This window comes from Pseudomonas sp. IPO3749, from assembly GCF_013386605.1.
GTDB classification, from domain to species: domain Bacteria; phylum Pseudomonadota; class Gammaproteobacteria; order Pseudomonadales; family Pseudomonadaceae; genus Aquipseudomonas; species Aquipseudomonas azotoformans_A.
Genome location: NZ_JACARN010000042.1, coordinates 1 through 54,821, shown reverse-complemented (window position 1 = coordinate 54,821; position 54,821 = coordinate 1). Strand labels below are relative to the sequence as shown.

Annotated in this window: 62 protein-coding genes and 1 pseudogene; 26 read left to right on the top strand and 37 right to left on the bottom strand. The window is 57.9% G+C overall.

What is annotated here, in order from left to right; genetic code table 11:
* Positions 1–44: 44 nt before the first annotated feature.
* The 7 genes from HX812_RS17400 to HX812_RS17370 all read left to right on the top strand — a co-directional run bounded on the left by HX812_RS17400 (position 45) and on the right by HX812_RS17370 (position 6,424).
* Positions 45–896 carry an STAS domain-containing protein gene (locus HX812_RS17400; protein WP_033902633.1) on the top strand — a complete coding sequence of 284 codons (852 nt, stop codon included), beginning with the start codon at positions 45–47 and terminating at the stop codon, positions 894–896.
* A gap of 2 nt (positions 897–898) precedes the next feature.
* Positions 899–1,261, top strand: a complete 363-nt coding sequence (locus HX812_RS17395) for an STAS domain-containing protein (protein ID WP_033902634.1) — start codon at positions 899–901, stop codon at positions 1,259–1,261.
* Positions 1,258–1,662, top strand: coding sequence for an ATP-binding protein (locus HX812_RS17390; RefSeq protein ID WP_038848336.1), 405 nt, complete (start codon positions 1,258–1,260; stop codon positions 1,660–1,662). The genes HX812_RS17395 and HX812_RS17390 overlap by 4 nt, the downstream gene beginning before the upstream one ends.
* Positions 1,653–2,660 carry an ATP-binding protein gene (locus tag HX812_RS17385; RefSeq protein ID WP_152514737.1) on the top strand — a complete coding sequence of 336 codons (1,008 nt, stop codon included), beginning with the start codon at positions 1,653–1,655 and terminating at the stop codon, positions 2,658–2,660. The genes HX812_RS17390 and HX812_RS17385 overlap by 10 nt, the downstream gene beginning before the upstream one ends.
* Positions 2,653–3,516, top strand: coding sequence for a sensor histidine kinase KdpD (locus HX812_RS17380; RefSeq protein ID WP_033902636.1), 864 nt, complete (start codon positions 2,653–2,655; stop codon positions 3,514–3,516). The genes HX812_RS17385 and HX812_RS17380 overlap by 8 nt, the downstream gene beginning before the upstream one ends.
* The gene (locus HX812_RS17375) at positions 3,506–5,431 is read left to right on the top strand and encodes a response regulator (RefSeq protein WP_038848333.1); all 1,926 of its coding nucleotides are present in this window, start codon (positions 3,506–3,508) and stop codon (positions 5,429–5,431) included. The genes HX812_RS17380 and HX812_RS17375 overlap by 11 nt, the downstream gene beginning before the upstream one ends.
* Positions 5,432–5,536: 105 nt before the next feature.
* Positions 5,537–6,424: a hypothetical protein gene (locus HX812_RS17370; protein ID WP_050572469.1), complete on the top strand. Its 888-nt coding sequence runs from the start codon at positions 5,537–5,539 to the stop codon at positions 6,422–6,424.
* Here the strand turns inward: HX812_RS17370 and HX812_RS17365 are convergent.
* The 3 genes from HX812_RS17365 to HX812_RS17355 are packed head-to-tail and all read right to left on the bottom strand — an operon-like array spanning position 6,399 to position 9,996.
* Complete coding sequence (locus tag HX812_RS17365; RefSeq protein ID WP_038848332.1) at positions 6,399–7,421, bottom strand: histone deacetylase family protein; 1,023 nt, start codon at positions 7,419–7,421, stop codon at positions 6,399–6,401. The two genes, HX812_RS17370 and HX812_RS17365, sit on opposite strands and share 26 nt — an antisense overlap.
* A gap of 12 nt (positions 7,422–7,433) precedes the next feature.
* Positions 7,434–8,663: a Zn-dependent hydrolase gene (locus HX812_RS17360; protein WP_038848330.1), complete on the bottom strand. Its 1,230-nt coding sequence runs from the start codon at positions 8,661–8,663 to the stop codon at positions 7,434–7,436.
* Between the two features lie 13 nt (positions 8,664–8,676).
* On the bottom strand, positions 8,677–9,996 hold the full coding sequence (locus HX812_RS17355; protein ID WP_038848328.1) for an MFS transporter: 1,320 nt from the start codon (positions 9,994–9,996) through the stop codon (positions 8,677–8,679).
* 158 nt (positions 9,997–10,154) lie between these two features.
* On the opposite strand from HX812_RS17355, the gene HX812_RS17350 reads away from it, so the two are divergent.
* Complete coding sequence (locus HX812_RS17350) at positions 10,155–11,117, top strand: LysR family transcriptional regulator (RefSeq protein ID WP_038848326.1); 963 nt, start codon at positions 10,155–10,157, stop codon at positions 11,115–11,117.
* Here HX812_RS17350 and HX812_RS17345 read toward each other — a convergent pair.
* A complete protein-coding gene (locus HX812_RS17345; protein ID WP_256738062.1) occupies positions 11,107–11,772 on the bottom strand; it encodes a hypothetical protein in 666 nt (221 codons plus the stop codon). The two genes, HX812_RS17350 and HX812_RS17345, sit on opposite strands and share 11 nt — an antisense overlap.
* Positions 11,773–11,897: 125 nt before the next feature.
* Positions 11,898–12,152: a hypothetical protein gene (locus HX812_RS17340; protein WP_038848318.1), complete on the bottom strand. Its 255-nt coding sequence runs from the start codon at positions 12,150–12,152 to the stop codon at positions 11,898–11,900.
* A gap of 282 nt (positions 12,153–12,434) precedes the next feature.
* Between HX812_RS17340 and HX812_RS17335 the strand changes: the two genes are divergently transcribed.
* The gene (locus HX812_RS17335) at positions 12,435–13,661 is read left to right on the top strand and encodes an MFS transporter (protein ID WP_038848315.1); all 1,227 of its coding nucleotides are present in this window, start codon (positions 12,435–12,437) and stop codon (positions 13,659–13,661) included.
* 57 nt (positions 13,662–13,718) lie between these two features.
* Here the strand turns inward: HX812_RS17335 and HX812_RS17330 are convergent, their stop codons facing one another.
* The 3 genes and pseudogenes from HX812_RS17330 to HX812_RS32120 all read right to left on the bottom strand — a co-directional run bounded on the left by HX812_RS17330 (position 13,719) and on the right by HX812_RS32120 (position 15,238).
* Entirely contained in the window at positions 13,719–14,168 is a 450-nt protein-coding gene (locus HX812_RS17330) for a DUF86 domain-containing protein (RefSeq protein WP_038848311.1), read from the bottom strand.
* Positions 14,158–14,553, bottom strand: a complete 396-nt coding sequence (locus tag HX812_RS17325) for a nucleotidyltransferase domain-containing protein (protein WP_038848306.1) — start codon at positions 14,551–14,553, stop codon at positions 14,158–14,160. The genes HX812_RS17330 and HX812_RS17325 overlap by 11 nt, the downstream gene beginning before the upstream one ends.
* A 396-nt stretch (positions 14,554–14,949) precedes the next feature.
* Positions 14,950–15,238 (bottom strand): annotated as a pseudogene (locus tag HX812_RS32120) (hypothetical protein).
* Between HX812_RS32120 and HX812_RS32420 the strand changes: the two are divergent.
* Entirely contained in the window at positions 15,200–15,400 is a 201-nt protein-coding gene (locus tag HX812_RS32420; RefSeq protein ID WP_161630249.1) for a hypothetical protein, read from the top strand. The pseudogene HX812_RS32120 and the gene HX812_RS32420 sit on opposite strands and share 39 nt — an antisense overlap.
* A 273-nt stretch (positions 15,401–15,673) precedes the next feature.
* Positions 15,674–15,946: a hypothetical protein gene (locus tag HX812_RS17315; RefSeq protein ID WP_038848300.1), complete on the top strand. Its 273-nt coding sequence runs from the start codon at positions 15,674–15,676 to the stop codon at positions 15,944–15,946.
* A 20-nt stretch (positions 15,947–15,966) separates the two neighbouring features.
* Here HX812_RS17315 and HX812_RS17310 read toward each other — a convergent pair whose 3' ends face one another.
* Positions 15,967–16,452 carry a DUF2514 family protein gene (locus tag HX812_RS17310; RefSeq protein ID WP_038848299.1) on the bottom strand — a complete coding sequence of 162 codons (486 nt, stop codon included), beginning with the start codon at positions 16,450–16,452 and terminating at the stop codon, positions 15,967–15,969.
* Positions 16,452–16,877, bottom strand: a complete 426-nt coding sequence (locus tag HX812_RS17305) for a cell wall hydrolase (RefSeq protein ID WP_038848295.1) — start codon at positions 16,875–16,877, stop codon at positions 16,452–16,454. Before HX812_RS17305 ends, HX812_RS17310 begins: the two co-directional genes overlap by 1 nt.
* 141 nt (positions 16,878–17,018) lie before the next feature.
* Here HX812_RS17305 and HX812_RS17300 point away from each other — a divergent pair, with 141 nt between their 5' ends.
* On the top strand, positions 17,019–18,977 hold the full coding sequence (locus tag HX812_RS17300; protein ID WP_050572468.1) for an acyltransferase family protein: 1,959 nt from the start codon (positions 17,019–17,021) through the stop codon (positions 18,975–18,977).
* Between the two features lie 41 nt (positions 18,978–19,018).
* On the opposite strand, the gene HX812_RS17295 is transcribed toward HX812_RS17300, so the two are convergent.
* The 26 genes from HX812_RS17295 to HX812_RS17170 all read right to left on the bottom strand — a co-directional run bounded on the left by HX812_RS17295 (position 19,019) and on the right by HX812_RS17170 (position 43,845).
* Entirely contained in the window at positions 19,019–21,049 is a 2,031-nt protein-coding gene (locus HX812_RS17295) for a hypothetical protein (protein ID WP_152514736.1), read from the bottom strand.
* A 13-nt stretch (positions 21,050–21,062) separates the two neighbouring features.
* Positions 21,063–23,603 carry a phage tail protein gene (locus HX812_RS17290; protein ID WP_080642411.1) on the bottom strand — a complete coding sequence of 847 codons (2,541 nt, stop codon included), beginning with the start codon at positions 23,601–23,603 and terminating at the stop codon, positions 21,063–21,065.
* Positions 23,600–24,043: an NlpC/P60 family protein gene (locus HX812_RS17285; protein ID WP_038848290.1), complete on the bottom strand. Its 444-nt coding sequence runs from the start codon at positions 24,041–24,043 to the stop codon at positions 23,600–23,602. Before HX812_RS17285 ends, HX812_RS17290 begins: the two co-directional genes overlap by 4 nt.
* Complete coding sequence (locus HX812_RS17280; RefSeq protein ID WP_038848287.1) at positions 24,040–24,900, bottom strand: DUF2163 domain-containing protein; 861 nt, start codon at positions 24,898–24,900, stop codon at positions 24,040–24,042. The genes HX812_RS17285 and HX812_RS17280 overlap by 4 nt, the downstream gene beginning before the upstream one ends.
* Positions 24,897–25,463, bottom strand: coding sequence for a DUF2460 domain-containing protein (locus tag HX812_RS17275; protein ID WP_256353741.1), 567 nt, complete (start codon positions 25,461–25,463; stop codon positions 24,897–24,899). Before HX812_RS17275 ends, HX812_RS17280 begins: the two co-directional genes overlap by 4 nt.
* 95 nt (positions 25,464–25,558) lie before the next feature.
* Entirely contained in the window at positions 25,559–28,336 is a 2,778-nt protein-coding gene (locus tag HX812_RS17270) for a hypothetical protein (protein ID WP_038848279.1), read from the bottom strand.
* Positions 28,337–28,416: 80 nt separating this feature from the next.
* The gene (locus tag HX812_RS17265) at positions 28,417–28,608 is read right to left on the bottom strand and encodes a hypothetical protein (RefSeq protein ID WP_050572466.1); all 192 of its coding nucleotides are present in this window, start codon (positions 28,606–28,608) and stop codon (positions 28,417–28,419) included.
* Between the two features lie 65 nt (positions 28,609–28,673).
* Positions 28,674–29,021 (bottom strand): hypothetical protein, encoded by a 348-nt coding sequence (locus tag HX812_RS17260; protein ID WP_200864536.1) that lies wholly within the window; start codon positions 29,019–29,021, stop codon positions 28,674–28,676.
* The gene (locus HX812_RS17255) at positions 29,018–29,773 is read right to left on the bottom strand and encodes a hypothetical protein (RefSeq protein WP_038848272.1); all 756 of its coding nucleotides are present in this window, start codon (positions 29,771–29,773) and stop codon (positions 29,018–29,020) included. The genes HX812_RS17260 and HX812_RS17255 overlap by 4 nt, the downstream gene beginning before the upstream one ends.
* A gap of 10 nt (positions 29,774–29,783) precedes the next feature.
* Complete coding sequence (locus HX812_RS17250; RefSeq protein WP_038848269.1) at positions 29,784–30,236, bottom strand: hypothetical protein; 453 nt, start codon at positions 30,234–30,236, stop codon at positions 29,784–29,786.
* 3 nt (positions 30,237–30,239) lie between these two features.
* Positions 30,240–30,527, bottom strand: coding sequence for a hypothetical protein (locus tag HX812_RS17245; RefSeq protein WP_038848267.1), 288 nt, complete (start codon positions 30,525–30,527; stop codon positions 30,240–30,242).
* Entirely contained in the window at positions 30,520–30,729 is a 210-nt protein-coding gene (locus tag HX812_RS17240; protein WP_038848265.1) for a hypothetical protein, read from the bottom strand. The genes HX812_RS17245 and HX812_RS17240 overlap by 8 nt, the downstream gene beginning before the upstream one ends.
* Complete coding sequence (locus HX812_RS17235; protein WP_038848262.1) at positions 30,719–30,967, bottom strand: hypothetical protein; 249 nt, start codon at positions 30,965–30,967, stop codon at positions 30,719–30,721. Before HX812_RS17235 ends, HX812_RS17240 begins: the two co-directional genes overlap by 11 nt.
* 35 nt (positions 30,968–31,002) lie before the next feature.
* Complete coding sequence (locus tag HX812_RS17230; RefSeq protein WP_038848261.1) at positions 31,003–31,950, bottom strand: Mu-like prophage major head subunit gpT family protein; 948 nt, start codon at positions 31,948–31,950, stop codon at positions 31,003–31,005.
* Positions 31,951–32,003: 53 nt separating this feature from the next.
* The gene (locus tag HX812_RS17225; RefSeq protein WP_038848259.1) at positions 32,004–32,420 is read right to left on the bottom strand and encodes a hypothetical protein; all 417 of its coding nucleotides are present in this window, start codon (positions 32,418–32,420) and stop codon (positions 32,004–32,006) included.
* 41 nt (positions 32,421–32,461) lie between these two features.
* A complete protein-coding gene (locus HX812_RS17220) occupies positions 32,462–33,811 on the bottom strand; it encodes a S49 family peptidase (RefSeq protein ID WP_050572465.1) in 1,350 nt (449 codons plus the stop codon).
* 2 nt (positions 33,812–33,813) lie between these two features.
* Positions 33,814–35,424 (bottom strand): phage portal protein, encoded by a 1,611-nt coding sequence (locus HX812_RS17215; protein WP_038848256.1) that lies wholly within the window; start codon positions 35,422–35,424, stop codon positions 33,814–33,816.
* Positions 35,421–35,642 carry a DUF6148 family protein gene (locus HX812_RS17210; protein ID WP_038848254.1) on the bottom strand — a complete coding sequence of 74 codons (222 nt, stop codon included), beginning with the start codon at positions 35,640–35,642 and terminating at the stop codon, positions 35,421–35,423. Before HX812_RS17210 ends, HX812_RS17215 begins: the two co-directional genes overlap by 4 nt.
* 3 nt (positions 35,643–35,645) lie before the next feature.
* Entirely contained in the window at positions 35,646–37,712 is a 2,067-nt protein-coding gene (locus tag HX812_RS17205; RefSeq protein WP_050572464.1) for a phage terminase large subunit family protein, read from the bottom strand.
* Positions 37,675–38,169 carry a hypothetical protein gene (locus HX812_RS17200; protein ID WP_038848252.1) on the bottom strand — a complete coding sequence of 165 codons (495 nt, stop codon included), beginning with the start codon at positions 38,167–38,169 and terminating at the stop codon, positions 37,675–37,677. The genes HX812_RS17205 and HX812_RS17200 overlap by 38 nt, the downstream gene beginning before the upstream one ends.
* A 208-nt stretch (positions 38,170–38,377) precedes the next feature.
* Complete coding sequence (locus tag HX812_RS17195) at positions 38,378–39,109, bottom strand: hypothetical protein (protein WP_038848251.1); 732 nt, start codon at positions 39,107–39,109, stop codon at positions 38,378–38,380.
* Positions 39,110–39,128: 19 nt separating this feature from the next.
* Positions 39,129–39,476, bottom strand: coding sequence for a phage holin family protein (locus HX812_RS17190; protein WP_038848249.1), 348 nt, complete (start codon positions 39,474–39,476; stop codon positions 39,129–39,131).
* Between the two features lie 186 nt (positions 39,477–39,662).
* Entirely contained in the window at positions 39,663–40,145 is a 483-nt protein-coding gene (locus tag HX812_RS17185) for a hypothetical protein (RefSeq protein ID WP_038848247.1), read from the bottom strand.
* Positions 40,146–40,473: 328 nt separating this feature from the next.
* Positions 40,474–43,164, bottom strand: coding sequence for a bifunctional DNA primase/polymerase (locus HX812_RS17180; RefSeq protein ID WP_038848245.1), 2,691 nt, complete (start codon positions 43,162–43,164; stop codon positions 40,474–40,476).
* Complete coding sequence (locus HX812_RS17175; RefSeq protein ID WP_038848242.1) at positions 43,161–43,364, bottom strand: TraR/DksA C4-type zinc finger protein; 204 nt, start codon at positions 43,362–43,364, stop codon at positions 43,161–43,163. The genes HX812_RS17180 and HX812_RS17175 overlap by 4 nt, the downstream gene beginning before the upstream one ends.
* On the bottom strand, positions 43,357–43,845 hold the full coding sequence (locus HX812_RS17170) for a phage regulatory CII family protein (RefSeq protein WP_038848240.1): 489 nt from the start codon (positions 43,843–43,845) through the stop codon (positions 43,357–43,359). The genes HX812_RS17175 and HX812_RS17170 overlap by 8 nt, the downstream gene beginning before the upstream one ends.
* Positions 43,846–44,264: 419 nt before the next feature.
* Between HX812_RS17170 and HX812_RS17165 the strand changes: the two genes are divergently transcribed.
* The 14 genes from HX812_RS17165 (at position 44,265) to HX812_RS17100 (ending at position 53,744) form a co-directional block, all read left to right on the top strand.
* On the top strand, positions 44,265–44,966 hold the full coding sequence (locus HX812_RS17165) for a LexA family transcriptional regulator (protein ID WP_218174432.1): 702 nt from the start codon (positions 44,265–44,267) through the stop codon (positions 44,964–44,966).
* Positions 44,967–45,105: 139 nt separating this feature from the next.
* Positions 45,106–45,306, top strand: coding sequence for a hypothetical protein (locus HX812_RS17160; RefSeq protein WP_038848234.1), 201 nt, complete (start codon positions 45,106–45,108; stop codon positions 45,304–45,306).
* On the top strand, positions 45,303–45,884 hold the full coding sequence (locus HX812_RS17155; RefSeq protein WP_038848231.1) for a deoxynucleotide monophosphate kinase: 582 nt from the start codon (positions 45,303–45,305) through the stop codon (positions 45,882–45,884). The genes HX812_RS17160 and HX812_RS17155 overlap by 4 nt, the downstream gene beginning before the upstream one ends.
* A gap of 10 nt (positions 45,885–45,894) precedes the next feature.
* A complete protein-coding gene (locus tag HX812_RS17150) occupies positions 45,895–46,170 on the top strand; it encodes a hypothetical protein (RefSeq protein WP_038848229.1) in 276 nt (91 codons plus the stop codon).
* On the top strand, positions 46,167–46,544 hold the full coding sequence (locus HX812_RS17145; protein WP_038848228.1) for a hypothetical protein: 378 nt from the start codon (positions 46,167–46,169) through the stop codon (positions 46,542–46,544). The genes HX812_RS17150 and HX812_RS17145 overlap by 4 nt, the downstream gene beginning before the upstream one ends.
* Positions 46,541–46,783: a pyocin activator PrtN family protein gene (locus HX812_RS17140; RefSeq protein ID WP_038848226.1), complete on the top strand. Its 243-nt coding sequence runs from the start codon at positions 46,541–46,543 to the stop codon at positions 46,781–46,783. The genes HX812_RS17145 and HX812_RS17140 overlap by 4 nt, the downstream gene beginning before the upstream one ends.
* A gap of 60 nt (positions 46,784–46,843) precedes the next feature.
* A complete protein-coding gene (locus HX812_RS17135; RefSeq protein WP_038848224.1) occupies positions 46,844–47,194 on the top strand; it encodes a hypothetical protein in 351 nt (116 codons plus the stop codon).
* A gap of 44 nt (positions 47,195–47,238) precedes the next feature.
* On the top strand, positions 47,239–48,048 hold the full coding sequence (locus HX812_RS17130) for a DUF2303 family protein (protein ID WP_038848221.1): 810 nt from the start codon (positions 47,239–47,241) through the stop codon (positions 48,046–48,048).
* Between the two features lie 74 nt (positions 48,049–48,122).
* A complete protein-coding gene (locus HX812_RS17125) occupies positions 48,123–48,581 on the top strand; it encodes a hypothetical protein (protein WP_038848217.1) in 459 nt (152 codons plus the stop codon).
* A complete protein-coding gene (locus HX812_RS17120; RefSeq protein WP_235165478.1) occupies positions 48,578–49,516 on the top strand; it encodes a phosphohydrolase in 939 nt (312 codons plus the stop codon). Before HX812_RS17125 ends, HX812_RS17120 begins: the two co-directional genes overlap by 4 nt.
* A complete protein-coding gene (locus HX812_RS17115) occupies positions 49,513–50,058 on the top strand; it encodes a phosphohydrolase (protein WP_038848214.1) in 546 nt (181 codons plus the stop codon). Before HX812_RS17120 ends, HX812_RS17115 begins: the two co-directional genes overlap by 4 nt.
* Positions 50,055–52,148 (top strand): DNA cytosine methyltransferase, encoded by a 2,094-nt coding sequence (locus HX812_RS17110; protein ID WP_038848211.1) that lies wholly within the window; start codon positions 50,055–50,057, stop codon positions 52,146–52,148. Before HX812_RS17115 ends, HX812_RS17110 begins: the two co-directional genes overlap by 4 nt.
* A gap of 166 nt (positions 52,149–52,314) precedes the next feature.
* Positions 52,315–52,530, top strand: coding sequence for an excisionase family protein (gene xisR, locus HX812_RS17105; RefSeq protein ID WP_038848208.1), 216 nt, complete (start codon positions 52,315–52,317; stop codon positions 52,528–52,530).
* Positions 52,527–53,744, top strand: a complete 1,218-nt coding sequence (locus HX812_RS17100; protein WP_038848205.1) for an Arm DNA-binding domain-containing protein — start codon at positions 52,527–52,529, stop codon at positions 53,742–53,744. Before xisR ends, HX812_RS17100 begins: the two co-directional genes overlap by 4 nt.
* 107 nt (positions 53,745–53,851) lie before the next feature.
* Here the strand turns inward: HX812_RS17100 and HX812_RS17095 are convergent, their stop codons facing one another.
* Entirely contained in the window at positions 53,852–54,586 is a 735-nt protein-coding gene (locus tag HX812_RS17095) for a hypothetical protein (protein ID WP_038848202.1), read from the bottom strand.
* Positions 54,587–54,821: the final 235 nt, after the last annotated feature.

Genomic DNA, 54,821 nt, shown 5'->3' with positions numbered 1-54,821 from the left:
ATAAATTGCGTGCAGTTCATCTAAGGCATTCAAGGAGGTTACCCGTGGCAACTTTGCAAACGAACACAATTCAGGCTCTGCTGGATAATCGAAGCGCCCTCCTTGACGAATGGAATGCCAGCCTCGAGGCCTCGGGCGCTACGCGCAACATCAAAGGCGACGATATCAAACAGCAGACCCATGAGTTCCTGAATCTGCTGACTGAGGCCCTGCAACTGGGCGGTTCCCAGAATACCGACCACGAAAACTGGGCGCAAACCCGTGTATTCCTGGAAAAACTTTCTCACAGTCGCGCCCTCGCCGGTCAGGACTCGCAACAAACCGCCAGTTTTATCTTCGCCCTTAAAGGCCCCCTGTTCGCCCTGCTCCAACAGGTATATGCCGATCAACCTGTGCAGTTGGCCGAACAGCTGTTGAAGATATCGGAGCTGCTCGACGCACTGGGCATGCACACCATCCGCACGTTTCAGAAGTCCCGCGAATCGGTGATCAAACGCCAACAGGAAGAATTGCTGGAACTCTCCACCCCAGTCGTCAAGCTGTGGGACGGCGTGCTGGCCCTGCCGATGATCGGCACCCTGGACTCGCAGCGCACACAGGTGGTGATGGAGTCGCTGCTGCAACGTATCGTCGACACCGGCGCGGAAATCGCGATTATCGACATTACCGGTGTGCCGACTGTCGACACGCTGGTCGCCCAGCACCTGCTCAAGACCGTGACCGCGATCCGCCTGATGGGTGCCGATTGCATCATCAGCGGCGTGCGCCCGCAAATCGCCCAGACCATCGTGCACCTGGGCCTCGACCTGCAAGGCGTGGTCACCAAGGCCAACCTGGCCGACGCTCTGGCCCTCTCGCTCAAACGCCTCGGCGTCACCGTCACCAAGGCTGTCTGAGCATGGAACGCATCCCTATTTTGCAGATGGGCGAGTTTTTGCTCGTGACCATCCAGGTGGACATGCACGACCAGCTTGCACTGACCTTGCAGGACGACTTGTCCGAGCGCATCAGCCGCACCTCGGCCAAAGGCGTGTTGATCGATATTTCGGCGCTGGACATGGTCGACTCGTTCATCGGGCGCATGATCGGCACCATTTCCGGCCTGTCCAGCATCATGGATGCCCAGACCGTGCTGGTGGGCATGCAACCGGCCGTGGCTATCACCCTGGTAGAACTGGGTATGACCCTGCCCGGCGTGGCCACTGCATTGAATGTCGAGCGCGGCATGAAACTGCTGCGCGACCGGGTAGAACGCTCATGACCCAAGCCAGCAATGGCACCCACCCGGTGCTGATCGAACAGGATGTCGTGCTGGCTCGACAACTGGTGCGCAAGTTGGCCCAGGACTGCGGCATGCGCCTGATCGACCTGACCAAGCTGGTCACGGCGGTCAGTGAACTGGCCCGTAACACGGTGGTGTATGGCAAGGGCGGCCACATGGACTGGGCGGTGATCGAAAAAGACCACCGCTTCGGCGTGCGCCTGACCTTTCGCGATGAAGGCCCGGGCATTCCCGATCTGAAGCTGGCGATGACCGACGGCTGGACCTCCGGCAGCGGCTTGGGACTGGGACTGACCGGCGCCAAGCGCCTGGTGGATGAATTTGAACTGGACACCACACCCGGCAAAGGCACCCGCGTGACGATCACCCGATGGGCCTGAACATCCCCAGCGTCCTGACGCATGTATTGTTGATTGAAGACACCAGCCAGATCGGCCATGCCCGGCGCACCGCGCAGCAACTCGCCGAAGGCCTGGGCTTCGACGATACCGACGCCGGACGCGTGGCCCTGGTGGCCACGGAACTGGCCAGCAATGTCTTGAAGCACGCCGACCATGGTCAATTGCATCTGCGCGCCACCGGTAACGGTGGTGTCGAGTTGGTGGCCATCGACCGTGGCCAAGGCTTCGACCTGAACAGTTGCCTGGTGGACGGCTACTCCACCGGCGGCACCCAGGGCATTGGCCTGGGGGCGATTTCACGCCTGGCCCAGGTGTTCGATGTGTACGCCGACCCTCGTGGCACGGCGATCCTGGCCAGGTTGTACCCCCGCGGCTCACTGGCCAAGGACATTCGCTACGGGGTCAGCCAGCATTCACTGCACGAGGATCCGCATTGCGGCGACGCCTGGCACCTGGCAATCGAACCTGGCCGCTTCAGTGTGATGGTGGCCGACGGACTCGGTCATGGCGAATTTGCCGAGCGTGCCGCCCGAGCAGGAGAGACGGTATTTGCCCAGAACGCGTTTCTGGACTCGACGGTGCTGATGAACGATATACACATCGGCATGAATGGCACCCGTGGCGGCGCCCTGGCCGTGGCCCAGTATGATGCCGAAGCCGATAACCTGAGGTTCACTGGCGTGGGCAATATCGGCGCCAGCCTGGTCGCGCCGGACAAGTCCCGTGGCCTGGCCTCACACCCCGGCATCGTGGGCGTGCAGTTTCGCAAGGCCCATGCCTTCGACTACGCTCAGGTGGGCGGCCAATTGCTGATTCTGTACAGCGACGGCCTGCAATCACGTTGGAATCTCTTGGACTACCCTGGACTCGTCCACCGCCACCCTGCCCTGATCGCCGCTATCCTGCACCGTGATTTCTGTCGCGGCCGGGATGATGTCACGGTCTTCGTGATTGCCTTGGAGGCCATTGATGGCTGACACCCCTGCCTCGCTCGCCGCAGAAGTGCAACGCCTTCGCCTGGAGACAGATGCCCTGCGCACTGAACTGGACGAAACCAACCAGGGCGTTCTAGCGCTGTATGCCGAACTGGACACCCAAGCCGACCAACTGCGCCAGGCATCGGACCTCAAAAGCCGCTTTCTGTCCTACATGAGCCATGAGTTCCGCACACCGCTGGGCTCGATCCTGAGTATTACCAGTCTGCTGGCCGATGAGCTGGACGGCCCGTTGAGCCCGGAACAGCACACCCAGGTCAGCTTCATCCGCAGTTCTGCGCGCGAACTGCGCGAGATGGTCGACGACCTGCTGGACCTGGCCAAGATTGAGGCCGGGCGCATCAGTATTTCCCCGGCCTGGTTCGATATGTTCGACCTGTTCTCGGCGTTGCGCGGCATGTTTCGGCCGATTGCCGATGCAAGCTCGGTGGACCTGATCTTCGAAGAGCCATCCGGCCTGCCCAAGCTCTACACCGATGACAAAAAGCTGGCGCAGATTCTGCGTAACTTCATCTCCAATGCACTGAAGTTCACGGCGCAAGGCGAAGTGCGGGTCTCGGCGCGCATGGAGAATGCACACGAAATCCGTTTTGCCGTGCAGGACACCGGCCTGGGCATTCCTGCCGAATTGCACAGTAATCTGTTCGAAGACTTTTCCCAGATTGACTCGCCGCTGCAGAAACGTCTACGCGGCACCGGCCTGGGCCTGTCGCTGTGCAAGCGTTTCGCCGAATTGCTGGGTGGCCGGGTGGGCGTGGAAAGCACACCTGGGGTGGGCTCGCTGTTCTTTGTGATCATTCCCTTTTCCCTCGCCAGCGAGACCGTCGATGAAACGTGACATTGAGCTACTGATCGTTGACGACAACGCCGCCACGCGCTACGCCCTGCGCCGGCGCCTTGAGCGTCATCATTACCGGGTGCTGGAAGCGGGCACCGGCCAGGAGGGGCTGGACCTCATCGCCAGCGGGAAAATCGATGCCCTGGTCCTGGACGTCAACCTGCCCGACATGAGCGGCTTCGACATCGTCCGCCGTTTGCGCGCCGACCCGGCCACGGCCTTGCTGCCGGTGGTACACGTCTCTGCAGCGTCCATCGAAACCGGCGACATCATTACTGGGCTGGACGCCGGCGCTGATGCCTACTTGATCCACCCGATAGACCCGGACGTGTTGCTGGCGACCCTGCGTACCTTGTTGCGCGTGCGTGATACCGAATACGCCCTACGCGAAAGCGAGGCGCGCTTCAGAGAGATCTTCTTCAACATCAGCGCACCGATTGCGGTGATGGACGCACAGCTGAAAGTGCACGAATGCAACCACGCGTTCGCCCAATTGATTCACGACAACCTCAATCCGGACGCCCTGCTCGAATGCTTTGCCGCCGATCAACTCGCGGTGATCCAAGAGCTGTGCCTGCGCCTGGGGGCCGGTGAGCGCTGGAAGGGAACGCTGCAGATGAAGGTCGACGGGCAACTGCGCGAAACCGAGTGGCAGATCTCGCCCTATGACCGTGCCGAATTGAGCCTGGTGTTTGTCGAAGATGTCACCGAACATCGCCATCGCGAACGCCACCAGCAGGCCGAGCTGGCCAACGCCGCCAGCCAGTTGGCGCGAACCGAAGCGCAGTTGCTCCAGGCGCAGAAAATGGATGCCTTGGGCAAGCTCACCGGGGGCATTGCCCATGACTTCAATAACTTGCTGACCGGCATCATCACCAGCCTGGAGTTGATCAAAAAACGTATCGAAAGCCAACGCACCGACAAGGTGCTGGGCTATGCCGACGCCGCGCTCAGTTCAGCCCTGAGCGCCGCTGGCCTGACGAACCGACTGCTTGCCTTTGCCCGCCAGCAGCCACTGGACACCCGGCCGATTGATATCAATGCGCATATCCGTTCCCTGGAAGAATTGCTGGTGCGCACCATCGGTGAACACATCGCCTTGAAACTGGAGCTGACCACCAACCCCGCCGTGGCGATGGTGGACCCGATCCAGCTGGAAAGCGCAGTGCTGAACCTGGTGATCAACGCTCGCGATGCGTTGCCCCTGGGCGGGATTATCTGGGTCACGACGTATCCGGCTTACTCCAACGGCAACCTCAAGCTGGAAAACGGTCCCTACGTCGCCCTGTCGGTGCGGGATAACGGTGTCGGTATCGAGAACAGCCTGATCGATAAGGTGTTCGACCCCTTCTTCACCACCAAGCCCGTGGGCCAAGGCACCGGATTGGGTCTGTCGACCATCTACGGGTTTGCCCGCCAGTCAGGCGGCGATGCGCAGATCCGTAGTGTGACCCGTCAGGGCACCGAAGTGACCATCATGCTGCCCGCCGCCGAGAGGCCCGCCACCCTAGCCACCAAGGCGCTGCCGATGCCGGGCAACAGCAAGGGTGAACACATATTGATCGTCGAAGACATGCCTTCAGTTCGTAGTTTTGTCGCCGAGGTACTGACGGATGCCGGCTACCACTGCAGCCTGGCAGCGGACGGCGACGAAGCCCTCGCCATTCTGAAGGCCGCCCCTTCCATCGACCTGCTGCTCACCGATGTCGGCCTGCCCTACATGACCGGTCGTGAGCTGGCCGACCATGCGCGCGTCCTGCGTGCCGACCTACCCATCCTGTTCATGACCGGCTACGCCGAGAATGCGGCCAACCGACAGAACTTCCTGGGTGAACGCATGGACCTGATTACCAAGCCCTTTCATATCGATGAATTGCTGGAAAAGCTCCGGCAGGGCTTGGAGGCAGAGCGTTAAGCACCGTTAAAAGGGGACACCGGGTTCAACGTGGGTGAAGTTCATCGTTAAGCTTGGTAGGGTGATCGGCTCTAAATCCCCCCGACTGACTGCTGGCAATCATCAATGACTCACTCCGCAAAAAAATACTTTGCACTCCGGATCGGCGTGCGTGCAGCGGGCGTGCTGTGCGTCGCCACCCTGGGCTTTTTTGCCTGGCAAAGTTACTACCCCGTCAGTGCCGCCAAGGGTTGGAACGTGCGAGTCATACACCGTGACGTGCCCAAGGCCGCCTCGCTGATGCCCATGGCGGATGGCTCGTTGATGGTCAGCCAGGAACTCGACAAGGGCAAAGGCAGCATCGTGCGTATTCACCCCGACGGCACCCGTGAAGGGGTGGTGACCAACCTGTCCAAACCGGATGGTATCGTCCGGACCCGTGGCGGTTGGGTGTTCAGCCAGGAGTCTGCCGATTTGCCCGTCAGCTTCTTCAAGGACGGCGTCGTCACCGAACTGTTCACAGGCGAAAGCGTACAAGGCTTGTGGGATGACGGCGACGATCTCTACGCCATCGAAGACCGCAAACCCACCGGGCGCCTGCTGCGTTATCGCTGGAGCGACGGCGCCCTGACCGTGTTGCGCGACCAAGTGCAGGAAGGCGAATCCATCGTGCGCTGCACGGATGGGCGCCTGCTCTACAACGAAAAGCAAAAAGGTGTGGTACGTGAGCTGACCGATGATGGCAGCGACCCGGTGGTGCTGGCCAACCTGAACCAACCCACGTTCCTGATGTGCGATGAGCGCGGGTTATGGGTCAACGAAGACGCCACCCATCGGGCACGCCTGCTGTTGATTGATAAACAGGGGCGCCAGCAAACCATTCTCTCGTTCTTGAAAGCACCACAGTCGATTGTCCCGACAGGACGAGGGACTTACCTGCTGGCGGAAGGCGGCAGAGACCGAATATTGGAGCTGGTGCCCGATACACTCACACCCAAACCTGCGGGCCATTAAAAAACGCCCGCGCATTGCTATCCAACGTCTCCAGGTGATAGCCGCCCTCCTGCACGATCACGCACGGCAATCCCAACCCGCGAATGCACTCACCCAACCGCGCGAAACCCTCCCGTGTAACGGCGACTTTGCTCTGCGGGTCCAGCTCGTAGATATCGAAACCCAGTGACAACACCAGCACATCTGCCGAGAAGTTTTTCACCGCCGCCAAGGCCAGTTCCAGTTTTTCGAAGAACACCGCCTCGCTGGCATCGTGGGGCATTGGCAGGTTGAGATTAAAGCCTTCACCTGCTGCGCTACCGCGCTCTTCGGCGAAGCCGGCAACGCCAGGGTAGAAGTTGGTGGGGTCACCGTGAATCGAGACGTAAAGCACGTCGTCACGGTCGTAGAAAATCTCCTGGATACCTTGGCCGTGGTGCATGTCGGTATCGAGTACGGCGACGCGCTGGAAACCTTCCCGCAATGCCTGGGCAGCTACCGCAGCGTTGTTGATGTAACAGAATCCTCCTGCGGCATCGTAACGCGCATGGTGGCCCGGTGGACGACAGAGGGCGTAGGCGGCCGGTGCGCCATCAAGAATGTCCTGGGCGGCAGCCACGGCGCTCTGGGCCGACCAGTAGGCCGAGCGCCAGGTCAGTTCGCCGATCGGGCAACTGCCATCTGCGAGGTAACGCGCCGCATGGGCAAGGATGCCGCGCAGGGCGTTGGGTTCGCGCACGAAGATATTGGACATAACTTCGTCGCCCCAGTCTTCGGGGATTTCCTTCCAGCGCTGGTGGGCTTCCTGCAGGAAAGCCAGGTAGGGCGCACCGTGTACGGCCAGCAAGGGATCAAGGCCGTAGTCCTGCGGCTGCTGGATGTCGAAACCCAAGGTTTGCGCGGCCAACAACAGGTTACGGGCGCGCTCGGGAACCTCTTGCGGCGTACGCATCTGGCCACGGGAGTAGTAGCTGCGCGGATGATGCAAAAGTTGTTCGGGATGAAAAAACGTACGCATGAAGAAATCTCCTTACTGAACCTGGCCGGCGCGTTTCAACACGGCATTGAGCAATACGTCGGTGCCCTGGCGCACGTCCTCGGGCAACACGTCTTCGGCTTCGTTGTGACTGAGGCCGCCGACGCAAGGGATGAAGATCATCGCTGTCGGGCAATAGCGCGCCAGGTGGATGGCGTCGTGGCCGGCGCCGCTGACGATGCGTTGTTGGCTGTAACCCAGGGCATCCACGGCGGTTTGCACGCAGGCGACGCAGTCGGCGTCGAACGGTGTGGCCGGGCTGATCCAGTGTGGACTGACGGTCACGGACAGCCCGCGTTGCTCGGCGATGGCCTGCAGTTGTTGGCGCACTTGCTGTTCCATGGCGTCGATATCGACGTCGCGGTGATGCCGCAGGTCGACGGTGAAATTCAATAGGCCAGGAATAGTGTTGCGCGACGATTTGGCGATGCTCAGTTCACCCACGGTGGTCAGGCCTTCGGGGGCAAAATCCGCCGCCAGTTTCTCCAGGGCCTGGATCATTTGCGCGGCGCCATACAAGGCGTCTTTACGCAGCAGCATCGGCGTAGTGCCGGCGTGGGCAGCCATGCCTTCGACGCGCACATCCAGCCAGCGAATCGCCTGCCCGCCGGTGACCACACCGATGCTCTTGGCGTTGTCCTCAAGAATCGGGCCCTGCTCGATATGCGCTTCGAAATACGCATCCACCGCGCCGCCCAAGGGGCGTGAGCCGTTGTAGCCGGTAGCACGCAAAGCCTCGGCCACACTGATGCCATCGACATCGGCGGTGGCCAGGGCCTTGTCCAGTGCCAGGGTGCCGGTGAATACCGCCGAACCGAGCATGGCTGGGGTAAAACGAGCGCCCTCCTCGTTGGTCCATACCGCGATTTCCAGTGGCTTGCGTGTCTGGATCCCATGATCGTCAAGGCTACGGATCACCTCCAGACCCGCCAATACACCGTAGACACCGTCGAAACGCCCACCTTCGGGTTGGGTGTCGAGGTGGCTACCCATCATCACCGGCGCCGCGTCCTTGTCCGTTCCGGCACGACGGGCGAACAGGTTGCCGATGGCATCCACGCTCAGGGTCAGCCCGGCGGCCGTGCACCAGTGGCTGAACAGTTCGCGACCGGCTTTGTCTTCGGCGCTCAAAGCCAGGCGGCAACTGCCGCCGCGTGCCGTGGCGCCAATCTCGGCCATGGCCATCAGGCTGGCCCATAGGCGCTCGCCATTGATCTTCAACATTACAGACACTCCATCAAACGCTATGGGCCATTTCATGACGGTGGGCGGTGGCATGCCGGCGCGACAACGCCAGCACACACACCAGCGAGACCGCCGCGATCAAGCTGTAAAACACTGCCATCGGCCACCATTGGCCTTGATATTCGTGGGCCAGCCAGGTGCCGATCAACGGCGTAAGGCCGCCCGCCAGCGCACCGCAAACCTGGTAGGCCAGGGAGATCGCGGTGTAGCGCACACGGGTTTCAAACAGGCCGCTGACGAAGCCGGCGATCACCGCATAAAACGAGGCCATGCACACCACCGCCAAGGCGATGCCGAGGATGATCAAGGGCGCCTGGCCGCTGCTGACCAATACGAACATTGGGTAAGGCGAAGCCATGGCCAGCACCGTCATTGCGCACAGGAAACGCGTGGCACCGACCTTCTCCGCCACGCAGGCGGCCAGCGGCTGGACGCAGAACTGGATGATGGCGACGAAGAACAGGCACTCCAGAATCAACGAACGCGGTAGGCCCAATTGCTGAGTGCTGTAGGCAATCATGAAGGTGTTGGTGAAATACACACCGGCAATGCCCAACGTGTTGGCACCGATACACAGCAGCAGCGGACGCCAGGCGGTTCGCAGCACTTCAATGACTGGGGCCTGGTCTTTCTTGATCGCCCGCGCTTTTTCCGCCAAGGCTTTGTCTTCAAGAAATTCCGGCGACTCATTCACGCCCAGACGAATCGCCAGGCCAACCACCAACAGCAACGCGCTGGCCAGGAACGGCAAGCGCCAGCCCCAACTCATTAACGCGTCTTCCGGCAGACGGGTGACCGCACTGAACGCGAGCAGCGAAAGGATCAGCCCAGCCGGGCTGCCCAATTGCGCGAAGGAAGCAAAGAAGTTGCGCCGACCTTTCGGCGCATGCTCGCCCGCCATCAACACCGCCCCGCCCCACTCGCCGCCAACGGCAATACCCTGCACCACACGCAGCAGGATCAGCAACACCGGCGCAGCCGCACCGATCTGCGCATAGGTCGGCAGCAGGCCGATGCACACGGTGACCACACCCATCATCACCAGGGTAATCACCAAGGATTTCTTGCGGCCGATCCGGTCACCGATGTGCCCGAACACAATGCCGCCCAGCGGCCGCGCGAAGAAACCCACGGCAAAGGTACCGAACGCCGCCATGGTGCTGAAGAGTTTGTCTTCGGAGGGAAAAAACAGTTGGCCAAACACCAGCGCCGCGGCGGTGGCATAGATATAAAAGTCGTACCACTCGATCATGGTGCCGATAAAAGCGGCGGCCGCAGCACGGCGAGGCTGGGGCGAAGCGGAAGGCTTCATGGGGCTGGCTCCTTTGGTTATTTTTTTGGCAGGAGAAAGGTCGAACGCATGCGCTCTGATGGCGCTTGTTAGGGGTGATTTATCGTCTTGGGGCTATGATTAGTCAATTTTCTATTTATTATTCCAATTATAAACCCTGCTTATTATCGAGCTGCGCCATGCCCGAAGCCCGCCGCGACATTCACCCCTTGCTCAACGACCGCCTGGACTGGAACCTGCTGCGCACCTTCCGTGTGATTGGCCAGGAGCTGAGCATCAGCCGCGCCGCCGCCCGCCTGCACCTGACCCAGCCGGCGATCAGTCAGGCGCTCAAGCGCCTGGAAGAACAGCTCGACTGCCAACTCATCGTCCGCCGTGGGCCGCGCTTTGTGTTGACCGAGGCCGGCGAGCAGATCTTCGCCATCGCCGGCGAGATGTACGGCCAGGTGTCGCAGATGAGCAATGCCCTGCAAAAGCCCGGTGATGAAGTGATCGGCAAAGTGCGCTTGCTGATGATCAGCCGGATCAACTCGGACACCTTCGATGAATTCCTGGCGGATTTTCATCGTGAACATCCTCGGGTCGACCTGGAAGTTGAGGTGATGCGCAGCTCGGACATCGTTGCCGCGCTCCTGGAAAAAACCGCGACCCTGGGGCTGAGTCTTAACCGCCGACCGCAGCCACGCTTGGAACAGCACCTGTTCCTGCGCCAGCGCTATGCGTTTTTTTGCGGGCGCCATCACCCGCTGTTCGGGCGCATTGGTTTGGCGGAGGGCGATCTGCAGTCGGAGAACTTCGTGAGCTTCACCAGTGACCAGATCGGCGGGATGCTCTCACCGCTGACGATTTTCCGCGACCAGCAGGGGTTCAGCGGGCGGATTGTGGCTTCGTCCTCAAGCCTGGAAGAAGTGCGGCGCTTGGTGATCGCCGGCTTCGGCCTGGGCTGCCTGCCGATCCATGTGGTGGCGGAGGATGTGAAAAACGGGCTGCTCTGGCGGTTACCGCCGGATGAGGGAATAACGGACGTGGACATTCATCTACTGTGGAATCGAGAGCAGAAGATGAGTCGGGCGGAAGCCGTGTTTATTCAGAGCCTGGCAACGCGCCTGGCTGACCACGGCGCGCACGTTTCTAAAAGTTGATGAACGCCGGCTGTTTGCACATCGTTAGATTGCCGAGGTTTTCATTGATATCGAGCTTCGATGTGCCGATATCGAATTGGTAATACACCTTCCATGAAATCGCGGCACGGGTAGCGCTCGTGCAAAACTTTATCAACTTGGCCTTGCAGGTGGCCTCGTAATAAGTACCGGCGAGCGTACGCGCCGGGCTGGCGCCTGGGTCTTTTGATTGGCAAGGACAGTGGGACAGAAACACCTCGGCTTTTGCCGGCGGACGGCCGCGCAACGCGACGAAATTTTGCACGCACTCATCAAAGTGCTCGATCAACAACTCTTCGGCATGCCGGCTTTCGGCTTCCACCCCCCGTTGCGTTGCCAGGTCCCGCGCAATGGGCAGCAATTCAGCGTACTTCGCCTGGTGTATCTGCGGGGAGGGTGGGACTTTAAGCAGCTGCGCACTGACCCTCAGCTTATTGCCCACAGCACTGTTGGCGACCTGATCGCGTGATTGCCGACTGACGAATACATAGTAACGGGCGCCTTCCAGGCTCAACACCAAACCGATCGCGCCCGCACGCTCACGAAGCGGCAATGCTTCGCTGAGTGTGTTCCGATAAACAAGCATGGACCTCTCCAATTCAATCGATAATCCCGAACAGAAATCCAGCGTATGCACGGACTTCGGCAGCTCTGAAGGGTTAACGGTTGAGGACCTGGGTTTATTCCGTCGCCATTCCTGGGCGCCCGATGGACGCCCGGTTGATGTGAGAGGTCAAACCAGGAGAACAGTGAGCCTTTTACTCAACGTCCCCGCTCTTTATTGGCTTGGGAGAGAACCGAGGCCGCCAGGGATTTGGTGTCCTCACTGTACTTGTCGCTTTGAAGCACCTTGCCCGCCTTTTCCTCCAGCTCAGCGCTCGTCTGCTTCTCGGTACTACGCTGTGCCAGCGCTGAAGCGGCAAGGCTTTTGGCAATGACTGAAGTGTCTGGATCATTGAGAGTATCGGCCGCCAGAGCCGCTATCTTGCCGGAGGTTTTTTTCGTGTTCTTGCTCATGATGCAATTCCTTTGCAGTGGGTCGCGCGGGATCGAGTGCGCCATCACAAGGTAATAAGTCGCCGGTGCTACTGCAATGTCCTCCCTGTAGGTCGCGTTGGGGAAGCCTGTATGAAAGGTGTATGGCCCACGTAGTGCGTACTAGAGCGTCGCATCGATAGCACTGATGATTACTATCGAAACGAGCGCCTGCCCGATTTTCTGCACTGATTCCTATAATCGCCCCCTAATTCCTTCCCCCTCGCCTGGCTTCGGGCGACGTTCACCCTGGAACCCAACACCATGCCAAGTGCCAGCCAGGCCCCTCGCGGCCTTCCCGAACATAATCAACAGAGCGTCAAACAGCAGTGGCTGGCGATTCTCTCGGTCGCCGTGGGCGCCTTTGCCCTGGTGACCAGCGAGTTTCTGCCGGTGGGCGTACTCAACGACGTCGCTGCCGACCTTGGCATCAGCGCCGGCCACGCCGGACTGATGGTCACCCTACCCGGCATCATGGCCGCGATCGCCGCGCCTCTGCTGTCAGTGATTATTGGCGCGATGGATCGCCGTTACTTGCTGATCGGCCTGACACTGATCATGATCATCGCCAATATGGTCGTGGCCTTTGCAAGCGACTTCAGCCTGCTGCTGTTCGGCCGTGTATTGCTGGGCATCAGCATCGGCGGCTTCTGGGCCACGGCCATCGCCCTCAGCGGCCGCCTGGCGCCCAAAGGCGTGGACGTCGCGAAGGCCACTTCGATCATCATGATGGGGGTGACCCTCGCCACCGTACTCGGCGTACCGGTCGGCACCTGGCTCAGCGGCCTGATGGGCTGGCGCATGACCTTCCTGGTCACCGCGCTGGTGGGCCTGCCGGTGCTCTTGGCGCAGGTCCTTCTGCTGCCATTGCTCAAGCCGGAAAAAGCCATTCTTGTCAGCGACCTGCCAGCGTTGTTCATCAACCCACGGGCCCGGGTCGGCTTGATCGCGGTACTGCTGATCGGCCTGGCGCACTTTGCCGCGTACACCTACGTCGCGCCCTTCTTCAAGAACAGCTCCGGCTTCGATGGCCCGACTATCGGCTCACTGCTGCTGATGTTTGGCATAGCCGGTGTGGCGGGTAACATTTTTGCCGGATTCGCCGCCAACCGCAGCGTGCGCTACACCCTGCTGCTGGTCGCGCTGATGATCGGCACCAGCACCGCCCTGTTCCCCTACTTCGCCACCGGCCTGACCGGCGCCGCCATGCTGATAGCGCTCTGGGGCTTCGCCTTCGGCGCCTTCCCGGCCTGCGCCAGTATCTGGATGTTTGTGGTAGCGCCCAAGGATGTGGAGCGTGGCATGCCGCTGTTTGTCGCGCTGTTCCAGGTGATCATTGCGCTGGGGTCGTTCTTTGGCGGGCGGATCGTTGATCAGATGGGCACTTCGGTGCTGTTGAGCCTGGCGACGGCGTTGGTGGGCGTGGGCTTTGTGACGGTGCTGGTGCTGGGGCGCAATGTCAGTAACAGCTTGGCGGCGCAACCTGCCTGACCAGAGAAGTACTGACTGAAAAGCCTGCTGAGTGTTGAGCTCAGCAGGCTTTTTCGTTTAATGGGGATGAGTATCGGTGGTGGCACCTGACTGACTTGCATCCTTAGTCAGAATAAATGAGCTAAACGCCAGAAAATCCCCTAGATGCTGAGTGATGATCGCAACGGTGATCGGCAATTGAAGGGTTTGATACTCATGAACGGCGATATTACGAAAACCGACCATATTCTTCAGGTTGGTCAACAAGGACGGGCTCACCCACCCACCTTGGGATAGCAATTGGAACACGTCACGTGCGCCCTGAGGGACGCCCAGCCGCTCACGACGGATCAAATGCTGCCCCATATCCAGTGCAGCTTCGCAGGCACGCTGAATGTTGAGAATCGCCGCATCCTGCCGAGTGAAATCAGTCGCGAAACTGTCAGGGTCCTTGTCGTACTCCTCGCGAGCGCGAGCCACATAGCGCTCAATGCTCGAAGCCTTGTTGAGGAGCACATCATCGACCATGCACTTTTCCTTCCGTCTGAATATCGGCCAACAGCGCTGCCCTTGCAGTGTCCAGCGCGGTTTTTTCACTGAGGATATAGCTCTCGAAAATACCTGCCTGACTGTCCTTGTTCCAGAGCCGACGCCCGGTTGTTATTACCTGATATTGCATGACCGTGGAGGCCGCGCGCAGGTCCAGCAGATCGACGGGCACCGCCACGATGTCAGCAAGCTCCCCCGCTGTCTGCCACAGCAGTAGCGGGTCCACTGTGCCGGCAGCAAGCACTGCCAGGTCGAGATCGCTGTCGGCATTCGCCTCACCCGTCGCTTGACTGCCAAACACATAGACAGCCATCAGATCAGGGACACTCGCCAATAACTGCGCCAACACTGCTTCAACGTTCATGTTGCGACTCATGGTGCCATCCGATGAATGACCGTAGCAGAATTCATCTTCAAATTTCTGCCCCAAACGAAAAACCCCCGACAACCTTTAGGTTATCGGGGGTTTTTCGTTATTCAATAATGGCGGAGAGATAGGGATTCGAACCCCTCCCAAACTACCTGTAGGCCGCTGTAGGCCCTAAAAACGGGCATACAAGCCATCCTCTATTGGCTCAGTGCGGCCTATGGCGGCCCTGAATATGCCCTAATTATGCCCTAACGGCGCGCCCTCCTACCAACCTAAGTCTGACGCCGCCGCTCGTTTTGTAGAACCGCTTCAGGGAAACCCACCCAAATCCCATTCTGGTCCAGCCCCCGGCCTGCCAAAGTATCGCCGGCCAGATCATTGAGGTTGATCTCACACCGCACCACCGCTGCCCCGGCGTCCTGCCGACCGAACACCAAACCCGCATTTGCACGCAACAGGCCACGGCTTATACCAGAGCTGGACGTAAATGGCGCCATCGAACTCCTTGGCCTCGTTGATACAGATGCCGAGCCGGCCATGCCGTTGACCTTCGCGTACTGCAAGCGCGGATGAAGATGGGCCCTGGAGTCGGGTTGAACACTCAGGTCTGGTTCGATATCCGGCCCAATGGATCAATGTGGTGGTCGCCGACGTGAACTTCTGCCTGAAGAGGCTGGATCTTCCTGAGCTGATCATCAGGGATGGCCGCGCCATTCTCGCGACGGCGAACAAGGAGGAAGTACATCCGGTATCAATTTTGCGTTTAAAAGTATCGAAGGTTTTTGAAGCATCCAGCACAATCCGCCCCGCAGGGTGGAAATCGGCCACGGCTTTGCCATAATCAAACCTCATCAACCTTTGAGGTGGAACATGGGCGGAGCGATAAAATCTGAAGGGGGGTCGAAGCTACTGTTACGTCACGTTAAGGTAACTGGATCTGATTTCGCGATTGAAGCCATCAATAGCACTGTCAACATAAACGACATGTACGCCGAGGTTAAGGTGGTTGTGAAAGGCGTTAACATTGACATTAACGCTAGCCGCATCACTCATATCGAGAATTCTTCCGGGGCTGGAAACCTTTCTCTGGCTGACAGTATTCGGAGATACATCCATGGCCATGATTGAAATCGGCGGCAAAGGTGATGTAAAAGTTAAGGACAGCACGACAACAGCCGATACCCTTATCAAGTCCATAGGCGAGAACAGCGACCTGAAAGCAGATATCGATAACTGCCATGCAGGCGTGCCCCACACAAAAACTTACGCAAACGGGAAAGGTCTTCTTGTCAAATTACGTGACTGGGTTCTTGAGAACTTAATAAAGTCAGCTTTAGCATTTGCTACACCATTGTTTTTAGGCTATCTGGCGCACCGATTCCTCTAAAAGTTATTTTTTGGAGGGTGTTACCTGAGACCTGCTGATATAGCCTCGCAGGCGAGCCCAGCTATTCGTGCTTGATCATAAGCTGCCGCCAACTCTCCCGCTCTTTTGTCAGCCCGCTGGAACAATTCGGAGAGCACCATGGCGGCGCGGGTGGCTGACGCGCCTCGCTGGGCAGCTCCGGGATCGCTGCAGGAAGTTGAGGCAAGCTTACTGGCCTCGACGTGCAACCGGTCACTAGCAACATCAGCAACACTGGCATCAGCAGACGCTGCCTTAATCTGTTCTCGCGCATCATTTGCCTCCTTATTCACTAACGATTGTCGGCGTTGCTCTTCTGCTCGAGCAGCATTGCCCGCCTCGGTTATGGCGAGCGCCCAGGTCTCACCGTTTTCTGCCAGTTGCTTTCCGTAGCGCCAGTCCTGCACCTGCCAGGTGACGCCGGCGGCGCTGGCCATCAGCACCAGGATCAGCACCACCAGCCCGGCCAGCTTCTGCACGGGCGTCATCACGGCACATCCTTGAAAAAGATGTGATGCCCGAGGCGCAACGTCTGCTTGGCCTTGGCCGCCCAGGCCGGGGCCTTGGGCATCGTGGTTGCGTAGTAATGCGTGGCCCCGCCGGTTGGATCCGGTACCACGCCGGCCATCACCTGGGCAGCCGCACGCAGGGCCTGGGCGAGCTGCGCAGCCGGGATCGGCTTCGCACCACTGAGGTAGGCATAGTTCGGGTCGCTCTTGTTCCAGCAGCTGAACTGCCAAGGTTTCAGGCACACGCCGGCGTAGCCCTCGCCCCACCAGGACTTGGCCTTGCCGTCGAACACGCGGTTGCGGATGGTCCAGGCCACGGCGATCTGGCCGTCCAGACCTTCGCCGCGGGCTTCACCCCAGAGCGTGCGCGCCAGAATGTCCCGGTCTTTCTCTGTATTGGTCATGCTTTTCTCCAGGCAAAAAGAAACCCGCTCGATGGCGGGCTAAATCAGGTTTATACGTTCTTCGCTGACACGTCAGGCGTTCGCTTGTAGAATCCGGCGCGATATCAATTAGCCCACGGCCATGCCGAAGAAAGGGAATTCATGCATAACAAAAGCTTGAGCTATCGACCAGACATTGACGGGTTGAGAGCATTGGCCGTTTTGGCCGTCGTCATTTTCCACTTTAATAAAGACTGGCTGCCGGGCGGATTTGTTGGCGTAGACATCTTTTTCGTAATTTCCGGCTTCTTGATTACCGGGATCATCGCCAGGCAGCACGCTGCAGGCACATTCTCGTTTGGCGAGTTTTACATGCGGCGCGTTCGGCGGATCCTGCCTGCTGCATTCTTCGTAACGCTTTGCACCCTAGTGTTCGGCCTAGCGTTCATGCTTCCCGATGACGCCAAGGCGCTATCCAGTTCGGCCATCGCTACAACACTGTCCGCTGCGAACATATACTTCTGGAAGTTTCTCGATACCAGTTACTTCGCTGCCTCATCAGACACCGTTCCGCTGCTGCACATGTGGTCACTGGGCGTTGAAGAACAGTTCTATTTGATCTGGCCTGCCCTTCTACTACTGACCCTAAAGTTCGGTGGGCGGATGCTGGCTGTAGGCGCTGCCTCTGTCCTGGCAGCTGCCTCATTTTGGTACGGCGAGCATATGTTGATTAGCGATCCGACGTTCGCTTATTACATGCTGCCTTCTCGCGGGGGTGAATTGCTTATAGGTGGTCTTGCCTTTTTTGCATGCGATGCAATCAAAGGAAGAGCAAGCCGGCTTGCTTCCGAGGCGATAGGGCTTGTGGGGATCGCCCTGCTCGCCTGGTCTTTGGCATTCATTCGGGAAACCGAGGGGTTCCCGGGATTCATATCCTTGATTCCATCATTGGGCGCTGCATTGGTAATTGCCTCTGGTAGCATTGGTAAAACAGCAGTCGGCAGCGCCTTGTCGATTCGCCCTATGGTAGCCATTGGTCTTGTGTCGTTCTCTCTATACCTGTGGCACTGGCCTGTTCTTGCTTTTTACAGGTACGCCTATGGAAATCCAGTAGGCATTGGGTACGCTTACTGCGCAGCAGCAATGGCTCTACTGACTATTTTTTCATACTTCTTTATCGAGAAACAATTTAGAACCCCGTCAGTAAACGGTGCAAAAATACGAACAGTGGCAATAGTCGCATGCGCCGCATGCCTAGTATCGATATCTTGGTACGCCATAAACAACAAAGGGCTGATCAAAGCGCTTTCTCCTGACGGATACTACGCAAAGGTTCTTGAACACTACCATCAAACCAAAGCCGCTTATAGATACGACTACAACTGTCAAACACCGAAGTTCTCTAAAGACCTTATCAGCGCTGACAAATGTATTTTAGGACCGAAAGACGCCAAACCCACCGTCCTTGTTTTCGGAGACTCAAACTCTGCCCACTACGTCGGGTATGTAAAACAAATAGCAGAAGAAAACAATATAACCGTCAGAAACATTTCTCATGATTCCTGCATTCCTCTTTCCGGCGAAAAGAGTAGAGAGTACGTAAAAGAACGGTCGCGAGACTCTTGCGTCCTGTTCAACAAGATGATCAGGGACAACATCGCTAATTACGACACTCTATTTGTTAGCGCGGACTGGCCCGGCTACAGATACCACGGCAAAAATTTCTTCTCAGACATTGCAGACCTGATAGACGAGCTGTCTAAAACCAATAAGCAAATAGTGATCGGATTAAAGGTCCCAATCTTCAAGGACTATGACCGTCGATGCGATGCAAAAGCTATAAAGATACCGTTCATGCAGTGCGGCCCTAGAGGGGCGTATTCGGACAGCGGTGAAACCGAAGTAAACAACAAGATTATTGAAATATCTAGCAAGTACGAAAACGTTTCAACCTTTAGCGTTAGAGACTACATATGCAAGGGAGGAGAATGTTCGGCCTATCTGAACAGCAAGCCGGTTTACTTCGATCTTGGCCACATTAGCATGGCTGGGTCGGAGCAAATCGGACAGTTGTCGTTACGTGACAAATCCTACCCAGAACAGCTAGCGCCCAAGAAGTAAGCATCAAGCTCCAGGTAGTTAACCTACCTGGAGCTATATCCTCAAGCCCCTTCGATAGCGCCGATAATATTTCGAGCGATTAGTGAGTGCCCAACCCGGTTAGGGTGAACCTCATCAGAGGTTATCGATTTCGGCGTAATTTGCTTCAGAGCCGTGTAGTTATCGATGAAATCAAGCGACAGGCTCTTTGCCTTCGAGTAGATAACATCCCGGCCTCTCTGCATAGAAAATGCCCGACCAACCTCGGCAGTTTCTCCAACAGGGTTTGCAACCATGAGGATGATGTCTACACCGGTAATTGCGGCAAGCATGTCACCAAGCGTCTGAGAGAAGGTGTTTTCACTCCTCGGACGCCCCACTTCGAACAGCCGATCATTGGTTACTAGCTGGACGAATACGAAGCTGTCATCAGCGCCATATGCAACACCGTCGCCGCTGGTGTTGCCGGCGAGGTTGTACATTTTGTATCTGACCGTATCAGAGCCGTTAATGCCCTGGTTAGAAACGCGAATTACCTTGTCTACCAGAATCGCTTCAAGCCGAAGCCTTCTGGTCCCAGCCCTTCCGCCGCGAGAGGTGCGAATCTCGATTTCCTTGTTCCGCACAAAGGCAAAAGAGTGGTGGCGGGTATTCCCGTACCCCTCTACGGCTCCATCTACACCGGGCGCAGTATCGTAGGTTCCGACCAGCGCGCCATCTATCCGAAGCTCGTAGAATGTCGCATCAGAAGCTAAAGACGTGTATGCGACCGTAAACCCATAGCCTGTAAACATGAATTTTAGAGAGGTGTACGACGCCCCTGTCGAATCGCCATCTCCAAGCTGCCGCTGAAAACGAAGGACGCTATTCGGTGAGCTTACATCCGTAGCAGCCTGTGCAGAACCAACTGGTGTCGTTGTGAACCCTCCCATTGCAGGGTAAAGCTTCCTGCTTACAGTGAAAGACGCAATAGACTCACCAGAAGGACTTGCCGGCCAGTTGCTCAAAACAGGGGAAGCACCACTTGCATAGTTTTCACCGAGATAGCGCTTTACTTCGTTGACAAAGGAGGGCGTTGAGAAAACATCTCTCGGGTCGGAGAGAGTCCCGTCTCGAGGATCTGCGCTAGGCCCCTCCCCTGTGCCGGTACCGAACGTAATTGAGTCTCCAATCCATACGATCCCAACGTGCTGATTCAGCGGGTCGGACAGCGCCTCCTTCAGTTTGCGAAGTTGGCCGCCAAATGTGTTGAATGTCGGTGCAATGGTGAATGCCGACTGGCAAGGCTCGCGGCTGTAGGAGCCGATTTTGAAGTGGCCATTCACATACGCATTGCCTTTTGGGATCGACGTTACGCTATAGGTCCTCCCGCCAAGATCAATGGTTTTGCCAGAGTGCTCCAATTCGAAGCTGGCAAATGCGGAGGTGTCATCCGAGGAGCCGTCACCAACAGCAAAATAGGGAGAGCTCAGGACGGAGGGCATATCCGTCAGTCGATCCCGAACCGTTCGACCGCCAAACTCGACGTTTGCACTACCTCCAACAGACCTCAGCTCTTGACGTAATGCCGCATCACCCACAGCGACGAGTTTTGATTCATCAACCGCCCAATCTCCAGTCAACGTAAGCGGCAATTCAGCTTGGTCTTTTACCCGATACAATTCCAAGTTCCGCTGAAGAAGCTGAGTCTGCCTCTCTAGTACCGCGTTAGCAGCATAAGCAACAAACTCCGTTTCATAGCTCGAATTTGATAGAAACTCATCAAACTCTCTCTCCATACTGTCTAAAGCTTCATCAATTTCCGCCCGAACCCGCTCAACTGCCGTCGCGACATCCAGAGTAGCGATGTCTAAAATCATAGGTGCTACATATCCATAACGGCTAATCCGAATATCAATACGATCATCGCTCGTATAGAAAAAAACCCGTGCGTTTGCATCGGCCCGGAAAGGGTTTTCAAGAGGAACGGTAGCTGCAGAGTCCGAAAACAAGGGTGCCCGATTCTGAGTACCATGGACGAACACATCCACGCTTGCATCTGGTAGCAGAGATCCATCTTCCGCTCTCGCAGCGAAGAACTGAATAGGTTGCATAGTCGTTCTCTTTTCAAGTCATAAATGTTATCGCCGGAGCGAAATTTAGCTGTGAGCGCACACTACTCCAGGTGTCATAAGCTGCGGCGCAGAGATAGTAAATTTGCCCGGGCGCTAGCCCGGAAATCTGCCCGGAATTTGACGCCCCCTGATAGCCAATAGTCCCTGAAGATGTCGGATCGAACCCAGGGGAAGTCGAGAATATAAACATATATCCAGCAGTATCAGGAGTGGTACTTAATGCGCAACTAACATTCGCTGTCAGACCACTAACAACAGCATTTGTACCAGCAACTACCGGAGGAGCAGTATTGGTGACTATAAGAGCCGTCACAGGGGCGCTACCTGCCGCGTTTCGCTCAACCACCTCTACTCTATAGCTTCTAACAAGCGCGCCATCCACCAAAGCATCTGAGCGCTGATAGGTGAAGGTCGTAGCGGTAGTAGACACCTCACGCAGCAACGCGTTGTTAGCGGCATTTCGAATGCGTACTAGCCGATTTTCCGCACGCGCATCACCTGTCCAGTCCACAGTAAAATATGGAGTTTCAAAATCACCGATTAATTTAAGATATTGTGCCGCACCAGGAGCGACCCGCGCAGGAGAAAGAACTATGCTATAGGCAGTCACATCAGCCAAGTCTTCCAGTGCCCGCCCGAACACATTAAAGGACCGGAATTTAACCCAAACTTGTTTGCCAATTTGATCTGCTGCATAGGTGTACTTCCAGATTGCATCATCAAGACGTACAAAAGATGAATCTACTGGATGGCTAGAGACCGCCGAACTTAGACGCCCGCGCCGCAGATACTGCAAGTTGTAAGAGCCTACATCTGTCAGAATAGCATCGCGGTAGCTAATCAGTTCACCGTCAATCCAACATAAGGTAGCACCGCTGTCTGCTTCAGCCGTCGTAGCGGCAGTTAGCTGATCTGCAACATCGAGCTTTATAGACAATGTATTAGTAATATCTGGATCACCGCCAGCGGGTAACGGCATTGTTAATCGCCCAAAGCGAGATCGACCATACACACTTTCGACCATTCTATAGCTATTGCCATCAGCACTAATCCAGACTTCACACCCCCCCCAACTTTCACCCGCGCCACCCACTGCCCCCCACACCTGAAGTTCACCTGCAAGTAAAAGGCTCTCTGGAGGATTAAATATTACTGGCGGCAGTATTGGGCCTGGCTCGGCATTTTGATTGCCCTGGAATCCGGCCTTACTTTGGACCGGGTACTTTGGTGCACTACCAATACCAAGTAAGGCGTCCTCAGCGACAATGGCTAACTTACCGTCTTCGTCTTCCTCAACAGAGATCAGCCTGACTAGCCTCCGGTCAAGTTTCAATCCTGGCTCAGTTACCGTAACCAAATCCATCGGTTCTAACAAAACATGCTGCCACCCTAGTGAGAATTGGTACTCATTGCGGACGTATAGCTTGCGCTGAACCAGCAACTGCGCCGAATGAGCTCCAATTGCCGGATCGCAAATTTCATAGGCTTTGATGGTATCCATAGGCCTAGAGCCGAACTGCTCGATGGCAGCCTGATCAACACCACGCACCACGTCGGTATTGTATTCGTGAGCACGATCAAGAATCTCCAGAGACACTTCATTATAGCTGTCGGCCTGGCTCTTGATTTTAATCTGAAGTGGCGCTGTGCCATCCTCTGACAGAAAGTCATCATATGTCAAGTGAGCTACAGGCATAACACTGGGATACCAGGTAACTCCGTTTCCAGTTACCACCTGGTCTCCGAAAGGAATCACCTTCATTTTCCCCGCCGACCAGACTATTTCACTATTGGTCAATTGCAGCCACCGAGTAATGGCTTCACTGGCCGGCGCCTGCTCGTCAAGTACAGGGCTCAACAAGAGATTTTCTGCTAGACAATAGTCACGATAGCTGCTCATGTCCTCAATCCAGCTTGAGTCAAAACCCACACCATCTAGCGGATCCATCAACAACCCAGGTAAAAACAACCCAGGGTTAGCATCCGGCAAGCCTGGAACTTGGTACGGACCGTCAACTTCGAAAGTATGGTTTTGCACTCCTGCATTGTCATTAAGAAGATAGTGAGCCGCATACACGTAAGCCGTATCGGAATAGGCAATAGCTTCGCTCGGGTGCTTGGTTTCTAGATAGCCCCACACCGGCTGGTCCGGGGTTCCAGCCATAAAACTCAAACCAATTTGGGCTAAGGCAGATTGCGATACGCCGCCCACGATTTTTTCCTCGAAGACTTCCTTGTCACGAAAAATGCGTCTTACTGACCCCAACTCCCCACGGCCAATGCCAAGAATAATGGCTGCATAGTAAGTGTAAGTGGTGTCCTTCTGGGTCGCTCCGCCGCCGCCCTTACCGCCAGTCTTAGTCTTGGTCGTTTTGGCTACAGCCTCAAAGTCGGTGTAATACACAAGGTTCGGGCTGATACGGTTACGCCCAGCAATCCACGCAATGGGCTTGCCGCTGGCACTGCTCTGGATCTGTAAGGCGTTGATGCGTGTTGCGCTGTTAGAGATGCTGCTGCCACCGCCGCCCATCATTCGCTCCCATATCTGTTCAGTGAGTAATACCGTACCGGCCGACTGTTCAGGCGTTCTTCCCGCATGTCCGCTACCTCTACGCCGATATCACGATACGAATGAATGATGCGGTGCTCATCGATGACGACGGCGCCGTGACTGTAGGTGCGCCCAAACTTCCAGATCGCCACATCCCCAGGCTGAGGGGTATGGACCTCATGCCCATACTCATCCAGCCACCCGAGGTACAGTTCCTGACTACGGTGCAAATGCCAGTCCTGGGCATAAGCACCAGGATCAATCCACGGCATAAGTCCGACAGCGTGATAGACCTCAATCAGTAACCAGGCGCAATCGACCCCAACACCAATAAGGTGCTGCCGGTGCGCGTAAGGCGTTTTGAGCCATCGCCGCGCCTCGGCCAGCACGGCTGCGCGCTGTTGTTGCTCCAGTGCAGTCATACAGATGTCTCCGCGACCGGGATGAATGGCATCCCGCGATAGCGACCACGGTTGCCGAACTTGTTGGTGCACGCATCCAGCGTGCGCGGGCAACCGGGATAAATCAGGAATTGATCACCAGCTTGGGGAACCGCTGGCAAGCCAAGGATCAAGCTAATAACCCCGCTTCCCGTCTGCCGCCGGACCGTTCGTGAAACGCCGGCATTACCGCCATTCACAAAACGAATCACCCCTTGGTCAAACCATCCATGTTCCGCCGTAACATCGGTCTGGATATTTAGCGCTTCAGTACTCGCCATCACACGACCTGCCGTTTCAAACAACGCACGGTTAACACCGCAATCAGCGCTGTACACGGTTCTCAAGCAACCCGGCTGAAAGACGCCCTTAGGGACCTTGGTGTCGAGCAACTCCATGGGCGACTTGACTGCAAACGTTGCCTGCTCACGATCTGCAGGGTCAACTTCAGCCACACGGCCAATAAAACGCAGGACTGTGCCCACTACAGGCGCCCCCCAGTCCCTCATGAAGGCCCGGCTGAGGGTCAGTGACGCACCATCGAACCCGCCGGCAGCAATGAACGCCAAAACCGGCTCGCCCAGCACTGTGTCCTCTACGCCGGCATAAAAAGTGACGTTCAGGGTGTCAACCTCAATGCCGCGCACCATCCGTACCCCCGTACGCTTGATCAGCGGACCAGAGGCTGAGTAGTTCACCTGGTCGGCATAAATTTGAATGCCTGCGTTGGTGTAACGCAGCACTTGGCCGCTGGCCAGGGCAATGGTGTAAAGGTCAGCCATAACAAAGCTGCGCGATGTGGCCAGAAATTGCTTCAGTTCGGGAGTAACCGCGATCATGGCTTGATGCTCGTGAAAGAGACGTTTTTCATTTCCCAGATCTTTCCGAAGGGCTGCGCGCTATCGAGGGAGTCCGAGTCGTAGGCGCAGCGGAAAAAGAAGGCCCCTGTCCATTCAAGTGCCGCACCGACTGCAGGTGGCTGAGGGAAGGTGACCGCCCCCAATGCATCAACGCTGTAAGCGGTCCCAAGAACGCCACCAACGGTCAGCACCTCAATGTTGACCACACCGTAAATCGGCTCTACCCAACCTCCGATGCTCCGGGAGAGCTGAAAGGTCCGGGTGACACCATCGCCGAATCCAAAGCGGTGCTTCGTCACCTGATGGTCAGTTCGGTCAAAGAATAAAAAGTCACCAAACTGACCTTTGCGCTCGTTGAAAAACTCCACCAAGCGCGTCCACTCATCCAGCCCTGGACGTTTCCGAACAGCGTTGTAATTGATCTGAAACGACCAGACCGGAGCAGCGTAATAGGCCGTGGTACGACGACGACCACTCACTGACCTCTGTACACCGGTACTCCACTCCGGTGCCTTCTTGGCTAGTAACGTCTGCCCAGGCATATGGGGCAAAACGTCCTCAGCCATTACCCCACGATCAGGAAAGCTAGCAATCCATCGTGGAGGAAAAAACGGCCCTAAAATCATGAGTTGCCCCTCTATCGCTTAATCGCACCGTTGCGCTGCATCTTTTGCATTTCAGCCGCAAACACCCGCGTATGACGGCGAATGTCAGCCTCGGTCAGTCGACCGCTGTTGTCGTGATAGTGATAGCCGCCGTCGCCACCGCCCAATTGCCCCCCACCGTTCGCCGCCTGTCGAATAACGTTGGCGTATTGCTTGGGCAGAACCATTTCCTGCTCGTGAAGCTGGGTCATTGGGTTGGTGCCTGCGGGAATGTCATAGCCCCCCTCAGCAGAAGCCACGTTCTTGACCAGGCCAAAGACAAAGGCGCCGGCCGCTACAGCCGCAGCTACACCCAGAACCGGGCCGATGAAAGGGATCGCTGACATCGCAGCAAAAGCACCAGCCATCGCCTGCCAGGCGCTGGCAATGATGTTGCTGATCGTTGCCGCTCCCCAGATTGCGACAGACATAGCGGCGCCGCCCGCTTCAGCGGCGGTACGCACGCCCACCCCGGTCACCGTGGCGCCGGTTTTGGCAGTCTCGCCAAAGATCCAAGCCATCAATGGTGCCGTGACCATATGCTCGATAAACGCGGTACCAATGCTGCCGAAGATGCCCTTGAGCAAGCCTTGCGTGCTCATGGTTCCACTGAGGATCCCATTCAGGCCGCTAGACCAACTGGCACGCACACTGCCCACCATGCCAGTCCAGTTGCTTTGGGACTCCATGGTCTGCTGACGGCCGATCACGGCGATCCGATTACGGTGGGTCTGCTCAAGCGCCTGGATCTGCTGCTGTACCTGTTGCAGCGCTACCGGGTTGCGATCAGGATCTTTAGCCAGCAAGGCCTGACGCTGAGCCAGAGCTTCGGCTTCAATCGCATACCGTTGCTTTTCAAAGTCGGCTTGAGCCTGGAGCAACTGCCCCTGCGTGATCAAATTCGCCTGCAGGTCCAACTGAGCCATCTGCTCAGCCTGGGCGACATCGGTGAGCCGGGCTTGCTGGTCCGCTGCCATCTGCTGCTGTTTGATGTTTGTGAGCTGCTGCTGTTTTTCCCGCTCGACAGCAACGACTTCAGACGCTGCTTTTCGATACTCCTGGCTATCCTGGCCATAAAGCTCGCGACTACGTTGCAACGTTTGCTGCGCGATCTCCAGGCGGGCATCCATGTTATTGCGGTACTGCTGCGCCTGGGCCTGAAGGTCAGCGAACGCCTGCCCTTCGTCCTGACGACGCAATGAGTTCAACGCCGTAAGGTAATTGCGCTGTACACCCAAACGTTCCTTGGCACTCAGATCGGTGCGTTTGAGTATTCCCTGCCAGTAATCAGCTTCCTGTCGCTGAGAAAACTGGAGAAAAGTGCCCTGCTCCGACTGCTGTTGCGCATGAGCGACTTTCTGTGCATCCAGCGCCTCTGACCATTGGCTGACACGGGATGTTGTCTTGCCCGGCGCCGCACCAGCGGGAGCGTCAACCTTGGGAGGAGGCGTTGTCGTTTCTGTTAGCTTTTGCCGGTGCTCGATGGCAGTCGCATAAGCTTGTTCAAGTTTCGTCAGCCTGGCTATTTCGATGCCATATGGCGTAGGGCTGACCCGGCCTTGCTGAGGCGCCCTGGTCAACGCCGTGTCACCCGTCGCGGCCATATCCGCAACCTTGCGACGCTGCTCTTCAATCCGGGCAAGGCGCGAGCGCATGCCGGCGTCCACGTCATCGATCTTGGTAGAAACCAACTGCATATTTTCAAGCAGCAGGCGCTCTTCCACCAACGTACCTTCAAGCTGAGCCCGACCGCCGCCGCCGCGAGAGCCCTTATCACCGACGCTTGCCAGCATCGCCTCATACCTCGCCACGTTTGCAGCGACCTCTTCAACGGTGACCCCCACGCCGGTCATGCCTTTCAACAATCCGTTAAACCAACTGGCGGTTTCAGAGAGGCGCTTGTTCAAACTGATAAAAGCCGGCTCAAGGATGGTGCCGATGGTGACCTTGAGTTCGTTGCTCTTTGAGTCCAGCTCTGCCTGACTACCTGTCAGGCCTTCGGCCGCCTTGGCGGCGTTGCCGACCTGGGCTTCAGTCTCTTTCATAATGCCATTGTATTCGGCGGTAATTTTTTGTGAGTCGGACAGCTTGTCGCGAGTAGTGCCAATGCTCTTGGCGTACTCCTCCCACATTTTCGCAACGTTTTTGGTCACCCCGGCATTATCGACTAACACCGAGTTTTCGTTTTTCAGACCTTCAGTCGCTGAAACCACAGCCTCCGACATGCTGAGATTGGCTTGCCGGTTGAACGCCGCCGCGTCTTTCAGGCGAGTAATAACACCCACCGCCTGATCAACGTTGTAACCACGGCTCAGGAGGTTTTGCAGAGCCTTGGCTGCATCACCTACACCCAGCAAGCCATCAGCAGCCAGCTTGTTGGCCTCATCCATTGCACGACCAATGCCGATACCGGCATGGTTGGCCACCGCCTCCAAGCCGCGATAAGCCGCCTGCTGCTGAATCGCCGCATCCTTGCTGTCGCCAACGATCTGACTGAGTTTGAACGCGCCAAGCCCAAGCACCCCAACAATCCCCGCCATTACCCCGGATAGTCCCGAACGCATGATCGAACTGACGCCGGAGAACGCATCATTCGCCGCTGGAGCAAAGCGGCCTAGCTGCGTTTGGCTACCTGCCATCTCAGTGTTTATTGCCCTCAACTCACGCCCGAATGTGGTCCGAACATCCCGCATGCTCCGCTCCAAACCTTCGACGGCGCGGTCAAATCCTTGGGTGCCGGCACTGAACTGGTATGCGATATTTCTATCCATGCCGGAACCTCGCTCTACAGGAAATAAAAACTCCGCCGAAGCGGAGTCATGTAGTGATACCTAAGCCCTACCGAAAACCGTCATTGCGAGCCAACAAATGCGTCCAGCGCCCCGCGTAAATGCTCAGGCAATTCGTTGCGCATATCGGCAGCCATTGCCGCCATATTGCTTGCCAGATCAGGTGCGTCCGTAACGTCTTCGCTTGGCTTGTAGCCCATATACCCTGCAACCAGAACATGGACTGGTGGGTGCCGCCGCCAGTAGTCCGTCATATGACCCACCATCACCATGTCCCAGTCACGCCGCAGGGTGACCGGGCTTTGGCCGGTACTGGCTATCAGGTGAGCGTAGAGCTGGCCCCAATCGAAGGGGCCAGGCCTTCCCCCGGCGCAGGCTCCGTAACCTCCAGACCGGACGCGCCCATAACCTCGTTGAGCACGTCACGCATATTGCGCAGGTCCAGCAACTCTGCCACTTCCTGACGGCCCATGTCGGGATAGTTTCGACGGAGTGCTGCGTGCGTTGCATCGATCACGGTGGCTATTCCGTCCTTATCCATATTGCCCGCCATGACGCGATTGATCCGCTCCAGCAACTGCTCCAAATCGCCAAGGGAAAGCGGCGGAATAACCAGTTTTTTGCCCGGAAATGGATACTCAATACCGGGAACATTCACGGCAGTCATTCGCTGGAACTCCAATAAGCGACTTCACCGAATTCATCGGCATAGCCCGTGAACTCGAAGTCAGGGATGGTGTAATCATCCTGCTTGGTCGAAAGGCTCAACTTGTTGCTGACGAAGTTGGGCACGCGAACGTAGATCGACTTACCTTTGTATTTCAAGTACAGCTCGCCCTGGAACACCGGCATATCGCCCATCGGCAAGTTGCGCACCGAAAGGCTCTTGCCGGTGGCGACCGAATAGCGGTAGTCAATAAATACCGGCACACCAACATCGACCGTTGCGAACGCGTATTCACCGGTACCAGAGTCGTAGGTGTATTCGCCTTTCGCCGGCGCAGCCAGCACCCGAGCAAAAGGCACTGCCCCGCCGCCGCGAACACCCAGATCACCAGCCAGCACCCCTGCGCCCGGCGCGGTAACAATGATCTTTCCACCTACAGGAATTTCCTGCGGCGTGGTTGCGTGATGCACCAGCACTTGGCCGGACTGCAGCGTCTGCCCGAACACTAGAGCATTCATTTGGGAGAGGCTGATCTGCGCCGCTTTTGCCTTGCCGGAGAGCTTGCCTTGACCACGCGCCGCGTCCACGGCGAACTGCTCGCTACCAAACAACTCTTTGGAGTCATAGGACAGGTCAACCGACGCTTCCTGCATGATGCCCAGCAGGATTGGAGTGGGAGACGCCAGGGCGCTGCCATAGGCGTCCATCAGTGGGGTGGCATAAAACAGCCCACTGCCGAATGCAATTTGCATAGTTTATTCCTCAGTAAAGTGTTGGCCCGGACGTCAGATCGCCCGTATTACATAGGTAGGTGAAGCGATAACGCACCATGCAGTTACCGGCGGTGTTATCCCCTTCGTCTTCGAGCCAATCGATATAGAACCGCTGAACCCGATCCGCTTCCGGAAAAGCATCCTCGGCCATCAGTACGCTATGGACGGCAACCTTTACCAAGTCGGCTACCTGATCCCAGGCGGCCCCCGTGGCGGTGTCCTCGCGGGCGATGATCTCCACCGTCAGCTCAAACTGGTTGCGGTCCACCGCGATACTTTCGCGCTCGGTGGTTTCAAGGCTCGGGCGCAACACAAGGGCTGGGGTCATTCCCCGGGTGAGCGCCTCAGTACGACTGCGATAAACCCGATCAGCTACCGGCGTACCGGCACCCAGGATCAGTACCTGCGCCTTGGCGATGATGCGTTCTTGAATTGAAGGCATGGGTTAAACCTTGGTGAGTGAGGCTAGGCTAAAAGCACCGTCATCGATCATCCGGCGATCACGCACCCGATAGGACACACCAGCAACGATGATCAGCTTGGGGTTGTTGATGCCGAGGCGCTCGGCCTCGGCAGTGATGACCAGGATCTCGTAATTGGTGGACTGGCTGTTCGTGCCGCCCATGCCATGGATCTCATCGGGCATGTCCCGCGCCGCCAAAAACGGCTCACCATCAACCACTCCACCAACGTCGAAGTCCTCAAGGAAGCCCCTGAGATCTTCTTCAAGCATCAGGACTCACCTTCGCTGCCTTGCGACCGGGCTCTGCACCAACTGACGGTGCAGGGCCGTACTCGACCACCACGACCTCCAGTTGATGACGAAAGCGCTCTGCCACATCGTCCGGCAGCTCGACGACGCCACCTTGATCCACCAGGCTGTTGTCTGGCCGGCGGAACGAACCTGACAGGACGGTATAGGCTTTATTCGGCATCGCCGGCCCCTCCAGCTTTGTCCACTTTCACAAGCCGCTGCTCCAGCGCTTTGTCCGGCTCACCAGGGATGACGATCACCTCCCCGACTTTGAACTGGACAGGCTCTAGAATGGTGTAGCGCCCCTTTTTCTTTTCGACCGGCTCCAGGCAGTGCTGTCGGGCGCTGGCCTGGGCGGCTGTCAGGATCAACTCACCACCGTAAAGGGTGATGGTCTCTGTCACGCGGTATTTCGGCATATCAATGTCCTCGATGAGGTGGCGGGCCGACCGGCTTATGCCACCAACTGGTTAAGGACGGCGTACTGCCAGCGGCCAAAACCGGCGTTGCGCCAGGTGTCGACACCGTACTGATGCGCGTCGTTGTCAAACTCGTATTCCGAGCCTTCCGCCTTCGCCTTCATCGCTACGTCGGTTTCCTGCTGACGGATGAACGCTTTCAAACGGCCATCGGTACGCAGGGTCACGAACTTGTCCTGCCAAGCATTGAGGCGCACGTTACCGACCACGCGGACCACCACGTTATCGGGCATGACAATTTCGTTGATGTTGGTGCCGCGCGGAACGCTCAGCGCGGACTGAGCAACGCTCAACAAGTTGAACGGCACCATCACCAAGAACTCGCGGGCCAGCTCGTTGATGGGTTCGCCCTGATCATCCTTGAGGCTGGTCAACTGGGTAACGGACCGAGCAACTGCCTGCTGAAACTCCTCAACACTTGGACGAGTCGGTGTGCCATGAAGAGTCGCGGCCAGTTCCGAAAGCTTGGTGGTGATTTTGTTCGACTGCACCCCGCTCTGGCCTTCTTCGTGGTCGGTGTCGAAGAAGTACTGGCCGTCGTAGCAGACCTGGGTTTCGCCATTGAGCAACAGTACCGAGAGCAGCCTGGCCCAGTGGGCATTCGTGCGGTCGGCCAATTCACCGAGGCGAATCCGCAGCTGTCCGGTCTTGTCGCGGCGCAGCTCCTTGACCAGAACCTCAATGGTTGCTTCGAAGTGCAGGTTTTCGATTTCGAGTTCAGCGCCGATGAAGCCCTTGGCATGACGGCCACCGATCCACTCACGCAGCGTCGGCACCATGCCAATCCACGGGTAGGTTTCTTTGGCCTGGTCAGAATCGAACAGGTTGGACACGGCTTCGATCCAGTTCGACCCCACATTCTGTTCGAGCATTTCGTAAAACATGCCGATGACGGCACGGCTGGAAAGTACTTCAGCACCCATGGGTGATTCTCCTGAAGAAGGATACGGTCAAAAAAAGGGGGTTGGGTGTTGCGTTAAGGCGCGACGGGCACTGGTTGGGCGGCGAACTTGACGATGCCGACACCAGAGCGGACAAAACGGTGAACATGACCAACCAGGCTATTCCCGGCTGCGGTCAGCAGGAAAGCGCCGCTGTCGCTGGCGTAGACCTGCTTGCCGATATCGGCAAGCGACAGGGCAGCCACAGGCAGTTCAATCTTGCCTTCTTCGCGAAGACGGACGCGCGCGGCCGCAGCGGCGCCTATGCGGTTGTCGACGCCGCGATCAGCGAAACCGACAAACAGATCACCAGCCGCCAGAGGGCGCGCCAGGCCACTGTCGGCGATGATGCCAACGGCCGAGCCTTCAAAGATCTGTACACCGGCGGCAACGGACAAGTCGTTGATGGTGCCGATCTCGTAAGCGCGGGGGGTATCGAGTGTAAGAGGCATGGGATTCTCCAGAGCCAGGGTTTGAGGGACTTACCAGGTGCTTACTTTTTCAGAACCTTGACCAAACCACGGTCGGTGGCCTTGCGATAACCGTGGTAGGCCTCGAAAGTGCCAAACTCGGCGCGCAGTTCCTTGTCGCCGTCCCAGGTCGCTTTGGCGCGCTCTTCCAGGGGTGCCTCCGGATCCTCTTCGGCGGCAACTGGTGCAGCCGGTGGCGTGGGTGCGTTGGGTACCGGCGCAGGGGCCTGGCTGCGAATGTCGGCAAGAGCAGTGGCGCGCTTGGACTTTTCGGCACCAATCACCTGTGCAGCCGCCTCGGCGCCGCTGGTTTTGCCATCGAACTTGAGACTGGCGATCAGCTCTTCATGCCCGGGCAAAGCGGCCGCCTCGACTGCCTTGATGCGATCGCACTCGGCGCGAGCGCCAGCTGCATGTGCGTCATGCTCCAGGCTGGCCAGCAGTTCCGCGTGATTCGCGGCCAGATATTCACGGGTAATGGCCGGCTTGTCGGTGGTTGGAGCTGGTACGGTGCTGCTGTTTGGTGCGGACATGGATCGATCTCCAGAGGGACTGCCGTTGAATTCGGCAATAAGGTTTTCAAGGGTGGATTCACGGTCAGCCATGCCCAGTTCCACGGCATCCGAGCCAATCCGCATGTCGCCCTGGCCGAAGTCAGCCAGGACGGTTTCAACACTGAGGCCGCGATAATTAGCGACGTCCTCGACGAAGATGTCGGTCAGACGGTCGACGTGCGCCTGTGCGACAGCGCGACCGGATTCGGTACCGAAGTCCGGCCGCTTCTTCGGGCTTTGGCTGCTGACGATTTCGAAGCTGCCGTCGTCGCCGCTCTTGCGCACCGTCAACACGGTGCCGATGGATCCCACGGCGCCGGTACGGCTCATGACGATTTCATGGGCCGCTGCCGCCATCCAGTAACCGGCACTGGCCGCGTTGCCGGACACATAGGCCACTACCCGCTTCGGAGACGCGCGGATCATCTGAGCGAACTCAGCGATGCCGCTGGCAATACCGCCCGGTGTATCCATCACCAGGATGATGGTGTCGGTCCGAGGATCGTCGACGGCATTGGTGAACTCTTTGGCCAGGACATCCAGCGAGGTTGCACCGGACAGCGCCGTGAACAAGTTGGCGTAGCGGAACACAGGGCCTGTGACGGGCAGCAAGGCAACGTTGCCACGCTGAGTCACGGCACGGCTGTTCTGCAGGGGCTTGCCTTGCCTGGCTTCCAGGGCCTCGGGCCCCTCATGTTCCCGACGGGCAATGGCGGTGATGGTCTGCAGCATGTCCGGGGTGATGGCCCAGGGCTCGCGTGAGACCAGGTCGAACGCCGTCACCCGGTGCACAGGTGCATCGGTTGGGTTGTCGCTCATAGTTAGGTCCGTTCAGGTAGGTCGGGATTGGCCGGCGGTTCATTGTCCGGGCGGGCCGTCGGTGAAGCTGAAAGCCCGTCATCGCGCCGACGCTTCACTTCCAGGGCGCGCTGTTCGTGGTTTTCCTCCCAGTCGCTGCCGTCGTAGAGCATGGATTCCTTTGCCAACGTGCTGACGCCGATATCGATCCGTTTCTCGGCGGCGTTGATATCCTTCAACGGATCTACGGTGCCAGGACCGTCGCCTACCCACAGCGAACCGCAGTAGGCATAGCGCAGTAGCGGGTGATCGAAAAACCCGGGGGCCTCGATATCACCCTGCGCAATGGCCTCTTCAAGCCAATGCTCGTACACCGGCTGGCAGAAGTGTGAGCCCAGGAAGTCGCGGCAACCGCGAACGAACTGCCACGCCTCCATGACTGCCGCACGCGCGGCGGTGTAGCTGGCCGTGAAGTGCTTGATGAGCACCTCATAGGGCAATTCCAGGGCCATGCCGATCTGGCGCAGCATCGCCAGCACGAACGGGTCAAACGCCATGTTCGGCCGGCCGGGGGCCGCCGTGTCGATGGACGCGCCGTCGTCCAGCTCAGCAACAATGCCGCCGCTTAGCGAACCGTCCCAGCCACCCTGTTCCCTTCCCGCAGGCCGATCACCACCAACAGGCGTGTTGCCGGTGGCAGCAGATGCCAGTGGGCTCAGACTCCCGCCTGTCCCCGGCTTGATGAACACTGCGAAGAACGCCGACACCACCGCCGCTTCCAGCTCGGCATCGGTGTAGCGGTCCAATTGCTTGAGCTTTTCGATCACCGGCGCCAGGTACGGCACACCGCGCGGCTGGCCGACCCGACGGCGGCGGTACACATGCAACAAAACCCGACCACCGCGCTCATTGAAGAACGGACGCTCGTCCCATTCCCGCTCTTTAACGCCCAACGCACCAGGGTGGCTGCGCAGGATGTGAGCCTTGATCGGCGCTCCGTCGGCATCACGTTCGATACCGGCGGTGAGGGTTTCCGTATCAGCTCGGCCCGACGGGTTGCAGATCCGGTCGGCTTCAATGAGCTGGATACACGCCGAGTAGTGATGACCAGGGCGCTCCTTGTGGGTCAACAGCGGAAACACATCACCGCTGCTCAGTACCGAACGCCACGTCAGATCCTGCAAGCCATAGAAGTTTTGCTCGCGGGTGATGTCGCAGCAGGTGGTTTCCGCCCAGGACTTGAACAACGATTCAGTCTTGCGCTGCCACTCCCTGGCCCGATCTTCATCCCAGCCAAGGATCTGGCGATTCACCACGGACTTGAGCGCCAATCCAGTACCGACCGTTTTAGTCGTCACCGTGTTGATCGCGCCACCGCCGATGGGGTTGTTGCGCTCAAGATCTCGGCACCGCTCGCGAAGCGTGGGCAAGTCGGGCAGTAGGTCTGCCGCAGCACTACCGGCAGCAGGGTTCCAGGCGCTCAACGAGCGCTTGGCCTTCGACGCGCCGCTGTAACCACCCAGAGCGGTCATGGTGAGCCGGGCGTGCATGCGCTTTGCACCACGTTCCGGGCTCAACCAGGTGATGGCCTTGTCGAGCAGGGTTGGCTCTGGAGCTTTCGGTGCGCGGCTCATCGCGGCGTAATCCCACGCAGGATAATCCCCCGAGGACGGCCGCTTTCCAGACCATCAACCTGCTTTTGCCAGTAATCGATTGTTTTGGTGATCTCGGCAAGGTCAGCGTATTCCAACTGCCGGGAGCCGATCCGGTAGCTTTGCTTCTGGCTGACCTTCATGCTCGCATCGAGCCAGGCTTGGAGCTGGCCCTGCGCTTGTTCCAGAGTGATAGCCATTGTTCAATTCCTGCGTTGGGTGAGCACGCGCATAGCACTGCGGCGCCCAGAAACAACTCTCCCGCCAGCAGGCGGGAGATCGGGTGGTTCAACTGGTGGGGATGGTTCAGGGGCAGCCCCTTCGGAATCGGGCTCCGTCTCTGGCTTAACCGGATCGGGCTGATCGAACAACCCACCCTGTCGGATCTGCGCATCGAGTGCCGCCCAATCCTGCTCCTGCAGTAGATGCGTTTTCAGAGAGCGAGCCGCGTGCAAGGCGTACGTTTCGCAGTCCGTGCCTTCGTTCGGCTCACCGGCCTTTTTCTGCCACACCTTGCGGTAGTGGTGCCGACGACTGGGCGCCTTCACTTCGGCGGTGATCTGCCGGAAGTAATCCGGGCGCACCGTCTTGTAAAAGTGCATGCGGCCAGGACCATCACCGGTCAACGGCAGCCGACCCTCGATCCACAGATCCTTGGCCCGGGACGTGCCGACGATGTAAGGGCGCAGGCCGTACTTCGATGCCTTTTGCTCTTTGTCGGTATCAACGCCCTGCCGAGGCGCGCTGAAGATCTCCCGGCGCTCATCGTCGCGGGTATTGCCGCGTTCACTCGCACCCTTGATCGCCATCACGCCGTTGCGTTGGTGTTTGCGGCAGAACGCATAAGCGGCGTCCTGGGTGATCGTGCCGTCGGAGGTGTCGAGTGACGTAGCCAACACCTTCAGCTTGGCGCCGCAGGCGTGTGGAATCGCCGCAAACAGCAGTTTTTCCAGATCCAGCCAGACGCCCTGGTCAGGCAACACCACTTCGCCGTAGATTTCACCCCAGTAAAGCAACCAAGATTCCTCACCCCTACCCCAGGCGCGCATCACCACAGCCAAGCGGTCGTGCTGCACGTCGACGCCGGCGGTGATCACGATCCCGCCCATGGGGACGTACATCTCCGGGTAGTCCTCGGCGCGTTCGGCCAGTTTGTCGGCTTCGGGCAGGTCTGACTTGTACTCGTAGGCACGGCCTTGCTTCTGATTGACGAACTTGATCAGCAGCGACAGGTTGCCCATTGACGCCTGATGTTCGGCGTTGAGCTTTTCGCGCACGATGTCGGCCAGGCTGGTACCGGGCAAACAGGCATACAGTTCATTCAACTCAATGAACCCGGCACGTCCGGCAAAGGGCTTGGTCGGCACCCAACCGCAGTAAGGGTCGCCAGCGTCTACCGCCTTGAACACCGTGTTGCGGATGTTCTCTTTACGCTGATAGTCGTCCCAGATCTCGCCACAGTGCGGGCAACCGTAGCCGGCAGTGTCAGGATCCGCGCGGCCGTAGATCTCATGAGGCGTCGCTTCCTCCTCGATGTCGAGCCACTTGATATGGGCGAAGTCCAGCACGTGAGCCTGGCCGCATGAATGGCAGATGACCGGCAACACCCGGCAATCGGTCTGAGCCAAGCGTGCCTCGGTCTTGCTCGCGCCCTTGATCGCCGGCGTTCCGCCTACCAGCATTTTGGAACCGGGATAGCGCTTGCCACGCTCTTCCAGCAGCGCGATGGCATCGCCCTGCCCCTTCACGTCGTCACTGGTATCGTCAGGCTCCTCAACCACTGACAGGCCCACCGAAGACGTAGATTTAACGTTGCCGGGCGAGTTAGAGGCCACCAGCTTGAGGAATCCGCCCGGAAAAGTCTTATGGTCCCAACGATTGCCGGAGGTACGGCTAACATCAACCGGCATCAGCTTCGCCACCTCAGTGTTGGCATTGACGCCGAACTTGAGCTTTTCGTCGTGGAAGTTCTTACCGTCCTTCTCCTTGGCAAACAGGATCATGATCGGGCGCGGTAGGTTGTGGATGAACTTGAACAAGTAGCCGATCAGGAACCACGTCCAGCCGATCTGGGCCGCTTTCATCAGGTCAACTTCGCTCACCCGTGGATCATCCAGAGCAGCGGCAACGCCGAGAAAATAGGGTGTGTATTGGAAGTCGTAGAGCCCGTGCAACACACCGCTCTCAGCGGGCAGGTAAAACTCGGTGCTCAGGTAATGCGCGGTCGGGATGTCACGGGGCGGGTTGAACTTCCCCGCTGCTGCCGACAAGCTCCGCGCCAAGTTTTCGCGCGTAGCCTGCAATTCGCTCGGTTGTAGGTCCAGCAACTTTGGCCACCACTGTTCGATCTACCGTGAGTTTCTGCACGTTCTCGATTTCCTGAATGATTCGTTCAAGGCCGCCCAGGTATTCCCGGTTTGCGAAGCTGGCCCAGTCGGACAGCACCCGTTCAGCCTCACTTGCCGGGATCAGTGATCTCAGCTTTTCGTGATATGCCAACCGTCCGTTGGCCGACTTCTGCTGCAGGTCATCGATCCGCGCTCTGTTGAGCTGTTCAAGCTGGCTGCCCCCGCGCCCAGCGGCTTTACCGCGCAGGTCGCGGATGTAGGCCGTGCGTATCTCATCCAGGCTTGCGGTCTGCCAATCCAGATCCAGCGCCTTGAGCACATCGCGGGCATTTCGCTCGCTCATGTCCAGGTGATCAGCGACTTCACGTTGGGTTGGCATAGTCTGGCCCTATGACGGACATGGAAGCGGAACCCCCTATGTCAGGTTGAATCTGTGAAAAAGTCGGGGTTCGAATTACCCCGTTCAGAGGATTCGCCAGAAGGACCCATTGATTCAGAGGCATACCCGCCCCTGTCAACACCAAAGGTCGCCAAATCATTGATAAAACTCCAGATTCTGACAAAAAAAACAGGAAGCCTGCCGAGGGTCAGCTCCTCTCCATCTCCCGCGCTAAGGCGCGCCTGAACAACGGTTCAAACTCGACCCGAGCCACACGATTGGCGATGCCATAGAAGTCGAACCGACGACGATACGTTGGCCGCTTGACGAAGATCAGAATAGGCCGGGCTCCACTGCCGACACGCTGCCAGATACCCATTGGGCCAGTGCCATTACCAGGGCGACCCGCGAAGTACTCCGGCGCGTTGCGGTTGCGGCGCCTGCTGCGCTGAGTTCGGTTAGCCATGAAGCCAGATACCCGCTCAGCTGCGCCCAAGGCCGACAGGATTTGCACGATCTGGCCGCGACTGATGTTGCCGTTGCCATCCATTCGAGCACGCCGACCAGGTACTGCGTACATGTCAGCTGGCATTAAGCCGTAATGGATCAATGCCTTCTCGAAACGCTTGTGTGGTCGATTGCCACCGTCGATATGCACCGGCAAATACTTGGAGGCCGGCACACCTGAGCTGGCTTCGTCCTTGACCCACACGCGGGCAAACAGGCGGTTCGGCGTAGCGCTCCGCTTGAAGATAGAGTTGAGCGTCCAGCGTGTGGGCCGGTCAAAGACTCGGGCGAGTTCGGCTTTCTCGGCAGCCTGGACCCGTTCGGCGGTGAAGGTCAGCGCCTTAGCGGCGGCAAGTGGCACCTTTGACCGACTGAGGCCACGCATCTCCTTCACGATCTTGTCGATGTTGTCTCGCATCTCAAGCCGCAGCATGATCCCACCTCCCGTACCCTCAAGGCCTCGCGTCACCGTTGGCCGCTGCTGACTCACTCAGGCCCAGCCGCTTGACCGTCCAACGCTCATAAAGCCCAATGGCAACGTCTGCCCCTGCCATTGCTGTCAAGCATCCTAGGGCGCCCGACGTCCAGATCGACATGCCCGCCGCGTACAGCAGCATGATCGCCGAAACCCCGCACACCACGCAGGCACCCGACCGAAGAGCCAGGCGTCGAACCAAAGCCCAGCCCCGCGCCCCTTCCTTGTCTGCCCGCCACATCTCCCCAGAGACGCCGCCAACCAGGGCAAGGACAATCACTAACCAGATCGGCATCTCGGCCAGGGCCTGTTGTTCATTCGTCATGTTCTGTCCTTACCGGTTGCGCCGTACGTTGAAAATAAAAACCCCGCCGAAGCGGGGTCAAGTGGCCGGCTCAGGGACGCCGGGTGAAGCTGCACAGCACGTGCTAGGTAAGCGCCAAGGCGCAAATTCCATATCGTGGGGACTTTTTACCCCTTGAGTACGGAACCGAAAAGGGGGCAATTTCGGTTAACTCACTCGGCGCAGCTTTGACGCAACTTTGAGGATACTTTGAGACTGTCCGATCCGACGAACGGCAATGTGATTCCGGGCCTCGGCACGCCGGGTCAACACTTGCAACAACCTCAGGTGCAACGCATGAACCAGGTCGTAATACGTTTGACGGGCCGTCGAGGAAAAGCCCGCCTGATTCATCTGCATAAGCCAGCTTGGTGTCGGATCATCTCCATAACGCCGAGCTGCCAGCCGCGCCAGGCGCTCCCCGCGCTCATCTTGGCGCCCAATCTCAGACAATGCGGCAGCGACCTCCTGAGTCACACTATCAGGACCAGCACCGGCGCCCAGGATAATGCGGGAGCCTGGAGTACCACGAGGCGCACAGCCACCCCATTCCATGATCGTGGCCATGGGACTTCCCATCCCACCGCCTTCGCCATTACAGCGGCATTGCTCACCCCAATGCTTCAACAGTGTTTCAATTTCTTCGATCATCGCAATGCTTCCCCGCTCAAAACCCAACCCGACACACAAAACGCCATACCCAACACAAACCCAACACAGACAAAAGCCTTTAAATTCAATAGCCTTATATGTTTTGTGTTGGGTGTGTTGGGTGTGTTGGGTTTAACGGTCCTCGCATGAAAAACAAATCTTGATGCCATGGATTCAAATAACGCAGCCCATGCGCGTGCGCGACCCCAAACCCAACACACCCAACACACAAGCCGGAAAGCCGCGAAATAGAAGGCTTGAAATTGTGTGGGGTATCGATAATCAACCCAACACACACCCAACACACCCAACACACTTTTGGGCGGACTCATGCTGCAGCCGCCTTGATATGGTCCCAGCTGTCGACGCTCCAGCCCGCCAGACGCGCCGCAGCACGCCAGGCAACCACCGCTTTGCCCAGATCGGCTGAACTGACTGATGGGGGCTGGGAAGCCTGCTCATCGCGAGGAAAGAAGAAGGCCCCAAACTTGCGATTGCTGCCGTCGGTCCATGGGATAGCGCGGGTCTTATCCACCTCCGAGCTGATGAAAAGCGAGAACTTTGTTTGACTCATCACATGCTCTTTGTTGCGGTGGCACCACTCCAGGAACATCGCGTATAGATCGGTCGACAAACAAGCGCCCCACATACCGCGCCCAAGCTCGCCGTATTGCCAGAGGAACAGGAAAGTCTGCCAACTGGCACGACTCAATGCCACCAACCGCTCGCGCGCCTCAGTGCTGGGCGGCCTGGTGCGCTGGTCGAAGTCGCCCAGGTCGACGGACAATAACCATGCGTACAGAGCCGCGACGCCACCATTCTCCAGCTCGCGGCCCACCGCCTTCTGGCGCTCCACCGGAAGCGTCTCCATCGGCCACAACACCAACATTCGCCGGTCACTGGGCGCGATTGGCCAAGGCATAATCTCGTTGCTGAGGAACGCGGCGTTCATGTGGTTGGCCTCCTCCCAACCATTGATAAACTTTGACTCCATGCGCACCGTCTTGCCCGTGACCAGGTGCTTGATCTTGCCCACCTGGTTGTAACGCTGGTCACGGCTCACCACCTCCTCAAACACTGCCCAAAGCTTGCGGCTTTGCCAGGCGTTGAAGTTGCTCTCCAGTTGCGTCTGCCCGACCGTGGCCGCGTATTGGCCGTAAAGCAGCCCAAAGGCGTCAGCGAACAGCAGGCTTTTGCCCGAGCCCTCCATAGTCGAGTGAGCCAACACTGCCGTATCCATTTTCGCACCCAGGTGCTGCAACGGGTATGCCAACCACCGAACCAGCCAATCGTTCGACGACTCGTCGTGGTTGCACAGGAAAGAGATCAACCACCGCAGGTTCTCGCACGCCGCGTCATCGCGGCTCGGTTCCATGGGCAGTCCGTCGAAGGTGTTGATATAGACATTTGGATCTTTGGTCATTGTCGGGTCGAACACGATGTTCTCCACGTCAACCACGCGCCGCTCCGGGCTGTTCAACCACATGCCGTACATATCACCGAGGGCCATCTTTACCGCGCCCTCAGGAACACGCCGCTTCTTTTCGCGGTCCCAAACGTCCTTGGTGCCGTCGATATAGACATAGCGCTCAATCGGCTCAAGGTTCAGCGCACCACCCTTCTTGCCCGCCATCTTGCGGGCTTGCTCGATCTCCTTGACCTTGTCATCCGAAATCAGCTTTTTACTGGTGTCGTCTACCCATTGCTTTGCCAATGGCTTGCCAACGCGAGCCTCAAACGCGGTTTTCTTCATCACCCGCGCCTTATCAAGATCCCACACATGCGTGGTGCCCTCGACCAGCACGTATCGGCGCAGCACTTGCTCGTAGGTCAGCACCTCCCCCGCCCCCCCATCTGCAGCAGGAGCGGCCTCACCGGGCGCCACGCTGGAGTCCTGCTGGCCGGCATCCGACGATGGGGATGGGGGAAGATCTTGTGGGGCTGGGCGCGCCGCATGCTGCATGCCCAACATTCGGGCGGCCTCCTTCACTGCCCTCGACTGGTCGCCATCGTGATCTAGCAGGCAAAACACCTCAAACGCGTCATTTTGGTGACCATTAGCCAGCGGATCCGCGCCGTGGTGCGAATAGACCTTGCGGTCGGTGACCGTCACACCAGGTAGCCCGGTGCTGCTATGTGGATACAACCATTTATTACCACGCTTGATGTAATCGTGAACGCGCAATAGCTCTTCAACATCGTGGCAGCGATTGAACTCATCAATCACCGAGGGCTTGCCGTCAGCGGGCGGAGCGCGCTTGATAGGTTTCGCAACGGGCTTCTTTGGCTTCGGCGCCCAAGGGCACGCGGCCTCGGCGTTGCGCTTGAACACACCCCAGTTCTGCCAAATGTTCAACAATTCGTTGGTCAGGACTGGCAGACCATCAGCACCATTCGGCGGAGTGCGCCATGAATAAGGCTTTCCAGTGCCGGGATGGATTGATGGCGGGAATACGTCCTGCACCAGGCCCGCACGCAGCTCAAACACAGTGAAGCGCTTGTACTCCTCGGCCTCCGCTTTTGCAGCCGCCTCACCAGCTGCATCCCCCTGCTCTTTCGCAGCCCTGGCCCGAGCCATTAATGCCTTGTGAATAGACCCATCAGGGTCTTTCTCATTGGGCCACGAAAGCGAGTGGCGCGTCAGATCGATGTCATCCGGCATTTTGAACAGCACGCGGAACCGCAACGGATTGCCCACGATGGTCGGATAGACCACCGCCATGGCATCCAGATCGAGGCCCATCTGGTCGAACAACACAAACCGCGTCCACTGCACATCGTCAACGTCCAACGAGCAGACGCGGCTTGGCCCGAGTACTACGCCCAGGTTGTGATTGGGATTGCGTTGCCAGAATGCTTCGGCGGCAACCGGGTCGGTGATGTAACCGCCCGGCTTGTTCCAGCCCATACCCTTCGGCGCCTTTTCGCCTGGGTCAATCGGGACCAGGGCAAGGTTGAAGGTTTCGATGTAGCGGCGCGCCCAGGACGATATCGCTGTGCTGGTGGATTGCTCACTCATCGCCGCCGCTCCCGCAACCCCTGACAACTGGCGCAGGTCGCACAACCCTGGACTGCCTGTTGACGAAGTAACGGGATGGGTTCGTCGCAATCCTCACAGAACTGCGCACTGACGGCGCACGTTGGCCGCGGACGGCGGTCCAGCGCGACCTGAAGAAAGTACTCGGCCTGGTCGTTGGCCACGTCGATGCTGTCAGTCATGCTGACGGGCCTCCATTGCTTCCCTGGCCCCGGCCATAATGCCCAGTACTGCGCGGATCACGTCGGCGCCGTGCTTCTCCAGCAGCTGCACCTCGCGTGGCTCCCAGATATTGTCGGCCGCACCATCATGCATACTGGATACGAAGAGACCCGTCTCGTGCAGCACCTTGCTCACAGCGAGCAATGCGGTTTTAGTTGGCGCAGCGGCTTCGGGCTTGTACCAGACCATGCCCGCCGGCCTCATGAGCGCATCCAGTAACAACGGATTGCCCGTCAAGCGGATCAACTCTTCAAGCTCATCTGGATCTAGCCACCGCTGTTCGAAGTCATGCTTGACCTTCTTTTGCAGGCTGTCGTAATCCATCACCATATCAAGCGCCAGAGCGGTGACACCGCCATGATAATCGTGCGCCGCGCGATAGATTGCTTTGCGAAGTGGAAGAACCGGCACGTTGGCCGGAGATTGTTCTGTTCGACTCATAACCGTAATTACCCCGTTTACGGTCTAGCCATAGAAACGGGCACGCCCTATCCTACGACCACGACCGATGTGCATGTGCTGTGTATCGTCGTAGCCGGACTGGGGGATCTTTGGTGAGAGGCCCCAGCTCCGGCACCCATTCAAGCTGCAGATTTAAGACCTGCAGCGTCTTTTTCCTGGAAGTAAAGGCACTCAATAGCCTTCCCAGTGACATACCGTACATCCGCACCTTTGGCTGCCCGGTTTATAGTTGGTTGCGTCGTGCCCACTCGCTCCGCAATGACACGCTGGGAAAACCCCGCGCTCAGCAATTCCGCGAGCATTTGTTGAATAGTCATATGATTCACCGATGCGCTTTCGCATTGGAGACAACAATACACAAACGTATTGAACGATTCAATACAATCCTCGATACGTTTATGAATCAAGGCAGAAAAAAAGTGATTGGCGATCGCATTGCTCAGCGCATGCAAGAGATGAACTTGTCAGAGGGCGAGCTTGGCCGCCGCTCTGGGGTACCCCAGCCGACGATACACAGGATCGTGACAAATGCTGTCGCCAGCCCCCGCCATCAAAATGTTGAGAAAATAGCGAAAGCTTTAAAGGTCACCAGCAATTGGCTTTGGAGGGGAGATAGCCCGAAAGAGCATGACTCGGATCAACTCAGCCCCTCCGCCACTACTAAATCCAATGTTGAGCCCGGGCCCGCAGTCAAGGGATATGTACCACTGATTTCCTGGGTTCAGGCTGGAGCTTGGTGCGAAGTTGAAGATGTCAGGACACTTGACGACGCCGAGATCTGGCTGCCCTGTGCAGCATCCCACAGCAGTCAAAGTTACGCTTTGCGGGTAAGAGGACTGTCGATGTTTAACCAGCACGAGCGCCGCTCTTTTCGTGACGGGGACATCATTTTCGTAGATCCATCCAAGGACGCTGAAAACGGATCGCTGGTTATTGCGAAGCTGGTCGATAGCCAGGAGGCCACCTTCAAACAATTGGTGATGGAAGGCAGCCGACGCTTTCTCAAGCCATTAAACCCCTCGTGGCCGGAGCCAATCATCGAGCTCGGTCCGGACGCCATCATATGCGGCGTGGTTTTCTCAAAGCTCGAAATATTCTAAACAGCAGAAGACGCGTATAGACCCGCATTCAGTGGGTCTTTTTTTTGCACGCCCATAAAATCAATTCAAATACGTATTGACTGAATCAATACGTATTTGTATCGTTTGCACCGTTACCTTTCACCAAAGAGTACGAGACATGCAAACGACACAGCACAGCAACACCCGCTGCCCGGTCTACCTTCACCCAGCAGCGGCAATCGGCCCAGCCGCCGTAGAACGTATCCAGCGCAGTACCGGCCTGTTGGTCATCGTCAATGTGGGTCGCGCCACCATTGCACCCGCCCCCGTAGCCGTCGAAAACGATGACCAGGCCCCATGGGGAGGCGACGCAGCATGAGACCGATCCTAATTGGTCTCACCGGCCGCGCTCGTTCGGGCAAGACAACTGCCGCCGAACACTTGGCGCGGACTTACCTGCTGGAGCAATACGCCTTCGCCGACCCACTCCGTGACGGCCTGATGGCAATCTTCAACCTCGACCCAACCGACTTTGAAGGTGATCGCAAAGAGCAGCCACTCGGCTGGCTGGACTGCTCGCCGCGCCAATTGATGCAGTCGATGGGCACCGAGTGGGCACGCAATACCGTGCACCCGGATGTCTGGGTGAAGCTCGCGGAACAGAACCTTGAATACATGACCAAGGCGCTGGGTGCCGTGCTCGGCTTTGTAGTCAGCGACGTGCGCTTCGAAAACGAAGCAGACCTGATCCGCCGCCGGGGCGGTACGGTCATCCATATCCTTCGTCCCAATGCCCTGACGGTGAACCCACACATCAGCGAGGCCGGAATCGCAGCTAATTCCGCCGATTTGACGCTGCCCAACTCTGGCACGGTCGAGGGCTTCCTACGCTCGCTGGACGAGGTGTTCCTCATGATTCGCGAACGCCACCAGCGCGCCGAACAGCAGTCAGCCTGAGGTCATCGCCATGAACCGCACCCTGGACCAAACAGCCACTTTGCTCGGACTAAAGCCCCGCGCCTTCCGCACCAGGTTGCGGGAACTCGGCGTTCTGACTTCCACCGGCGACCTCGCCAGCGCGCACCGCGACCGTGGCCATCTGTTTTCAGACCCACGCAGTCGCTGGAACTCAACGCTTCGCAAATACACCCACTACGCAGTGGTGATGGTGAAAGAGTCTGGCGTTGATTGGATCGCAAAAAAGCTGAACATCACCATCACCAAGAAGGACGCCGCAGCATGAAGACGCCGAACGCCATCAACTCCGCTGTAGGCGCCCTGAAATTGGTGCCGATGTTCCTCAACCATCCAACGGTGATCAGCCGCGCCACGCTGATTGGCGCAACAGCCGAAGCTGTCGGGCTGCTGGAGTCATTGCCCTGCGTTTCGGTCGAATTGGCCGAGGTGTTCCGCTGCGTTGACGCGGTGATAAGTGACGGCCAAGTCGCCTACGTGACTCCGGTCAAGTGCCCGGAATACCCATACGGCGCCGTCATCGCGGACGCCAATGGCAACGTCCTGGCTGCGGCCAAGGGCAAGAGCAAAGAAGGTCTCGCCGAATTGATCCGACTCAAGTTGGTGCCCCAAAAGGAGGGGCATGGGGAGGAGCGCGCGTGACCACCACCTTAGAGCAACTTCGGCGCCAGTTCGCCACGCCGTGCCCGACTTTGACCGCCGTGCGTGAACAGTACTTCACGCACATCCGAACCGACCGCTACCTGATGAGCGAAATCAAGGCCGGCCGGATCGAGTTGGTGGTCAAGCGGCTGCACTGCTCGGCCCGCGCCAAGCCAGTCGTTTACCTGCACGACCTGGCCGACTACCTCGACGCCCAAGCGACGAAGCAAGCGGCCTGATTTAGACGGTAGCCCCTGCCGACCAGGGGCAAACAGCAACGCACCAATGAGGCACAGCACATGAAAGCTACCAACACCGCCGAATTTATTGGCGAACTCAACGCCGGCGTCTTCGCCAACCAAATCGGGCACGCACTTTCGGAAGTCGCCGCCGGCGTCGTCGACAACAAGAAGGTCGGCACCGTCACAGTGACCTTCACGATGAAACAGATCGCCGACAGCCACCAGGTAACCGTCAACCACAAGCTCGCCTACAAGGTACCCACCAAACGCGGCAGCCGCAGCGAAGACACCACACTCGACACGCCGATGCATGTCGGCTCGGGCGGCCGCCTCACGCTGTTTCCCGAGACTCCTCACGCCGATCAGATGTTTTCCCGTGAGGATGCTCCGATCCACGCCAAGTCGTAACGCTTCACCGCTACATACCTCTCACCAAAACAGGAATAGATTCAATGGAAGCTCGTGCAATTCAAATCATTCAAGACACCGCCCTGCTCGCCCACGCCAAATCTTTGGGCACCTTCACGCCAGTTCTGGCGCTACCGGCCGACGTCAAGATCCATAGCATTGAAAAGTTTCAGGAACTGCGCAGCCGCTTCCGGGGCGCTCTGGCAACGCATTCGCTGAAAGACTTTGCGGACTACGTGATAGCAGCCCAAGGTCCAGCAGTCGCGGGCTTTGTAGACGGTGACTCGATGGCTTGCACCGTTTACTTCAACCTCGGCACCGCAGCAGAGCCAGGCCATGGCGACTACACAGCAACCCTCGGCCTGAAAAAGACTGCCGCGTTCCTGGCACTTGAATCTGCCGCACAACGCCAGCACGCCCAGAAGGATCTCAGCGACTGGATCGAGGACTGGGCACCGAACCTCAAGGCCCTGGATGCTGACGATAAAGAAATTGACCTGCGCAAAGCAGCTGGAGCGATTCGCTCCATCAGCATCGAGCAAGCGCGTAAGAGCGAACACGTAGTTGGCGACATGAGCGCGTCCCGTTCGGCGATGGACCAGATTGAAGCCAAGTCGGCCGAAGGGCTGCCGGCTGAATTCCTGTTCACCGTAGTCCCTTACGAGGGCTTGGTCGCACGCACCATCCGCTTGCGCGTAGCCGTACTGACTGGCGGTGACAAACCTGCACTCCGCCTGCGCTGGATTGGCGAAGCACAACTGCGCGAAGACCTGGCGCAAGAGTTCAAACAAGTCGTTCAACAAGAAGTCGGCGGTTCCGCGACCTTGACGATCGGCACTTTTAACCTGGGTTAACCACCTGCAACACCCCGTCGCCGTCCTCTCACCAAAACTGTCCGGCGGCGGGCTCTAATTTGAGGTCACAGCACATGCACTCAACACAACTTATCGTTATCGCAGTCGGAATGCTGCTCGGTTTTGCAGCTCTGGTTTTTTTTATCCGTAAAGCGCTAGTACGCGCATTGAACCGCAGCTATCAGCGCGGCGTAGATAACGGAAGGACGTTCCAGCTCTGGAAAGTGGAGACTTTGAACCTTGACCTTCATCAAGCAGAAATTACCCACCAGACCGAAATAGCGAAACTCAACGAAACCATATCCACTTTCCAGGTGCGTTTGGGGGCTCCTGTAACCATCTCCGACCATCAGCTATTAGAAGAGGTCGCCATCACTCTCGATCTCGCCTTGAAAACCTGGCGCCCACTCAAGGGGTCTCAACCCGTCCAGGTTAGGACCAGCGCTCAGATACTCAATCTGAAAAATCTAAGCAACCGAATTTTAACCCAGGTCGAGCCAGTCCCCGTTAAATCGCTGGAGGATGCAGCATGAAAACAATGTGCATCTACCACGGTAACTGCGCTGATGGTTTCGGCGCTGCGTGGGTTGTTCGCAAAGCTCTCGGTAGCGATGTCGAATTCGTTCCAGGTGTTTACGGTCAAGAGCCACCGGACGTGACCGGCAAAGACGTTGTCGTCGTTGACTTCAGCTACAAGTACGACGTGCTACGGGCACTGGCGGTCGCGGCCAACAGCATCATCGTGCTCGACCATCATAAAAGTGCAGCCGATGACCTAGTGCGTTTCGAACAATTCCACGCTGGGGTTGAGGAAGACGCCTTCGATTTGCTCGGATGGAAAACAGCACACGCATTTGCTCGTTCTAAAAACTGCCCGGCAATAGCCTGCTGTTTTGATATGAGCCGCAGCGGCGCGATGCTCGCTTGGGACCACTACTTTCCCGACCAAGAGCCACCGCAACTACTCCGTCACATCCAGGATCGGGACTTGTGGCTGTTCAAGTTGGATGGCACCCGAGAGATTCAAGCCAACCTCTTTAGCTACCCGTACGACTTCGAAGTCTGGGATCAGCTTATGGCTGCCGACGTCCAGACCCTTCGCTCAGATGGTGCAGCGATCGAGCGCAAACATCATAAGGACGTGGCCGAGCTGGTCGCCGTGACGAAGCGCCGCCTGATGATCGGCGGGTACGATGTACCCGCAGCGAGCCTGCCCTACACATTAACAAGTGACGCAGGCGCCTTGATGGCCCAGGGCGAGCCGTTTGCCGCCTGCTACTGGGATACCCCGAACGGCAGGTCGTTCAGCCTCCGCAGCACCGATGAAGGTATGGACGTATCGGTGATTGCTAGTCAGTACGGTGGCGGCGGCCACCGCAATGCAGCAGGTTTTCGCGTTCCGTTTGACCATGAACTTGCCGGAGCAAACCCCGGTGAACGGCGCGGTCAATCGGGAGGTGCACAATGACTTGGATCCTCACCCACAGCGGCCAGCAGTTCGACCTGCTGCGGCCAACCGCCGGAATGATCAAACCATTAGATATTGCTCACGCACTGTCGAACCTGTGCCGTTTCAACGGCCACACCCGCACGCACTACAGCGTGGCGCAGCACAGCTTGATCGTCGCCAGCCTGGTACCCACCAAACACCAGCTCGTGGCGCTACTGCACGACGCAACCGAAGCCTACATTGGCGACATGACACGCCCACTCAAGGCCGTGCTGCCTGAATACAAGTACATCGAGCACCAGATATGGCTCGCCGTCTGCGAAAGATTCAACATCCTGCCTGACCTACCTGCCTGCGTGAGTTTCGCGGACATGGTGGCCTTAGCTACGGAACGCCGCGATCTGATGCCAAAGCACCCAGACGCCTGGGAGTGCCTGCGCGGCGTCCATCCAATGACCGAAACCATTATCCCGCTGCCAGCGGTATACGCATCACAGGCGTTTTTCTCGCAACTGATGGCCCTGATGCAGAGCAATCACCGCCGGAGGTACGTGGCATGACCTCTTCCAAAAAACAACCATTCGACTTCAAGACCCAATACGGCCTGGGCTTCAACGCCCAAGACGCTGAAGTTATCGTGGACTTCTTCTGTGGTGGCGGCGGCGCCGGTACCGGCCTGGAGATAGGCCTGGGCCGCGCGGTTAACGTGGCGAAGAACCATAGCCCGCAGGCGATCAGCATGCACACCGTCAACCACCCAGGCGCCCAGCACTTCACCACCGACGTTTTCGAGGGGGATCCTGACACTGAGTGCGGAGGCAAGGCCGTGGGCTGGTTCCACATGTCGCCAGATTGCACACACCACAGCCAGGCCGCCGGCGGCCAGCCACGCAAGCGCGAGATCCGCAACCTGTCGTGGATCGGCCTCAAGTGGGGAGGCAAGAAGCGGCCGAGGGTGATCAGCCTGGAGAACGTCAAACAGATTTTGCAATGGGGCCGGTTGATCGCCAAGCGCGACAAGAACACCGGGCGCGTGGTGACGCTGGACCAGGTACCGCACCCAACCAAGAAGGGAAAGACCACCAATCGTGTGGCAGCGCCGGGCGAGCAAGTCCCGGTGTCTAATCAGTTCCTTGTGCCTGACCCAAAGCAACGCGGCCGCACTTGGCGCCGCTTTGTGGCCCTGCTGGAAGGCATGGGCTACGTCGTAGAGTGGAAGGTGATCAGGGCATGCGACTTCGGCGCGCCGACCAGCCGGGAGCGCCTGTTTATGATCGCTCGGTGCGACGGCCTGCCGGTGGTGTGGCCTGAACCAACTCACGCGAAGAACCCGGTCAAAGGCCAGCAGAAGTGGAAGACCGCCGCTGACTGCATCGACTTCAGCGACCTGGGCAAAAGCATCTTCGGGCGGAAGAAAGACTTGGCCGAGGCCACGCTGCGCCGCGTTGCCAAGGGTATGAAGAAGTTCGTCATCGACAGCGCGTCGCCGTTCATTGTGCCGATTGCCAATTGGTCCGGCGAGGCAGTGCAGTCTGCCGACGAGCCGCTGCGCACCGTCACCTCATACCCGAAGGGCGGCGCCTTCTCGGTTGTCAGTCCAGTGATTGCACCCGCAACGCACCAGGGCAGTGACCGGATCAACGACCCGCTCGAACCTCTGCCCACAGTGACGTGCGCCAATCGCGGCGAGCTGACACTGATCAGCCCGACGCTGATTCAGTCAGGCTACGGCGAGCGCCCAGGACAAGAGCCACGGGTGCCGGGCGTTGATCAACCCTTGGGCACCGTTGTGGCCGGCGGCGTGAAGCACGCACTGGCATCCGCCTGCATCGTCCAGGCTGGTCACGGCGAAGGCTCAGACGCAAACAAACGCCGCTCCCACGGGGTGAACGATATCTGCGGCCCGGTGGGCACCGTCACTGCCCGCGGCGGCGGCCAGTCCGTCAGCGCGGCGGTGATGATCCAGGCCAACGGCGGATTCAACACCGTGCACGCCAAAGACATTCGCGATCCAATGACTACGGTGACCAACACCGGCAGCCAGCAGCAGTTGGCAACGGCGAACCTGGTGCACTTGCAGGGCAACTGTGATGCACGGGACGTGAGCGACCCGCTGCACACAATCAGCGCCGGGGGTCAGCACCACGGCCTGGTCAGCGCATTCATGGAGCGGGCATTCGGCGGCAGTATTGGCCAGGGCCTGGAAGAACCGGCACCGACCATTACCGCCGGCGGTGGCGGCAAGAGCTCCCTGGTATCGCTCACTCTGTCGCCTGAGCATGAAGCTGGTGCGCTGCGCGTTGCAGCCTTCCTGATCAGCTACTACGGCACCGAGAACGTCAGCGCTTGCGATGCACCGGCTCCCACGATCACCACCAAGGATCGCCTGGCACTCGTCACGGTGATGGTCCAGGGCACGCCATACGTGATCGTCGATATCTGCCTGCGGATGCTCAAGCCGGTTGAGCTGTACAAGGCCCAAGGGTTCCCGGCCGACTACATCATCACCCACGGCGCCGACGGCAAGCCCTTCACTATCACCCAGCAGGTGCATATGTGCGGCAACAGCGTCAGCCCGCCGCCGATGGCCGCCCTGGCGCGGGCGAACGATCCATGGCGCCAAGCGCACGCGCTGAAGGAGGCCGCATGACAGCTCTTCGCCGAACAGTCCGAATCCGCCAAGGACAAATGGCCCCACTCGACCTGGGCACCATATGTGACAAGTGCAACAAATCACGAGCACATGGCAACCACCAACAATGCAGCAAGCAGCGCCAGGCTGAAGGCATCGCCCGGCGCGCCGGGGAGATAGCACAATGAGCGCAGCAGAAAAACTCGACTTCCACATCACACCAGGTGCCTGGTTTCGGCAGGACCTGCTTTACCCAGTCTTCGGCCTAAGCACCGAAGCGGTTCGCAAGTACCGCACACGAGGCCTGTGGCTAGAAGGCAAGCACTGGCGTTATGACCCGGCCAACGTAATCGTCTACAACCGCGCCGCTATCGAACACTGGATGGAAGGGAAACTATGATCGACAAGATGCCGACCGGCGTTGAGATGAACGGCAAGCAGCTACGCATCTGGTTCATCTTCAACGGCCAGCGGTGCCGGGAACCCCTGGAAGGGATCTCGAAAGTAAACAAGGCAGCGATCGCCTATGCCGACAATAAGCGGCGCACCATTCTCGCGGAAATCAAAGAGGGCCGCTTCGACTATGCGGCCCACTTTCCGAACTCGCCAAGGGCCGCCATGTTCACTGGAACCGGCGGCCCTTCGCTCAAGCGCACCGTAAAGGAAGGTATTGAGCGCTGGCTGGAGGTTCAGCGCGCGCTTAAAGCGTCGAGCACCGTCATCAACTATGTGAGCAAGGCTGTGCACGTAGAAAAGAAGTTCGGCAAGCGCAGGATCGTCGACATCAGCAAGAGCGACATTGAGTTGTTTCAAGCACAACTGCTCAAGCAAGGCTTGGCCCCGAAGACAGTGAACGACATTTTCACCATCGTCCGCGGGGTGTGGGCGGATGCCTTCGGCGACGGCATCCTGAAGGCCAACCCGCTCGATAGGATCAGTAACGTCGGATCGGATGTGGACCTGGAGCATGCCGACCCCTTCAGTCGCACCGAGATCGAATTGATCGGTAAAACGGACCCCGACCGCCGACCAGACACCCGGATGATTGAGTTCAATTGCTGGGCCGGGATGTCCCTTTCCGAACTCATCGGGCTTGCCGTTGAAGACGTAGACCTTGATGCCGGCTTGGTGCACGTCCGCCGGGCATTGGTCGTCGGCGAGTTCAAAGTCCCCAAAGAACGCTCCAGGGTACGAGTCATCGAGCTTATAGACCCAGCCCTCGCACTGATGCGAGAGATAGTTGCCGACGCCAAAGACGCGGTAGTCGAAGAGATCACCGTTATCCAGCGCGACAACATCACGTCCAAGAAGATGAAGGTCAGGTTCCTTTTCCGGAGTTCGACCAGCGGTCTACTTTGGAACGGCAAGACGTTGAGCAACTGGTTCACTGCCCATCTGAAAAAGGCAGAGGTTCGGCACCGAGGTGCTAACCAATGTCGCCACACGTTTGCCAGCCAGATGCTGTCGAGTTATGTCCCGGTCGAATGGGTAGCCCGTCAACTCGGGCATGCAGATACAACAATGGTGAGAAAGCACTACGGGAGATGGATACCGAAGGACACCAAGAGCATGGCGGGTATCGTGTCGAAAATGCTGGGTTTTAGGGAAGAGTAGCTTGAGTCAGGGAGATATGACTCATCCAAGAACTCAAACAGCATATCCCCCCAAAACGACGAAGCCCCCGTAATACGAGGGCTTCGTCACTACTACCGATAGCTCGCTCAGCGTCGCATCACGCGACCAAGAGCGCTTTTCAGTCGTTCATTGTCTGCAGCAGTTGGCTGCATATATTGAGCGTCGCACGGGGCGCTCAACGCTACGGAACCTTGAGCAACCTGGCTGACTACGCCTTTAACACGCTCATCAGTGGCCGCCGCGTCTCGTATCGACACTGGATTCTGCCCACTATTTAAGTACATCACCATTCCCCTTTCCATGAAGGCTACGTTCATGCCTTTAAGGCCAACGTCTTGAGTAAGATTGCCCGTCTGCGTAGCCAGTTCAAAATATTTAGTTTCGCCGCCACTGTACGGGTCCATCAGCTTAGCTGTGTCTACCGACTTTACAGCGCAATTGTTACTACGCCAGCATCCTGCAGCGTGCCTTGCCCCCGAACCAGCAAAACTGGCGACCATATGTTCAACGTCGCCAATCTTGTTCGAAAGCTGAATGTCTTGTCCGTGTTCAAATACCACGCCGCCGTCTGACTTGTCAACCATCAGCATAGCAATACCCGTCAGTCCCGGGTCATCTTTGATACCCTCATCAAAGAGGTATTCTTTCCAAGCTTGGATAACCTGCGAATCGCCGGCGAAAAGGAACACAGCAGTAGTGGTATCAACAATCTTCTCAAAGCCACTGTCGTCAATGTAGAACACAGCATAGTCCGTGTTGAACGACCAGCGAGAATCTGTACCTACTTTTAGCGCGCCCTTGTCATAGACATTCGTTGTCATTGGAGTTCCGTTTCCCGAAAAAATTCGCGGAAGCTTACGTCATTCCATAATGATATCAAGCGATATTTAATAGGCTCGTAACGCCAAACAAGGCTTGTAGCGGCCTCAGGGTCGGTAAAAATGCCCTAAAAATGCCCTAACACGAGCCAGGATAACGAAAAAACCCCTGAAATCTTCAACGATTACAGGGGCTTAGTCTTGTTCAATAATGGCGGAGAGATAGGGATTCGAACCC

Bases quoted from the DNA above. Each gene is read 5' to 3' on its own strand.
- HX812_RS17395 (WP_033902634.1), top strand. From the start codon at position 899: ATGGAACGCATCCCTATTTTGCAGATGGGCGAGTTTTTGCTCGTGACC.
- HX812_RS17390 (WP_038848336.1), top strand. From the start codon at position 1,258: ATGACCCAAGCCAGCAATGGCACCCACCCGGTGCTGATCGAACAGGAT.
- HX812_RS17385 (WP_152514737.1), top strand. From the start codon at position 1,653: ATGGGCCTGAACATCCCCAGCGTCCTGACGCATGTATTGTTGATTGAA.
- HX812_RS17380 (WP_033902636.1), top strand. From the start codon at position 2,653: ATGGCTGACACCCCTGCCTCGCTCGCCGCAGAAGTGCAACGCCTTCGC.
- HX812_RS17375 (WP_038848333.1), top strand. From the start codon at position 3,506: ATGAAACGTGACATTGAGCTACTGATCGTTGACGACAACGCCGCCACG.
- HX812_RS17370 (WP_050572469.1), top strand. From the start codon at position 5,537: ATGACTCACTCCGCAAAAAAATACTTTGCACTCCGGATCGGCGTGCGT.
- HX812_RS17365 (WP_038848332.1), bottom strand. From the start codon at position 7,421: ATGCGTACGTTTTTTCATCCCGAACAACTTTTGCATCATCCGCGCAGC.
- HX812_RS17360 (WP_038848330.1), bottom strand. From the start codon at position 8,663: ATGTTGAAGATCAATGGCGAGCGCCTATGGGCCAGCCTGATGGCCATG.
- HX812_RS17355 (WP_038848328.1), bottom strand. From the start codon at position 9,996: ATGAAGCCTTCCGCTTCGCCCCAGCCTCGCCGTGCTGCGGCCGCCGCT.
- HX812_RS17350 (WP_038848326.1), top strand. From the start codon at position 10,155: ATGCCCGAAGCCCGCCGCGACATTCACCCCTTGCTCAACGACCGCCTG.
- HX812_RS17340 (WP_038848318.1), bottom strand. From the start codon at position 12,152: ATGAGCAAGAACACGAAAAAAACCTCCGGCAAGATAGCGGCTCTGGCG.
- HX812_RS17335 (WP_038848315.1), top strand. From the start codon at position 12,435: ATGCCAAGTGCCAGCCAGGCCCCTCGCGGCCTTCCCGAACATAATCAA.
- HX812_RS17330 (WP_038848311.1), bottom strand. From the start codon at position 14,168: ATGGTCGATGATGTGCTCCTCAACAAGGCTTCGAGCATTGAGCGCTAT.
- HX812_RS17325 (WP_038848306.1), bottom strand. From the start codon at position 14,553: ATGAACGTTGAAGCAGTGTTGGCGCAGTTATTGGCGAGTGTCCCTGAT.
- HX812_RS17315 (WP_038848300.1), top strand. From the start codon at position 15,674: ATGGCCATGATTGAAATCGGCGGCAAAGGTGATGTAAAAGTTAAGGAC.
- HX812_RS17310 (WP_038848299.1), bottom strand. From the start codon at position 16,452: ATGACGCCCGTGCAGAAGCTGGCCGGGCTGGTGGTGCTGATCCTGGTG.
- HX812_RS17305 (WP_038848295.1), bottom strand. From the start codon at position 16,877: ATGACCAATACAGAGAAAGACCGGGACATTCTGGCGCGCACGCTCTGG.
- HX812_RS17300 (WP_050572468.1), top strand. From the start codon at position 17,019: ATGCATAACAAAAGCTTGAGCTATCGACCAGACATTGACGGGTTGAGA.
- HX812_RS17295 (WP_152514736.1), bottom strand. From the start codon at position 21,049: ATGCAACCTATTCAGTTCTTCGCTGCGAGAGCGGAAGATGGATCTCTG.
- HX812_RS17290 (WP_080642411.1), bottom strand. From the start codon at position 23,603: ATGATGGGCGGCGGTGGCAGCAGCATCTCTAACAGCGCAACACGCATC.
- HX812_RS17285 (WP_038848290.1), bottom strand. From the start codon at position 24,043: ATGACTGCACTGGAGCAACAACAGCGCGCAGCCGTGCTGGCCGAGGCG.
- HX812_RS17280 (WP_038848287.1), bottom strand. From the start codon at position 24,900: ATGATCGCGGTTACTCCCGAACTGAAGCAATTTCTGGCCACATCGCGC.
- HX812_RS17275 (WP_256353741.1), bottom strand. From the start codon at position 25,463: ATGCCTGGGCAGACGTTACTAGCCAAGAAGGCACCGGAGTGGAGTACC.
- HX812_RS17270 (WP_038848279.1), bottom strand. From the start codon at position 28,336: ATGGATAGAAATATCGCATACCAGTTCAGTGCCGGCACCCAAGGATTT.
- HX812_RS17265 (WP_050572466.1), bottom strand. From the start codon at position 28,608: ATGACGGACTACTGGCGGCGGCACCCACCAGTCCATGTTCTGGTTGCA.
- HX812_RS17260 (WP_200864536.1), bottom strand. From the start codon at position 29,021: ATGACTGCCGTGAATGTTCCCGGTATTGAGTATCCATTTCCGGGCAAA.
- HX812_RS17255 (WP_038848272.1), bottom strand. From the start codon at position 29,773: ATGCAAATTGCATTCGGCAGTGGGCTGTTTTATGCCACCCCACTGATG.
- HX812_RS17250 (WP_038848269.1), bottom strand. From the start codon at position 30,236: ATGCCTTCAATTCAAGAACGCATCATCGCCAAGGCGCAGGTACTGATC.
- HX812_RS17245 (WP_038848267.1), bottom strand. From the start codon at position 30,527: ATGCTTGAAGAAGATCTCAGGGGCTTCCTTGAGGACTTCGACGTTGGT.
- HX812_RS17240 (WP_038848265.1), bottom strand. From the start codon at position 30,729: ATGCCGAATAAAGCCTATACCGTCCTGTCAGGTTCGTTCCGCCGGCCA.
- HX812_RS17235 (WP_038848262.1), bottom strand. From the start codon at position 30,967: ATGCCGAAATACCGCGTGACAGAGACCATCACCCTTTACGGTGGTGAG.
- HX812_RS17230 (WP_038848261.1), bottom strand. From the start codon at position 31,950: ATGGGTGCTGAAGTACTTTCCAGCCGTGCCGTCATCGGCATGTTTTAC.
- HX812_RS17225 (WP_038848259.1), bottom strand. From the start codon at position 32,420: ATGCCTCTTACACTCGATACCCCCCGCGCTTACGAGATCGGCACCATC.
- HX812_RS17220 (WP_050572465.1), bottom strand. From the start codon at position 33,811: ATGAGCGACAACCCAACCGATGCACCTGTGCACCGGGTGACGGCGTTC.
- HX812_RS17215 (WP_038848256.1), bottom strand. From the start codon at position 35,424: ATGAGCCGCGCACCGAAAGCTCCAGAGCCAACCCTGCTCGACAAGGCC.
- HX812_RS17210 (WP_038848254.1), bottom strand. From the start codon at position 35,642: ATGGCTATCACTCTGGAACAAGCGCAGGGCCAGCTCCAAGCCTGGCTC.
- HX812_RS17200 (WP_038848252.1), bottom strand. From the start codon at position 38,169: ATGCCAACCCAACGTGAAGTCGCTGATCACCTGGACATGAGCGAGCGA.
- HX812_RS17195 (WP_038848251.1), bottom strand. From the start codon at position 39,109: ATGCTGCGGCTTGAGATGCGAGACAACATCGACAAGATCGTGAAGGAG.
- HX812_RS17190 (WP_038848249.1), bottom strand. From the start codon at position 39,476: ATGACGAATGAACAACAGGCCCTGGCCGAGATGCCGATCTGGTTAGTG.
- HX812_RS17185 (WP_038848247.1), bottom strand. From the start codon at position 40,145: ATGATCGAAGAAATTGAAACACTGTTGAAGCATTGGGGTGAGCAATGC.
- HX812_RS17180 (WP_038848245.1), bottom strand. From the start codon at position 43,164: ATGAGTGAGCAATCCACCAGCACAGCGATATCGTCCTGGGCGCGCCGC.
- HX812_RS17175 (WP_038848242.1), bottom strand. From the start codon at position 43,364: ATGACTGACAGCATCGACGTGGCCAACGACCAGGCCGAGTACTTTCTT.
- HX812_RS17170 (WP_038848240.1), bottom strand. From the start codon at position 43,845: ATGAGTCGAACAGAACAATCTCCGGCCAACGTGCCGGTTCTTCCACTT.
- HX812_RS17165 (WP_218174432.1), top strand. From the start codon at position 44,265: ATGAATCAAGGCAGAAAAAAAGTGATTGGCGATCGCATTGCTCAGCGC.
- HX812_RS17160 (WP_038848234.1), top strand. From the start codon at position 45,106: ATGCAAACGACACAGCACAGCAACACCCGCTGCCCGGTCTACCTTCAC.
- HX812_RS17155 (WP_038848231.1), top strand. From the start codon at position 45,303: ATGAGACCGATCCTAATTGGTCTCACCGGCCGCGCTCGTTCGGGCAAG.
- HX812_RS17150 (WP_038848229.1), top strand. From the start codon at position 45,895: ATGAACCGCACCCTGGACCAAACAGCCACTTTGCTCGGACTAAAGCCC.
- HX812_RS17145 (WP_038848228.1), top strand. From the start codon at position 46,167: ATGAAGACGCCGAACGCCATCAACTCCGCTGTAGGCGCCCTGAAATTG.
- HX812_RS17135 (WP_038848224.1), top strand. From the start codon at position 46,844: ATGAAAGCTACCAACACCGCCGAATTTATTGGCGAACTCAACGCCGGC.
- HX812_RS17130 (WP_038848221.1), top strand. From the start codon at position 47,239: ATGGAAGCTCGTGCAATTCAAATCATTCAAGACACCGCCCTGCTCGCC.
- HX812_RS17125 (WP_038848217.1), top strand. From the start codon at position 48,123: ATGCACTCAACACAACTTATCGTTATCGCAGTCGGAATGCTGCTCGGT.
- HX812_RS17120 (WP_235165478.1), top strand. From the start codon at position 48,578: ATGAAAACAATGTGCATCTACCACGGTAACTGCGCTGATGGTTTCGGC.
- HX812_RS17115 (WP_038848214.1), top strand. From the start codon at position 49,513: ATGACTTGGATCCTCACCCACAGCGGCCAGCAGTTCGACCTGCTGCGG.
- HX812_RS17110 (WP_038848211.1), top strand. From the start codon at position 50,055: ATGACCTCTTCCAAAAAACAACCATTCGACTTCAAGACCCAATACGGC.
- xisR (WP_038848208.1), top strand. From the start codon at position 52,315: ATGAGCGCAGCAGAAAAACTCGACTTCCACATCACACCAGGTGCCTGG.
- HX812_RS17100 (WP_038848205.1), top strand. From the start codon at position 52,527: ATGATCGACAAGATGCCGACCGGCGTTGAGATGAACGGCAAGCAGCTA.
- HX812_RS17095 (WP_038848202.1), bottom strand. From the start codon at position 54,586: ATGACAACGAATGTCTATGACAAGGGCGCGCTAAAAGTAGGTACAGAT.